This is a genomic window from Anaerocolumna chitinilytica (genome assembly GCF_014218355.1).
GTDB classification, from domain to species: domain Bacteria; phylum Bacillota; class Clostridia; order Lachnospirales; family Lachnospiraceae; genus Anaerocolumna; species Anaerocolumna chitinilytica.
In genome coordinates this window covers 3,614,262-3,671,932 of sequence record NZ_AP023368.1, presented here as the reverse complement: position 1 = coordinate 3,671,932, position 57,671 = coordinate 3,614,262, and the positions used below count along the sequence as shown (strand labels likewise).

Sequence of the window (57,671 nt, the reverse complement as noted above, 5' to 3'; positions counted from 1 at the left end):
AGTAATAATCCTGGATGCTGATTTCGGTCTTGCGAATGTCGAAGTCATGCTTGGTATCAGGCCCCAATATAATCTGGCAGATATTATATATGGTAATAAAAGTCTGCAGGAGATAATCACAAAAGGTCCTGAGAATTTGATGTTTATATCCGGGGGCTCCGGAATACAGGAGTTATCCAATATTACAAGAACTCAGATAGACTTTCTGAACCAAAAGCTCTATGAATTAGATGAATATGCTGATATAATTATTATTGATACAGGAGCAGGTGTAACAGATAGTGTATTAGAATTTGTTATGGCAAGTTCGGAAGTATTATTGGTAATAACGCCGGAACCCACATCAATAACAGACGCCTATGCACTATTAAAAATACTGAATAAGCGAGATGATTTTAGAGCTGATATGACATCAATCAAGATGATATCCAATAGAATCAACTCACAGGATGAGGGAATTAATTTATATAAAAAAATGAATCTTGTAGTTGAAAAATTCTTAACGATAAAGCTTGACTACCTGGGAGGAATACCACAGGATTCCAATGTTACACGAGCTGTAATGCAGCAAAAGCCATATTCTGTATTATATCCGAATTCTCCCTCCTCAAAAGCTGTGTATAACCTAGCTGCATCTTTGTGCAGTAATAATAATATGAGTGGATTAGAGCAAAGAGGGATTGCTCATTTTTTTTCAAGTCTTCTTCATCGTAAGACAAGTAAATAACGGAGGTGACTTTTATGTTACGGGATATGGTAGCTATTGGTGATAAAGTTGAACTTATACTAATGGACAGAAATGAAGATACAGAGAAAAAGACACTAAAAAGCAAAGTTCTTGACTTTCCTAATTATACATCAGTTATCATAGCGATGCCAATTATTAAAGGCAGAATCATACCACTATCAGTCGGTGATAAATATAGTCTGCGTTTTTTCTCACAAACCGGCTTATACGAATGTAAGGGCTTAATTACGGACAGGTCCAATGATGACAAGATATACATATTAACTGTTGAGATTACGTCAGCGCTGGAGAAATATCAGAGACGACAGTTTTTTAGATTATCCTGTGTACTGGATTTGGATTATTACATTGCTTCGGAAGCAGAACTGTCTCTTCGTTATAAACTGAAGCAAAATGCCTTTAAAACGCCAGAAGATAAGCAGGCATGTCTGGATGCTCTGGAGCAGTGCAATCGAGAATGGCTTATGGGAATCGTCGTGGATTTAAGCGGCGGAGGTATCAGACTGATGTCGGAAAGTGTTCATGAGATTGGCAATACCATTCAGATGCGCATTCAATTTACCAGTAAAGTAAACTTAAAGACAGATTATATATCAGGCGTGATTATATCAGCAGATAAAATGACAAATAGAAATGGATTTTATGAATACCGTGCTCAGTTTAAAGAAGTACTAAAAGAAGACAGAGAAGCAATCATCAAATATATATTTGAAGAAGAGATTAAGCAGCGTACGAAAGCAAAAAAATAAAAACACTACTTGCTGACCAAGAAAAATGTCCGATTTTAGAGCGATTATGCGGAAAAGAGGTAAATATGCAGAAAAAAGTTTTAATAGTTGATGACTCTGCACTCATGAGAAGGGTACTCTCTGATATAATTAATTCAGATCCTAGGTTTCAGGTTTCAAAAGTTGCTGTTAACGGACTTGAGGCATTTCTATTATTGACGCAGCAGAAAGAAACATATGATGCGATTATACTAGATATTAACATGCCTCAAATGAGCGGAATCGAGCTATTAGAACAACTGGAGCAAAAAAAGATTAAAGCCGCAATTATTATTGTCAGCACTGTGGCAAAAGAAGGTGCTAAGGAAACTATTAAAGCCCTGGAATTAGGCGCATTTGATTTTGTTACAAAGCCCGAGAGTTTTTTTGAGGTCAAAAGTGATAAGTTTAAAGATAAGATTATATCTTGTCTCGAGACTGCCACAAAGCTTTATAATCTAAATGAAAAAGAAATTCTTAAGGAAGTAGAGCCAAAGAAACCCGAAGGTATACAAAGACGAACTTTTCCAACTGATACGAATATTTTTTCACGCAGAGAGAGTACTGTAAGCAGCGGAAATAATGCAGCAGAGTTTGCTGCTGCAAAACAAGCAACTGCTGATAAACTGACATCAGCGAATGCAGCGAATAAAGTACCAACAGCAGAAAAACCAGCATCTGCAAGAACTACAATAGTTAACGGAAAGAAACTGGTAGCTATTGCTTGCTCAACCGGCGGCCCGAAAGCATTGCAGCAGGTAGTAACAAAGTTAAGTGCTTCGTTAGGATGCAGTGTATTAATTGTACAGCACATGCCGGAAGGGTTTACAGCTTCATTAGCCAATCGTCTGAATGAGATAAGTATGGTGAAGGTAAAGGAAGCGGAGCATTTGGAGACTTTAAAGGATGATACGGTTTATATTGCTAAGGGCGGATATCAGATGAGATTTGCTATTGCTGAACAAGGGAAGGCAGCACTGACAGTGACGCAAGAGCCCCCCAAAAATGGTTTAAAACCTTGTGCTGATTATATGTTTGAGTCTTTAGCAGAATCAGGTTTTTCAGAAATTATCTGCGTTGTATTAACGGGCATGGGCGGCGATGGAACCTATGGAATCAAGAAACTGAAAGAAAAAAAGAATATATATGTAATTGCACAGGATGAAGCAACCAGTACGGTTTACGGTATGCCTAAGGTCGTCAGGGATGCTGGTTTGGTGAATGAGGTTGTTCCATTAGAGCAGATAGCCAGTGCAATACAAAGAAGTCTGGGGGTACAATAAAATGGATGTTAGTCAATATCTGGAGATATTTATTGATGAGACAAAGGAACATTTACAGAGTCTAAATCAACAATTGCTGGTGTTAGAGACAGAACCTGAAAACAGTGAAACCATTAACGAAATATTCAGAGCAGCTCATTCCTTAAAAGGTATGGCTGGTACAATGGGCTTTAAGAGAATGCAAAGATTAACCCATGATATGGAAAATGTATTTTCTGAAATACGTAATGGTAAGATGGGTGTTACTGCTGAGTTAGTAGATGTTTTATTCAAAGGACTCGATGCACTGGAAGGGTACTTAAGTAACATTCAGGCCAGCGCTGACGAAGGAACGGAAGATTATGAGGATATCATAGAACAATTGAATGATATCTTAAATATTGGATTGGGAAAAGCAGTAAACAAGGAAACAAAAACAACAGCAACTACAGTGACGGCTGGAAATACAACAGCTGTAGAAACTGTGGCGGCAGCAGAGGTTACTGCAGGTGCCAATAAATACAAAGAGCTTCCCCTTGCGGATTACGAAAAGAATGCAATAATAAAAGCTTCAAAGATAGGTATCAACGCTTATGGTATTACTGTATATGTGCAGGAATATTGTATCTTAAAAGCAGCTAGAGCCTTCTTGGTATTTAAAGCATTAGAAGGAATGGGCGATGTAATAAAATCCAAACCGGAAGTACAGGATATTGAAGATGAGAAATTTGACTTGGATTTTAGCGTAGTATTACTTACCAAGGATGATTTGGAAAAAGTTAAAAAGACAATACTTAACGTATCGGAAATTAAGGATGTTTACATTGAGGCCATCAGTATAGGCGAAGATGATCTGACTGAGGTAAAAGAAGAAGCTGCAGCTCCTGCAGAAGAGGCTGGATTAAGGAATAACGTACAGAATAGAACGGCTGCACAAAATCCTGCGAAACAGCAGGCATCAAAACCGGTAGTTAACCGCTCTGTCCGTGTTGATATTGAAAAACTGGATGTATTGATGAATCTCGTTAGCGAGCTCATTATTGCTAAAAATGGTCTTGTGTCCATGAATACCAGTGAAAAAGGTGCAAAAACAGAATCCGGTTTTAATGAACAGATTGAATATCTTGAAAGGGTAACGACGAACCTTCATGAATCTGTAATGAAGGTAAGAATGGTTCCTATTGAAAGCGTCCTTAACCGTTTCCCTCGTATGATCAGGGATTTATCAAAATCCTTGAATAAAAAAATGGAACTTTATATGACCGGTGAAGAAACAGAACTAGACCGGACAGTAATTGATGAAATTGGTGACCCGCTGATGCATTTATTAAGAAATGCAGCTGACCACGGACTGGAAAGTAATGAGGAACGTGTAAGTAAGGGGAAACCAGAGGTAGGCTCTATATTCCTGGATGCATACCAGGATGGTAACAATGTAGTAATTGAAGTCAGAGATGACGGTGCTGGTATTAATGTGGAGAAAGTTAAGAAAAAGGCTGTTGAAAAAGGCACCATAACTTCTGAGCAGGCTGAAATTATGAGTGATAAAGAAATAATTGATTTATTGTTCAGACCAAGCTTTTCAACGGCAGAGGTTATCACAGATGTATCCGGCAGAGGTGTAGGACTTGATGTTGTTAAAACGAAGATTGAGGCTTTAGGCGGTGATATTGAAGCTAAAACAAAGCTTGGTTCCGGCAGCAATTTCATTATTCGTCTTCCTCTTACACTTGCAATCATACAGGCATTAATGGTAGAGCTTGGTTCAGAAAAATATGCGATACCACTTGGCAGTATACAGACCATCGAAGATGTTGCAGCATCGGATATTAAATATGTTCATTCCAAAGAAGTAATTAACTTAAGAGGAAATGTTATTCCCTTGCTTCGTTTAAATGATATTCTGGATGTTCCGGGAACGAAGACAGAACAGGAAAATCTCATAGTGGTTATTATATCAAAAGGAGACAGGCTGGCGGGATTAGTCGTGGATAATTTGATTGGACAACAGGAAATTGTAATCAAATCCATCGGTAAGTTTATAAATAATAACAAGATTATAGGTGGAGCCACAATACTTGGTGATGGTGAAGTTGCCCTTATTCTTGATGTTAATACACTGGTCTAGAAGCACAACTTTGTGCCTGCAGCCCAAAGGCTGCAGTCTGAAAGGGGCACCACATAAGGTCCGATTGAATTATTTAAAGCATAATTCACTATACTGGAAAGGGCAAGGTTATATATATGGAAAATGCAGTGAACGAAGGGAAGCAATACATAGTAGTTAAGATAGGTATTGAGCAGTATGGTATCGATATTAAATATATAGACAACATAGTTAGAATGCAGAATATTACAAGAGTGCCGAAGGCACAGCATTACTTTAAAGGAGTTATAAACTTAAGAGGTGAGATTATTCCGGTAATGAGTCTTCGGTTAAAATTTGGCCTGGAAGAAGATAAGATAACCGGCGCAACCAGAATCATTATTATTAAATTTGATTCTCAGTCTGCAGTGGGAATAATTGTAGATGAGGTAAAAGAAGTAGTAACCTTAGATGAAAGTATGATTGAAAAAGTTACTAATAGTGCCGTTGAGGATAAGAATGGATATCTGTCCGGTATTGGCAAACATAATGACAGTTTAGTATCTTTATTGAATATTAATGGGGTTATTATGGAAAAAGAAACAGTTTAAGGAGTATATCAGTGCCGAATATTAATTTAGATAATATGGACAATATGCAGTTTGATGTATTAAAAGAAATCGGAAATATAGGAGCAGGGAATGCAACGACTGCTTTATCTACGATGATTAATAGCAAAGTTGACATGAATGTTCCTAAAGTTGATTTACTTGAACTAAAAGAGCTGCCGGATATGCTTGGGGGAGCTGAAGAAATTGTCGTAGGTATATTAATAACTCTAGAAGGCGAAATAAACGGAATGATGATGTTTATGATGGATCAGATTTCAGCCTGCCGAATTGTTAATATCCTTATGGGAAAAAATTCTGTACTTGAAGAATTTACGGAAATGGAGTATTCAGCTCTAAGAGAAATCGGCAACATCATTGCAGGAGCATATCTTTCTTCCTTGTCAACGCTAACCGGTATTAAAATCAATGCAAGTATTCCTTATATGTCAATTGATATGGCAGGAGCAATCTTAAGCGTACCGGCTATTGAGTTTGGTAAGGTAGGCGATAAAGCTCTGATTATAGAAACCCAATTCACCAAAGACGACTCAGATGTAAATGGTTATTTTATTTTAATACCTACCTTGGAATCTTATGATGTTATCTTAAAGTCATTGGGATTATAGGTGGTGTTATGGGCATAATGGTTAAAGTAGGAATGGCAGACTTGAATGTATGCAGCTCACCGGATGCACTTACGACTTTGGGGCTTGGCTCTTGTGTTGGAATATCGTTGTATGATTCTGTCAGTAAAACAGCAGGCATGGTACATGTTATGTTACCGGATAGTACTAAGATAAAGAACAATGAAAATATCGCGAAGTTTGCAGATACAGGAATAGATGCACTTATTCAGAAGATGATTTATATTGGTGCTAATAAGAATCGTCTAGTTGCAAAAATTGCCGGAGGAGCCCAAATGTTTGCTTTCAGCTCGAACAACGATATGCTTCGTATCGGGGAGCGAAATGTAGAAGCTAGTAAAGCAAAATTGGCTTCTCTTGGTATAAAAATTCTGGCAGAGGACACAGGTTTGAATTATGGTAGAACCATTGAGTTCTATGCAGAAACCGGAGAACTCTATGTGAAATCAGTAGGTAAGCCATTAAAGATAATTTAAAGATGTTTTCTGATATAGAATTGTGTCAGCAGCTCAATGCGGCGGGTACTGAAAGGACATGGTTATTTATATGAATGAGAGATACATAGCACCGGCAGTAATGCTGATAGCAGGTGTGGTTATGAGTGTATTAAATATATTAAATCATGAAACACTATTAACAAGCCTTGAAAGACTTTTATTTGTGCTTATTGTCTTTTATATAATCGGTAAAATAGCCACAGCTATTATTAGAAAGTTTACCAAAACAGTGATATCAGATGAAATAATAGAAAATAATAAGTCCGAGGAAATGGATGAGATAAAGAAAGAAGCAAATTTTGAGGAAGAGTAAGGATATAATTAACTTTCTTTATCCAGTGAAGCAGCAGGCTTCTTAGTTTGCTGCAAACGCCGGGGAGGTTGAGATTTTCGACATTTGGGGGTATATTAATGAATGCAGATTATAAAACCAAACTTTGGGAGGATTACAGTAAACACAAATCTCCGGAAGGACGGGAAAAGCTGATAACAGAATATGCTGGATTGGTAAAAGTCGTTGCCGGCAGACTTAGTATGTATCTGGGCTATAATGTTGAATATGAAGATCTGGTAGGATACGGAGTCTTTGGATTAATTGATGCTGTTGAAAAGTTTGACTATACAAAAGGCGTTAAATTTGAAACCTATGCAAGCTTTCGAATAAGGGGTGCCATTCTTGATGAAATCCGAAAAATGGACTGGATACCCAGAACATTACGGCAAAAGCAGCGCAAGATGGATAATGCTTATCAAAAATTAGAAATCCAATTAGGTCGTGCAGCGACGGACGAAGAGATGGCCAAAGAACTGGAACTCTCTCAGAAGGATTATGAACTTTGGCAGAATCAAACAAATATTTCAAACTTATTCTCTCTTGATGAATATTTAGAGCAGGGCAGTGAAGGAAATGTAGAAGTAAATTTAAGTTCGCAGTATGAAACACCGGAGCAGATTACGGAAAGAAATGAATTAAAAACTATTTTGACTGAAACCTTGAATATCTTAACGGAAAAAGAGAAGAAAGTAATAGTACTATATTATTATGAGGAACTAACCTTAAAGGAAATCAGCAGTGTACTTGAGGTATCTGAATCAAGGATATCACAGCTTCATACAAAAGCATTACAAAAGATGAGGATTAAATTGGGAAGTAATTTGGAAGTATTGTTTACGATATAATAGATGAGTAGATCGGAGTCAATGCTTGTTAATGATTTCATGATATAATGAGGGAGAAGAGTATGGGTAATAGGAATGGTTATTTCCAACTTGATGTAAAAGCTGACGGAACTTATGTCAAATTAATACCTGGCAGAGCGGATGGTAAACCATTGGAATTTGATGATTTATCAAAATATCTTAGCAAGGTAAAGATTTATGATTATGACATGAATTCACTTGTACGTGCTTTGAATGCATCAAAAGAAAATGTAGTTGAATGCAAGTTGACGGTAGCACAATTACCAAAAATTGACGAATTAATGGAGGTTACATTTTCTCCGGATAAGATGTACGCTGAAGGTATTTTCTATCCAGCTTCCCAGAAGGGGAATAGGTTAAGTAAGGCAAATATTATAGAGGTATTAAAAAGTTCCGGTGTAAAATATGGTATTCTTGAAGATATCATTAATGATTATATTGCAAACCCAGTCTACAATGAAGCAATAACATTAGCCAGAGGATTAAAGCCTGTTGAAGGAAAAGATGCGGAAATCATCTATTTTTTTAATACGGATAAATCTTTAAAGCCAAAAGAAAAAGAGGATGGAACGGTAGATTTTCATCAGTTGGATATGATTAGCTCTATTAATAAAGGGGATCAGCTGGCTCAATTAATCCCTGAAGTTCTTGGTAAGCCGGGGATAGATGTTACAGGTGTTAGTATACAACCCAGAAAAGTAACGAGAAAGGTCTTAAAACATGGCAGAGATATTCATTTGTCAGAAGACGGGCTTATCATGTTCTCAGATGTCAGCGGACATGCTGATTTGATAAATGACAAAGTGTTTGTTTCCAATACCTATGAAGTTCTTGCTGATGTTGATTCCTCCACAGGAGATATCACCTACGAAGGAAATGTTACTGTTAAAGGTAATGTAACTGCCGGATACTCTGTACATGCCAAAGGAGATATTATCGTAGACGGTGTTGTAGAAGGAGCCACTCTTTATGCAGGCGGTCAGATCGTCTTAAAAAGAGGCATGCAGGGTATGAATAAAGGGATTATGGAGGCAGAAGGTAATATAATCAGCAAATTTATCGAAAATGCCGTTGTCAAGTCCGGAGGGTATATTACGACAGAAGCTATTCTGCACAGTAAGGTATCTGCTAAAGGAGATATCACAGTAGGCGGTAAAAAGGGATTTATAACCGGAGGTGAAATAATGTCCGGAACATCCATTACTGTTAAAACTGCAGGCTCCACTATGGGAACCTATACTATGCTGGAAGTTGGTATTGATCCCAGAAAAGTAGAAAATTACAGAGCATTACAAAAGAGAATAACTGCTATCGATGCAGATCTCGATAAGCTGCTGCCAATTATAGATACTTACAAACGAAAATTAAGTCAGGGAGAAGTGTTTTCACCTGAAAAATTAGAATATATCAGAATTGCTACAAATAATTGCATTTTACTTCGGAAAGAACTAAAAGAATGCCAGAGTCAATATGAGCAGTTGAGGGCTGAAATTGGTAATAGCGATGGAGGATGGATAAAAGTTGAAAACGTCGCTTATCCTGGGGTAAAAGTTATGATATCCAATGTAATCTATTACATAAAGACAGAAACCCATTATTCAAAATTTATAAGAGACAGGGCTGACATCAAAATAGTTGGTTTATAATTCAGTTAGTCGGCGACATGGTTGTTTCGAATGTTGAAAGAAATGAAGCATTTTCAGCTATATATTCAGGTATATTAATAGTAAGATTTGATATTCACAAAGGAGTAATGTGAAAATTAATACAATTCACATTTGATTTGAGGATGCGCAAAAGCGCATCACATGGAGGGTAATATGCCTATAACGCCTATTGAAATTGCATCGATGGCACCAAAGTCCCAGGAGGTTACAAGCTATAAGCATCAGGAAAGTCAGAAACCCATGAACGACCAGATTCTGATCCACGACAAGTTGAGCCATGAAGTAAAACATAACAGTCAGCAAACAGTCAAAATGACAAAGGGTGATAACAAGGAATATCGTTATGATGCAAAAGAAAAAGGGAATAACAGTTATTCCGGTTCAAATTCAAAGAAAAAGCAAAAAGAAGAGTCCAAGGATGAAAAAGGGACGATGAAGCCAGGTTCTATTGATATCAGGATATAATTCTATAAGAGAGAACTTAACTTAATCCGAAGGATTGTATAGGAACTCGGCATTAATTAATTGCCGATTTAAGAATATTGAATCAATAATTAATATTCAGGTATGATTAATATTCAGAAACGAGGTTATGTATGGAAGCGATAGCAATTATCCTTGTTATAGCAGGACTTGCAGCGATAATAATCAGTTGTTTTATGGTGGATAAAACCGATAAGAACAATGGATTTATTCCTTCAACTGTCCTGAATCAAACAGTGGGCGAAGTCAGTAATGAACTTCTTACGAAGGAGTTGAGACAGAAATTTGACGAGGCTTGTCAGGAGACTTCAGAGGGATATTTATTTAAACTGGAGAATCAATTAAGTCAGCTTTCCAATGAGAAAATCATAGCAGTTCATGACTTTTCAGAACAAATATTAGAGAAGATTAAGCACAATCATGAAGAAGTGATATTTCTTTATAATATGCTTGGTGAAAAGGAAGAAGAGCTCAAAACATTCCTAAAAAATGCAGACAGGCAGAAAAAAGTATTGGAAGAAAATATTCACCAGCCTGCCAGGACGGAAAAGAAGGAAGAGAAGACAGAGAAGACTGTTGGGGCAAGAGATTTACCGGCGAGGGAATTACAAGCCCCAGATAATCCTGAAGCAGGAAATAATTCCAATCAAAAAATATTGGAACTGTACTCCAATGGATTTTCTATTGTAGATATCTCACGAACTTTAGAAATCGGACAGGGTGAAGTAAAGCTTGTAGTCGACCTGTACAGACAAAAACAACAGTAAGAAATCCAATTAAAAGGTTTCGTTTTTTTAACAATATTTTTAAGGAATATCAAATAAGAATCTGATATTAGCGAAAGGATTATATGAACTTAAAATATTATATAAGAGGGATAGGTGTTGGAATACTTTTTACTGCTGTTGTTATGTCTGTTGCATTTCATATATTTCCAAATAAAAAACTAACCGATGCACAAATCAAAGAGCGGGCTACAGAACTCGGAATGGTAGAAAAGACAGCAGACGGGTCACTAAATGATTTACTTACGACTCCTACAGAGGCCCCTACAACTACCCCTGCACCAACAGATACTCCTGCACCAACGGACACCCCAACACCAACAGATACTCCTGCTTCTACAAAGACCCCGGCTTCTGAAGATACCTCAAAGGAAGGGAATTCCAAGGATACCAGTAATGCCTCAGGTGCCATCGAAATAAATATTACCCAAGGTATGACTTCAGAACAGGTATCAAAGCTTTTAAAGGAAAAAGGAATTATTGAAGACTCAGCTGCTTTCAGTCAATACTTGGTGATTAACAATTATACAAAAAGTATAAAAATAGGGAAGTTTCAGTTGAAGGCATTTACGACATACAAAGATATTGTGAATTTAATTATCGACAAATAAAATGTATATATCAGATGAAAGAAATTTGGATTTCATGAAATCAAAACAACAAAAAATGACTAAGAATGACAAATTATATAAATAATACTTGCTAAAAAGTGAAATATGTATATAATATAATATGTAATAGGTATTTATTACTATAGTACGGAAACAAAAAAATAATGCAAGATAAAGGCAAACCTGTCGAAAGGCAGGGACGCAAAGCCACGGGCCTAAAGCAGATGCAAAGGTAGCCGGGTTACCAGGTTTATTGACTAGCCATGGCTTTCTTGGCTAGCTTTTTCTTTTTATAGAAAAATTTGTAAATGATATAACGATAACAGTGCAATTGTAATTTTCACTATTGTTAGCAATATCTTGTAGACAATAAACAATCAACAGGCAGATTGCCATATGCATGGGAGATTATATGATACATATTAAGATCAGAGATATCGCAGTAAGTCAGGGATACTATATTTCCGACCATATCAAAAATAAAAAGATTATTTCTGAAAAGGCACAAGGAAATGTGGTGGTTGAAGAAATAGTGGATAAAAGTGAAAAATACAGCAGTATCAGGTATAATTGGCAGAATACAATTATGCTTTCTTTAGATGCAATACAGGAACTGTTCTTTAAAACCGATTTGTCCGGTGCTGACATGGATATGATTGTATTGTCCAGTCAATTGCCGGAATATGTGACACCTGCAACATCTGTGAAAATCCATAATGCTATCGGCGGTAAAAAAGAATGCATCTGTTACGATGTTAATTCCAATGGCTGTGGTATGACTCTTGCCTTTGATCAAATATCAAAATATATGTCGGTAAGCTCAAACATAAAGAGGGCACTCTTAATTGGATGTGATTATATAGATATGAATAAAAATAACTTAGGAGATGCAGCCTGTGCTGTAATCCTTGAAAGAACAGAAGATGAATGCGGAGTATATGATTCTTTGAGTCTTGTAAGAACAGAAGATAATGATGGATATCATTTCCCTTACGGCGGTTTTTCTAATCTGCTTATGATTAAAGAAGGAGCAGACTTCAAGTTCTCTTTTGTAGGAAAGAAAGCACATATCATGGATGTTGCAGAGGAATCAATTTATGAGATACTAAGTCGCAACAACCTTGGAATAAATGATATTAATATGTTCTGCTTTTCTCAGAATAACCGAGAGGGTCTTGAGCGTATTCGGGAGAGACTATATATAGATGCGGTGAATAGCCCATATATTGGAGATATATATGGTGATACAGGAACCAGCAGCCCCTTTATTGCTCTTTACGAGATGTGGGAGAACCAGCAGATCAAGCGTGGTGATTATTTTATCCTATGTGCATTCGGGAGCGGTACCCAGACCATAACATTACTTTGTAAATTTTAATTGAGAACCGGTTATAGAAGATTTGAATATTTCCTCTATAGCCGGTTCTTCTTCTTCTTATTATTATTATTATTATTTGTAAACTCTACTCCTGCTTGATTTGATAAGGTTTTTGTGATACCATAAGGTTCGCATGGAGATATATGAAAAGGCAGGAAAAATGTCTTTTCATGAAAATCACAAAGGAGATGGCAGTATGGGATTAAATGAAACACCCTCCTCTGACAGGGTGCATATTGGGTTTTTCGGTAAGAGGAATGCAGGCAAATCAAGCCTTGTAAATAAAATCACCGGGCAGGAACTATCAGTGGTGTCTGAATTCAAAGGTACTACTACAGATCCTGTATATAAAGCAATGGAGTTGCTACCAATGGGTCCTGTGATGATAATCGACACTCCAGGAATTGATGACGAAGGTTCCTTAGGAGAACTTAGAGTCAGAAAGACCAGGCAGGTATTAAATAAAACGGATGTTGCAATTCTTATAGTAGATGCAACTACCGGAATTAGCAATTCGGATGAAGAATTAATTACACTTTTCGGAGAAAAAAATATTCCATATCTTATTGTGTATAATAAAGTGGATTTATTAACAGAGGAAGCGTCTCCCGATAAGTCAAATGAAATTTATGTTAGCGCTATTACAGGAAAAAATATAGAAGCATTGAAAGAAAAAATTGCAATTTTAGCTCCCGTAGAAGATAATAAACTTCGAATTGTTGGAGATATTATACATCCTTCTGACTTCATAGTTTTGGTTGTACCTATTGATAAAGCAGCACCAAAAGGCAGATTGATTTTACCTCAACAGCAGACAATAAGAGATATTTTAGAGTCCGATGCCACCGCTATTGTGGTAAAGGAATATGAGTTGAAGGAAACCTTAGAGAATTTGGGAAAGAAGCCAAGTTTGGTTATAACAGACAGTCAGGTCTTCGCTAAAGTATCAGCAGACACACCAAGAGATATTCCCTTAACGTCCTTCTCCATCCTTTTTGCAAGGTATAAAGGGCTTCTTCAGGAAGCAGTAAAGGGAGTGGCAGCCCTGGAACAACTTACAGATGGTGACACCATATTAATATGTGAAGGCTGTACCCATCACAGACAATGTGATGATATCGGAACGGTAAAGCTGCCAAGATGGATTAAGAATTATACGGGCAAAGAATTTCAGTTCGCTTTTACTTCCGGAGGACAATTCCCGGAGGACTTAAGCCCATATAAACTTATCGTTCACTGCGGAGGCTGTATGATTACAGAACGAGAAGTAAAATACCGTCAAAAATGCAGTATAGATCAACAGGTTCCAATAACGAATTATGGTATTCTCATAGCTTATATGCAAGGAATATTAAAACGCAGTTTGGAAGTCTTCCCGGCTATACTAGAAGAACTAAATCAGGAATATTAATCCTTTACTAGAGGCACATTGGATAAGGTATGAGGGTTTGTAGGGAGGAGATACAGATGGAAGATTTATATAATACCCCCCAGCAGGAAATGTTTATTGGAGTAGAAAGTAAAAAAGCAGTCTCTAACTTTGCCTTGAACTACAAGAAAACAAATATTCGGCTTATATATGCTGTTGTAAATATTAAAAAGGCAGCAGCTAAGACTTATCTAAAGCTAAAGGTTGGAAATGATGGGGTATACGAAGCTGTCATAAAGGCTTGTGACAGTATTCTTGCCGGTAGATATCAGGAGCAGTTTGTAGTTGATGCACTTTCCGGAGGAGCAGGTACTTCAGTTAATATGAATGTCAATGAAGTGCTAGCACACCTGGCAGAAACCATATGGCAGGAAGAGAAGAACAAGAAAATAACTATTCATCCCTTGGATGATGTAAATAGAGGGCAGTCGACGAATGATGTTTATCCCACAGCTCTGCGTATTGCCTCCATTGAATTGCTTCGGGAATTAAGCCAGTCTTGTGCAAGGCTACAGCAGGCTCTTCAATTAAAGGAAAGAGAGTACGAAGGTATAAGGAAGCTTGGCAGGACAGAATTAATGGATGCAATTCCTATTACCTTGGGAGAAGAGTTCGGAGCCTATGCCCAGGCCATTGCAAGGGACCGCTGGAGGCTGTATAAGGTGGAAGAGAGACTGCGCCAGGTTAACCTGGGAGGAACTGCAGTGGGAAACTCCAGCAATGCAGAAAGAAAGTACCGCTTCATGGTCATAGAAGAACTCAGAGATATTACTGGGATGGGACTTGCGGCAGCTGAATATCCTATGGATATTACTCAAAATAATGATGTATTCGTAGAAGTGTCCGGATTGTTAAAAGCCTTGGCAGTAAATCTTATGAAGATATCCGGTGATTTAAGACTTATGAATTCCGGTCCCTTCGGAGGGATTGGAGAGATACGTTTAAAAGCACTTCAGGCAGGCAGTACTATCATGCCGGGGAAAGTAAATCCTGTTATTCCGGAAATGGTAACACAGGTTGCGATGAAAGTAATAGCAAATGATTCTGCCATTACGATGGCAGCTTCCAGAGGGGAATTTGAGTTGAATGCATTTCTACCCTTAATTGCGGATTGTTTGTTAGAAAGTCTGTCCTTACTTGAGAGGGCCGTCAGTCTCTTTCAGGAGAAATGTATAGAACTGCTGGAACCGGACAAAGACAGGTGCGAGGCACTGCTGGAAGGTTCCTATGCATTTGCTACTGCTTATACCAGAATCCTGGGATATGATAGGGTAAGTGAAATAATAGAGCAGTATAAAGGTGATCCCGCTGCCATTAAAAACATCTTAGAGGCGGAAGCAGGCAGTTAAATTGATTACGAAAGGAGAACAATATGAAGCTCTGTATTGGTGGCGCTCCATGCAAGGTCTGTTAGGACGATAATGCATGGAGGATAGATAATTCGTCCTTAGGACTTTGCACTTAATTTCTCATTATAAAAATTAAAGGAGCAAAGTCATGAAAGAAAACTTAAGAAGTATAATAAAGGAATTAAAGACATTTTTCATATTATGGATTACCCAGGCTTTATCAGGATTGGGCAGTTCGATGACAAGTTTTTCATTAGTTATATGGTCCTACCAACAGAAGGGGTCAGCACTATCTACTTCCTTACTTTCGGTGTGTTCCTATTTGCCCTATGTACTGTTTAGTATTTTTGCAGGTGCAATCAGTGATAAATGGGATAAAAAGAAGATATTAATACTTAGTGACAGCTTTGCTGCATTGAGTACGGTCATAGTGCTGATTTTATTAAAGACAGGACACCTTGAAATCTGGCACTTATATCTGCTGAATGCATTCAATGGTTTGATGAATACCGTTCAGCGGCCGGCAGCTGATGTAACCATGAGCCTTCTGATACCCAAAAAACATTATCAGAAGACCAGCGGTATGCGTTCTTTATCAAACTCGCTGGTTACTTTATTAGCCCCGGTATTGGCTACTGCCATACTGACCTTAAGCAGTATGGATGTTATTATCATTATTGATTTATTAACATTCATTATCGCTTTTATTTCCTTGCTTATGTTTGTTAAAATCCCAAAGCTTCCTTCCAGCCTTTCGGATACAGCGGAAAGCTTTGGCCGGGAGATAAAGTACGGATTAAGGTATTTGAAAGACAATCGTGGTATTTTTGATTTGATACTGTTTCTCGCAGTTATTAATTTTATTGCATCTATTTACAATGCGGCACTTCCGGCTATGCTGCTCTCACGAAAAGGGGGAGGAGAAAATGTCCTTGGATTTGTCAATACCTGTACAGGAATTGCTACTTTAGCGGGCAGTATACTGATGACATTTATGCCTGCACCAAAGAGCCGTGTAAAAATTATATATTATTCATTGCTTTTTTCGATGAGTACCGAAAACTTCATTTTAGCTTTTGGCAGGAATGGGATTGTCTGGTGTCTGGGAGCAATCGCCGGATGGATCTTTATTCCGGTAATGGGAGCTAATATGGATGTGATTATTAGAATGAAAATTCCGGTAGAAATTCAGGGAAGAGTATATGCAACCAGAAATACACTGCAGTTTTTTACGATTCCTATCGGCTATTTGTTTGGCGGATTATTAGTAGACCGTTTATTTGAACCATTTATGAAACTGCAGCCGGCTGACAGTCTTTGGATTAAGCTGTTCGGCAGTGGCAAGGGTTCAGGTGCGGCAGTATTATTTCTGATTATTGGAATAGCAGGAACAGTGGTGTGTCTGATTTTTCGAAAGAATAGACATATATGGCAGTTAGAAAAAGAAGATACAGAAGATAGCAGCAACTCTATTGCTGTATAACACAAAAAGACCGATTCATGAATGAATCGGTCTTATTAATAAGTGCCGGTGGTGGGACTCGAACCCACACGCCCTCGCGGACAACGGATTTTGAGTCCGTCTCGTCTGCCAATTCCAACACACCGGCTTATCTTAATATTACTGGTATAGTTGACTCAAATAGGTTTCCTTAACCAGCGAAATCCATTTTAACATAAAGTGAATCAGAAAGCAAGAAAAAAATGCATAAATTAAACTAATAACAGAAATTGAAAGTTTAGTTGAAACATTATCGAAAAAAGGGTAAAATAAATAATTAAACATATATAACACGTTCCCAATAGGTACGCTTTTTAGCAGGTAGCCTTCTTATTTTATAAGATCAGGTTCTGCAGGTGAAAGGTATGGAAGAATATGAACTGCATTGAAGTTCAAAGGCTTATGATGCCTTTTATAGACAACAAATTAAGCATAGAGCAGCTGGAAGAATTTATGGAACATATCAAGTCCTGTCCTGATTGTATGGAGGAGCTTGAAGTGCATTATATTCTGCTGACCGGTATGAGACGTTTGGATGCGGACAAGGAACTCTCAGATAACTTCCACGAGGATTTCGTTGAAATACTTCATGAGAATGAAGAAAAACTCATTCATAATAAGTTTTCTCATATCAGGAAGCGGATTATTTTAATACTTATCATATCGATAGCTGCAATCGCCTCCAGTTTTCATATAGGTGAATATGTGGTACAGGATGTGCTAAAGGAAGAACCCAAGAACAGTAATTATCTTGCACAAGATTTGTTTTTTGCGGACTTTTATGGTTACAGACAGCAAGATATAAGCAATATACCCGGAGGATTGTTTACCGGACAGATAATGTCTCAGTTAGATAGTATCTATGATTATCTTATTGTAAAAGATGAAGATGGGGCAAAAAGATTAAAAGAAAAATTTCCGGAGCATTTTGACAGCACCGGCCCCTATTTGAGATAATTACATGATAAAAACGAATAAATTATCTTATGTTGGAAATGGTATGCCTGATAATATGAAATAATAAATACTTATAAAAATAAAGTTTAGAAACGAGGTCCCATGAGTAAAAAGATTGTATTAATTGATGGACATAGTATATTAAACAGAGCATTTTATGCTCTCCCGGCACTGACGAATTCCGAAGGTTTATATACAAACGGGGTATTAGGATTTCTTAATATCTTATTTAAGATATTGGATGAAGAAAAGCCGGAGTACTTAACCATTGCCTTTGATGTACATCAGCCGACCTTTCGTCATGAGATGTTTGCAGAGTATAAAGGTACAAGAAAAGGTATGCCGGAAGAATTAAGAGGACAAGTTCCTTTATTGAAAGAAGTTCTAAAAGCAATGAAGATAACCATATTGGAAAAAGGCGGCTATGAGGCGGATGATATTCTCGGAACTCTTGCTGTAAAAGCAGAGAAAGAAGGTTATCAGGTATCATTGGTATCCGGAGACAGGGATTTGCTCCAATTGGCAACCGATAAGATTAAAATACGTATTCCCAAGACCAAAAAGGGAGGTACGGAAATTGAAAATTACAATACCCAAGATGTACTGGAAGCTTATGGCGTAACACCAAAGGAATTCATAGACCTGAAAGCCCTTATGGGGGACACCTCCGATAATATACCGGGAGTTCCTGGTATTGGAGAAAAAACAGCAGCCAAAATAATAATGGCTTTTGGCTCAATAGAGAATGCCTATGAGCATATAGATGAGGTGACTCCCAATAAAGCCAGAGAGTCCATGATAAACAACAAGGAGCAGGCATATCTAAGTAAGATTCTTGCTACCATAAAAACGGACTGTGAATTGGACTATAAGCTGGAAGATTGTACTTATCAGGATGTATTTAATGAGGATGCCTACAATTATTTTAAGAGACTAGAGCTTAAAAGCCTCTTAAATCGATTTTCACGTGCCAATGTATCTGTTACGAAGGAAAAGGAAAAAGAGGGAACAAAGTTCGAAGTAATAGAAGAAAAAGCAAAGGCACAGGATATCCTGGATGCGGCAATAAAAGCATCAAATGGCACCACAATAGGCTTTTATCTGGCGTGTGAGGAAGAGACTGCAGTATTGGCACTTTCTTTTGAGGAGAAAGCCTGGCTCATACTTGCACAGGAACAGGCGAGTGAGGAAAATTTGTCTCTGCAGGATATAAAAGCTGGCCTTGCCGCACTTATTTCCAATAAGAAATCCTTTGCTACCCTGCACTTAAAGGAACAGCTTCCCTTTTTGCCGGAAGGGTTAAGCGAAGGAATTGATGATATTGTTATTGGTGCTTATTTGTTAAATCCCTTGCAATCAACCTATGAATATGACGATATTGCCAGAGATTTTTTAAAGATTACACTGCCTTCACAGAATGAAATACTTGGGAAGGGGTCTCTGAAAGAATTCTTAAAGAACAAGAAAGAAGAAAGTGTTGCTTATTACTGTAATCATGCATTGATAGCAGGTAAAGCGATGCCGCTTATCAGAGAAGAACTAAAGCAAAAAGATATGGAAGAGCTTTATGATACCATAGAAATGCCTTTGGTTTACACGTTGTTCGATATGGAGCAAAGAGGAATAAGAGTTAATAAAGAGGGATTAAAAGAGTACGGAGACAAATTAACAGTTGGAATCGACCGCTTGGAAAAAGAGATCTATGAGAAAGCCGGAGAAGTATTTAATATCAACTCTCCGAAACAGTTAGGGGTCATCCTGTTTGAGAAGCTTCATTTACCGAATGGCAAGAAAACGAAGACTGGATACTCTACCTCTGCGGAAGTATTGGAGAAACTGCAGCATGATGCTCCTATCGTAGGAAAAATATTGGAATATCGGCAGCTGACTAAGCTAAAATCAACTTATGCAGATGGTTTAGCTGCCTATATCGGTGAAGATGGAAGGATACATGGAAAGTTCCATCAGACTATAGCTGCTACCGGACGTATCAGCAGTACAGAGCCGAATCTTCAGAATATCCCTATACGTATGGAGCTAGGCAGGGAAATCAGGAAGGTATTTATACCGGAAGAGGGTTATTTGTTCCTGGATGCGGATTATTCCCAAATTGAGCTGAGAGTCCTGGCTCACATGTCAGGAGATGAAAGACTGATAGAAGCCTATAAGCAGAATGAGGATATACATCGGATTACAGCTTCTCTGGTATTCCATACACCTTTTGAAGAAGTTACTTCCGAACAAAGGCGCAGTGCGAAGGCTGTTAATTTTGGGATAGTTTATGGAATCAGCTCTTTCGGGCTGGGACAAGACCTGAATATATCCAGAAAAGAAGCGGAAGATTATATTAACAGATATTTTGATACCTATCCCGGTGTAAAGACCTTCCTGGATGGCCTGGTAAGTGAAGGTAAAACCCAGGGGTATGTCACAACCTTATTCGGCAGAAAGAGACCGATACCAGAACTTGCCTCTTCGAATTTTATGACCCGCTCTTTTGGTGAGAGAGTGGCTATGAATTCACCGATTCAAGGAACGGCAGCAGATATTATTAAAATTGCAATGATACGAGTAAATGATAAGTTAAAGGCATTGAAGCTTCGTTCAAGGCTCATATTACAGATCCATGATGAACTTTTAATTGAAACTGCCACAGACGAAATAGAAACCGTAAGGAAACTATTGCAGGAGGAAATGCAGCATGCGGCTGAATTGCTCGTATCCTTAGAGGTGGACGTAAATGAAGGACCTAACTGGTATGAAGCAAAATAATGAGGTAATGGTAATCGGGTTAACCGGCGGCATCGGAAGCGGTAAATCAGAGGCCGCCAGAATACTGGTAGAGGATTATAATGCTCTTTTATTGAATACAGATCGTATTGCCCATGACTTTATGGAGATAGGCGGTATATCCTATAAATTGATTGTGGAATATTTTGGAGAGGGCATTTTGGATGAAGATAGAAAGATTGACAGGAGCAGGCTTGGAAGAGAAGTATATCAGAATTCGGAGAAGCTAAGAATTCTTAATTCCTTCACACATCCCTATGTTATGAAATATGTTCGGGACAGGATTGAAGAAACAAAAGCGAATGCCTCTCATTCTTTTGTCTGTGTGGAAACAGCTCTTCCAAAAGAAGCCGCCCTTCAGGAGTTTTGTGATGAGATCTGGTATGTCACTGCTGATAGGGAAGTAAGGGAAGAACGGCTTAAAAATTTCAGGAATTTTAACAAAGAAAAATTTGATCAGGTGTTATTGAATCAGCTTACAGAAGAAGAATATAGACAGTTGAGTACACATGTTTTACAAAACAATGATTCTCTGGAGAATTTAAAGGATCAGATAGAAGAATTAGTGCAGTTACTTTACGGAGGATACAAAGGATGATAAATAAAAAGTACCCGGAACATCTGGTTTTTGGCTTGGATATTGGTACCAGGAGCATAGTGGGCACAGTGGGTTATAAAGAAGGAAAACAGTTTATCGTGGTAGCCCAATGTGTGAGGGAACATGAAACCCGCGCTATGTTAGACGGACAGATTCATGATATATCCAAAGTATCCGAAACCATAGAAGATGTGAAGAAAGAACTGGAAGATCAGGTTGGCAGGCGTCTTACCGATGTCTGTATTGCTGCTGCGGGACGTGTTCTTAAGACAGTGACAGTTGAAGCAGAATATGAATTCTCAGGAGAAACGGTTGTAGGAGAAGAACATGTACATTCCCTGGATTTGATTGGTGTGGAGAAGGCTTATGATACTCTGCGCAAGGAGATGAAAGAAGAAAATATTCACTTTTATTGTGTCGGGTATTCGGTAATTCAGTACTATTTAAATGGCTACACGATTGGTAAATTGGATGGTCATAAAGCCAACCGTATCGGAACCAATCTCATAACAACTTTTCTTCCGGATGAGGTTATTGACAGTCTCTATGCAGCAGTTGAAAAGGCAGGTCTTTATGTTGCCAATCTGACCCTGGAACCAATCGCTGCCATCAACGTTGCCATACCGGAGAAGTTTCGTCTGTTAAATATTGCCATGATTGATGTAGGCGCAGGAACCTCCGATATTTCTATAACGAAGGATGGAAGCATCATAGCTTATGGTATGATACCTAGGGCCGGAGATGAGATAACAGAAGCTGTAGCAAGAAGATATCTGGTGGATTTTAAAACCGCTGAAAACATTAAGCAATCCTGCCTTAAGAAGAAAAAGGTTACATACAAGGATATTATGGGCATCAGTCAGAAAGTTACTACAGAAGAGGTAATTGAAGGATTAAAGCCAACCATAGAGAACATGACAAAATGTGTTGCGGATAAAATCATTGAATTAAACGGCGGGAAAGCTGTCAGTGCGGTATTTGTTGTAGGCGGCGGTGGTAAAATTCCCGGTTTTACAGAAGGACTGGCAAGATTCTTAGGTCTGGAGAAAGAAAGAGTAGCCTTAAGGGGAGAAGAAGTTCTGGGCGATGTTACCTTCCTTCAGGAAAATATCAAAAAAGACCCTCTTCTTGTTACTCCCATTGGTATCTGTCTGAATTTTTACGAACAGAAAAATAATTTTATCCTGGTCCAGGTTAACGGTGAAAGAGTAAAACTTTATGATAACAGTAAGCTTACCATTGCCGATGCTGCTATTCAGGTGGGGCTTCCCAATGAGTATCTTTTTCCTAAAAGGGGACAGGCCATCAATTATACGGTAAATGGTATAAAGCGCTTGGTAAGAGGTGAGCTTGGAGAAGCTGCCCTGGTAAAATTAAACGGTGAAATCGTTGGTATAACCCAGCGTATTGAACAGAATGATATCATTGAAATCAAAGAATCCAGTGTAGGTGCAGATGCTAAAATTACAATTGGGGAACTCTCTGAATATAAGAGCAATATTACTTTTATCTTTAATGATACCAGAATACTTTGCCCAAAATATGCAGAGGTGAATAAGAAGCTGGTAACTGAATATTACGAAATAAACAATGGTGATAATATTGAAATCTTAAATTACTATACATTAAAGCAGGTGCTGGAATTTATGGATATCGCCTATACCGGAACCATTTATGTAAACAATGTCCCTGCTTCAGAAGATGAAAAAATATATGAAAATTTCTCTATTAAATGCGAAATTTATGACTCCTTGGAAGCAATGCGGGCGGCACAAAGGCTGAGAGAAGATTATACCTTTGAAGCAGCGGAGGATGATTACAGTACTCTGGAAGGTGATGAGGGATTAACTTCAAAGGATGCCACAGAAACTCCGGAATCCTTAAAAACTATCTCTGTGAATAGTCAGGAAGATGAAAAAAGAGAAAATAACAATAAAGAAATCTTTATTATTGTAAATAAACAACCCGTAAAACTATCAGGTAAAAAAGACTATATATTTGTGGATGTTTTTGATTTCTATCCCTTTGACCTGACAAAGGTATTAGGCTCAGAGCTTGTTATAACGCTGAATGGAGAAAAGAGCGATTTTACAGCACCGCTTAAGGATAGTGATATTGTGGAACTTTACTGGGTGCAATAAACTTATTGACAAACAGGGAAGAATAAGGGATACTTTTCTTGAGTTATGTGAACTTAACAAACTTCGAAAGACTAGTAAGCTCGAGCAGGAATGGAGAGAATTATGAAGTTATGCAGTCTGGCAAGCGGCAGCAGCGGCAATTGTACTTTCGTCGGCAGCAGTCATGCCAATATACTCGTTGATGCAGGAATCAGCGGGAAAAAAATAGAATACGGATTAAGCTGTATAGATGTCAAACCGGCAGATTTAGAGGGGATATTAATAACCCACGAACACTCAGACCATATTCAGGGTATCGGAGTACTGGCAAGGCGTTATCACACCCCTATTTACGGCACAAAGGAGACTCTTTTGGCTATAAGCAGGATGAAAAATATGGGGGACATTCCGTCAGAACTCTTTCGTCCGGTATTACCGGATGAAGGTTTTTATATAAATGATATTTTAGTAGAACCTTTCAGTACCTCACACGATGCAGTCAATCCAGTGTGCTATACCTTTACTTCAGAAGGAAGAAAGATCGGCATGGCAACGGACCTTGGCGTCTATGACGATTATATCATATCAAAGCTGGCCGGTTCGGAAATCTTACTACTGGAAGCGAATCACGATGAGAATATGCTTCTTGCAGGTGCTTATCCCTATTATCTGAAACAAAGAATACTTGGGGCGAGAGGACATTTATCCAATGAGACTTCCGGAAAATTACTCGGAAGAATTCTTCATGAGAAGCTCCGCTATATTACCCTTGCTCACTTAAGCAAAGAAAATAATTTTGAAGATTTGGCATACGAGACTGTAAAGCTGGAATTGAATAAAGCGATTTCTGAGAACTCCTATGCCTTAAAAGCCGATTCTGTATTAAGTGTTGCCAAAAGAGATATTCCATCGGAAATGTTATGCACAATCTAATTCTGTGCCATTTGATATAAAGAAATACCCAATTCAACTACCTAATAAGAATATTCAATATTCGGGAAAATGGAGGAAATTATGAAAAAAACTATCATATCCGTTGTAGGGAAGGACCAGGTTGGAATTATTGCAAAGGTTTGCACCTATCTTGCCGGTAATAAAATTAATATTATGGATATTTCGCAGACAATTGTCCAAGGATATTTTAATATGATGATGATTGTGGATGCCAATGAAGCTACCAAAGGGTTTGATGTCATTGCTACGGAATTAGAAGAATTGGGAAAGGAAATCGGTGTTGTTATAAAAGCACAGCATGAAGATATCTTCAACATGATGCACAGACTCTAACAAACGGATAATCGGAGGTACCTATATGATTGACATGAATGAGGTTATAGAAACCAATAAGATGATTGAACAGGAAAACCTGGATGTCAGAACCATAACCCTTGGAATAAGCCTGTTAGATTGTGCTGATAATAACCTGGATGTATTAAATAAAAAGATATATGATAAAATAACAACAGTTGCAAAAGATCTGGTTGCTACCGGAGCTGCTATTGAGCGTGAATATGGCATACCTATAGTAAATAAGAGAATTTCTGTTACTCCAATTGCATTGGTAGGCAGCTGCGCCTGCAAATCTCCTGAGGATTATGTGACTATCGCAAAAACCCTGGATGCAGCGGCAAAGGTAGTAGGTGTGAATTTTATCGGAGGATACTCGGCCTTAGTTTCCAAAGGTATGACAACAGGCGACCGCTATTTGATTGAATCCATACCGGAAGCACTTTCTGTTACTGAGAGAGTTTGTTCTTCTGTTAATGTGGGTTCTACCAAGACAGGTATTGATATGGACGCTGTTAAGCTATTGGGTGAAATTATATTAAAGACAGCGGAAAATACCAAAGAAAGAGACTCTATCGGATGTGCTAAGCTGGTAGTATTCTGCAATGCTCCCGATGACAACCCCTTTATGGCAGGTGCTTTTCATGGTGTTACGGAAGGTGATGCCGTAATTAATGTTGGTGTCAGCGGTCCGGGAGTTGTAAAGAATGCACTAAAGCGTGTAAAAGGAGCGGATTTTGAGACTCTTTGCGAAACGGTTAAGACTACAGCCTTTAAGATCACAAGAGTCGGCCAGTTAGTAGCAAGGGAGGCTTCAAAGCGCTTGAATATTCCTTTTGGGATAATTGACCTTTCCCTGGCACCTACACCTGCGGTAGGAGACAGTATTGCAGAAATTTTTGAAGAAATGGGTCTTGAAAGGGCAGGAGCACCCGGAACAACGGCAGCTCTGGCACTTCTGAATGACAATGTAAAAAAAGGCGGTGTTATGGCTTCTTCCTATGTGGGAGGTTTAAGCGGTGCGTTTATTCCTGTCAGCGAGGACAGAGGTATGATTGAAGCTGTGCAGGTAGGTGCCCTTACCTTAGAGAAACTGGAAGCTATGACCTGTGTCTGCTCTGTGGGTCTTGATATGATAGCAATACCGGGAGATACAAAAGCAACCACAATCTCGGGGATTATAGCAGATGAGATGGCTATCGGTATGATTAATCAAAAAACGACAGCAGTCAGACTGATACCGGTAATCGGTAAATCTGTGGGAGAGATGGTAGAATTCGGCGGACTATTAGGATATGCACCGGTAATGCCGGTAAATCGTTTTGCTTGTGATGATTTTATTAACAGGGGAGGAAGAATTCCGGCTCCTATCCATAGTTTTAAAAATTAAAAATCAGCCCTGTATCAGCTGAATAAGGGCGATGTAATTCAGAAAGAAGGATGCAATATGAATCAGACATTAAAAGAACTTGATTATAAAAAAGTATTTTATTATTTTACTGAAATTTCAGCTGTTCCAAGAGGCTCCAAAAACAATAAAGCAATCAGTGATTATCTGGTGGAGTTTGCAAAAACAAAAGGGTTAGCCTATCGCCAGGATGAATATGAGAATGTAATTATGTTTAAGGGAGCTACACCCGGTTATGAAAATGCTCCCGCCCTAATCTTACAGGGACATATGGATATGGTGTGTGAGAAGACAAATGACTGTACCCATGATTTCTTAAAGGAAGGTATTGAGCTGTTTACAGAAGGTGATTTTATCCACGCAGACCGCACTACCTTAGGCGGTGATGATGGGATTGCTCTTGCCTATATTCTTGCTCTTTTTGATGATGACACCTTAGAACATCCCAGACTTGAAGCTGTTATGACAACGGATGAAGAGACTGGAATGGATGGAGCTATCGGCCTTGATGTATCAGATTTTAAGGGTAAGTTACTTCTAAATATTGATTCTGAGGAAGAAGGTATACTTCTAACTAGTTCCGCCGGTGGTTTAACAGCAACCTGTGAATTGCCTTTAAAACGTATCAAAGCAGAGGGCCTTAAGATAATTATTGCGATATCGGATTTACAGGGCGGACATTCAGGTGCCGAGATTCATAAAAATCATATCAATGCAACAAAATTAATGGCAAGGCTTTTATTTGAACTAAAAGGTGCTATGGATTTTCAACTGGTAGAGTTTAATGGCGGGCTAAAAGATAATGCTATACCTAGAGATTCTAAAGCAGAAATTGTAATAGATGCTGATGAATATGACCGCTTTGCCGATATTATAAGCGGCTTATCAAGGAAATACAAAAATGAATTTGTAACCAATGAACCTCATCTTAATATTGGAGTAATGCAGGGTGAAGAAGGCGAATATAAAATACTCCATCCTACTTCCTTTGAAAAACTGCTTTTTATTCTATTAAATACACCGAATGGTGTTCAGTGTATGAGTAATGATATTCCAGGATTGGTAGAAAGTTCCTTAAACCTCGGGATTTTTCACATGGAAGAAGAGAAGGCAATTATCTGCTTTTCAGTCAGAAGTTCTGTTAACAGCTATAAAGAATTCCTGGCAAAACAGCTTAATTATATCTGTGAATTCATGGGCGGAGAATTCGTAATAAGAGGACAGTACCCAGCTTGGGAGTATAAAAAAGAATCTCCCTTAAGGGAATATTTATCCAAAGTATATGAAGAGTTATATAAGAAGGCACCTAAACTCGAAGCGATTCATGCTGGACTTGAATGCAGCTTCTTTGCTGAAAAGATTCCTGGCATCGACATGGTATCCTTAGGACCTGATATGTGGGATATTCATACGCCGAAGGAAAGACTTAGCATATCTTCAACTATTAGAGTTTATCAATATATTGAAAAAGTGATTGAGGGAATGAAGAATTTATGAGTAAACGTAAGATGTATGGTCTCCTGACCTTTATTCTTTGTACTTTTGGCTTATTGGCACTGGTAATCTGTTATGAGACAAAAGGTTATCTATGGGGGAAAGAAGGAACAAACAATTCAATAGCAGGAGATCTTGCATCGGTGTCTGGCGGAGCAGATTCGGTAACGGCTGTGCCTGACAAAGTAACCCCGACAGCAGATGATAGTAAGAATAATGGGCAGAGCACTGATTCAGGAGAGAGCGTAACAGATACGGTAACACCTTCTGCTGCTGAAGAAGAAGGTGATATTAATCTGTTCTTTGCAGGAGATATTTATTTATCCGATGCAGTAGCAGCTGCTTACAAAAATAAGGGAATAGACGGTATAATAGATTCCAAGCTTTTAAAGGATATGAAAGATGCTGATATAACGATGGTGAACCAGGAATTTACTTTTAGTAAAGGCGGAAAGCGGGCTGAGAATAAACAGTTTACTTTCCGGGTAAATCCGGACTATGTCACTGCTTTTAAGGATATGGGTATAGATGTTGTAACTCTTGCCAATAATCATTCTATGGATTTTGGAACAGAAGCGCTAAAAGATTCCTTTGATACTTTGAATGGGGCAGGAATTGCCTATGTCGGTGCCGGGAATAATCTGAAAGAGGCAAGGAACATTCATTATGTTAAAGACAAAGGGAAGACATTGGCCTTTCTAGCTGCGTCCAGAGTAATACCCGAGTATAATTGGAATGCCACTGAGACAAAACCGGGTATGCTTACCACCTATGATCCGACCTTCTTACTGGAAGATATTAAGACTGCCAGGGAGAACAGTGACTATGTAATTGTATATCTTCATTGGGGAATTGAGAGGATGGATACTCCGAAAGATTATCAAAGAAACCTGGCAAAACAGTATATCGACGCCGGGGCTGATTTGGTGATCGGAAGCCACCCTCACGTCTTACAGGGGATGGAATATTATAAGGGCAAGCCTATTATATACAGTCTTGGTAATTATATGTTTTACAGCAATATTAAAAGTACCGCCGTCTTAAAAGTAACCTTAGATGAAGAGCTTAATTCAAAAATTCAACTGCTTCCTGCTTATGCGGCGAATGGGAAGACACAGCTTATATCGGATACAAACAAAGTTCGGGAATTCTATCAATATATGAAGAGTATCTCTTTTGATGTGAATTTTGGTGAAAGTGGTTATGCTTCCCTGAACAAATAACTGGTTACATATTACCTGTGAATCCTCTGTACAGACGGAATTCCTGTGGGGGAAAGCACGGTGTTATATATAAATGGGAAATGATGTAAAATGATTTTACAACAGCCGGACATCATGCTATAATAATACCTACCATAATATGGTAATTTGTGCTTAGGAGCCGCATATGCAAAAACCAGAGACAGGAACAAATGAAAATATCATTACAGAAGAGCTACATAAGACACTGGAAGAAGATCCACTTGGAATGCAGATACTAATCAGGGGACAGGAAGATGAATTGTTAAATGATATTACAGAAAGTCTGAAAGAACAAGTAGCTGCTGAAATTGCTCCCAAGGGGAAATTAAAACAAAATTCCCGTAAGAAGCATAGAGGGTTAAAGGCTGTTCTTGTGTCAGTTGTCCTGGCTATTGTAGTTATACTTGTAATAATTATTACTCCCTTTGGGCGTGGAATACTTTTTGATGCTGTTTCCAGTTATGCTTATGGAAAGATGGTCCATGATGAAAACAGTACCATTCATCAGGAAACATCGGGTCCGACTCTGACACCTACGGATGTACCGACTGCAACACCTACGGCTGCAGGTATAACCGAGCAGGAGGATAAGACCGTTAATATTCTTCTCTTAGGGGAAGAGGCCATTAATTCAGGAATTGCAAATGGCAGAACAGATATTATGATGATTGCAACCTTGGACAAGAAGGGAAAATGTATCAAACTTACTTCTCTTATGAGAGATATGCTGGTACAAATACCCGGATTTCGGGATAATAAATTGAATGCCGCTTATGAGTACGGCGGAGTACCTTTGCTTTATGAGACCTTAAGTACCAATTTTGGTATTCATCTGGATGGTTATATGCTGGTTGGGTTCGATACCTTTGAGGATATTATAGACAAGCTTGGTGGTGTTACCATAACATTGACCAGGAATGAAGCAGATTATTTAAACAGCACCAATTATATATCCAAAGAAGAATACCGACACGTTACAACTGGTACCCAGGTACTAAACGGCAATCAGGCATTGGGTTATTGCAGAATTCGTTATGTAGCCACAGGTGATCATGAACTGAATGATTTTGGCAGAACCTCAAGACAACGGATCGTGTTAAATGCTATTTATGAAAAATATAAAACCAAGAGTCTGCCGGAACTCGCCCTCCTTGCGAATAGCATCCTCCCTGATATTACAACAGATCTTTCAAAAGAACAGTTTACAACCTATCTAAAAGAGCTGACAGAAATCCAGGGAAATGATTTAATGACCTTACGAATACCTGCGGATAACATGTATGATGTGGGAACCGTCAGAGGGATGTCGGTCTTAATTCCTGATATGAAAGAAAATACAACTCTTTTACAGAACTTTATCAATGAAGGAACTGGAGATAAGAAGTAAGCAATAAGAAATCATTAACTATAATAAAAAAGATAAAGGAACAATAAGGTATCACTTAACGCAGACGAATACGGGTGTGTGAAGGATTCCATACTGTTTCTTTCTTTTTTATTTTCAGCTTTTATTAATCTGAATAAGATAAAACCATTAAAATTACAAAATAGTACATGAGAGATTATGCTATAATAAAATTGTTTAAATGCGTGGAGTGAAAATAATATAGATTAAACTGTAGGGAGAGAATATTGCATGAATAAACCAACACAAAACACAATGAAGCTCTGGTATAACAAACCGGCAGAGAACTGGGAGGAAGCATTACCATTAGGAAATGGCAGACTTGGTGGTATGGTTTTTGGAAATGTTTATAGTGAAAGAATTCAATTAAATGAGGATAGTGTCTGGTATGGAGGACCGATGGACCGTAATAATCCGGATGCTGCTTCAAACCTTCAGCGTATTCGCAGCCTGATATCCGAAGGAAGAATGAAAGAAGCAGAAGAACTCTCTGTTATGGCATTATCGGGAACGCCGGAAGGGCAGCGGCATTATGAACCCTTGGGTGATTTATATCTTTTCTTTCGCAATGAAAAAGGCTCTGTAATGGATTATTATCGTGAATTGGACCTTGAAACGGGTACTGTAAGAGTGGAATATTGCCTGGAAGGAGTTCATTATAAAAGAGAGATATTCACCAGTTATCCCCATGGAGCCATGGTAATAAGGTTAACAGCAGACAAAAGTGGTGCAATCTCTCTACATACACAGCTTTCAAGAGGCACTGCCCCCTGGAATTATGAACCCTTTAACACTCATAAATTCCGGTATAACGGAGGGTTTAATGCTTATGTAGACAAATCCTATGCCATTTCCCCGGATAGTTCTGTGATGGCGGGGCAATGCGGGGGTAATGAAGCAATAAGTTTTGCAAGTATGTTGAAGATTCAGACAGAAGGGGGCTGCGTTTCAACACTTGGCAATTCTGTTATTGTTGAGCGTGCAGATGCTGTTACCTTGCTGCTTACTGCAAACACAACTTATAGGGAAGCGGACCCTGTAAAAGCGTGTATGGGGCAGACAGAAAGCTTAGCAGCACTTTCCTACCAGGAGCTCTACCAGGCCCATAGCAAGGACTATGGAATATTATTCTCACGGGTACAATTGCATATCAATGATAATATTACAGGGATAGAAGATTCGGACAAGAGTTGTCTGCCTACCGATGTCAGGCTGGAACGGATGAAAAAAGGAGAAGAGGATATCGGGCTGATAAACCTGTTCTTTCAGTACGGCAGATATTTACTGATAGCTAGCAGCAGACCAGGAGCTTTGCCTGCCAATCTGCAGGGAATCTGGAACAAGGATATGCTTCCTGCCTGGGATAGCAAATACACCATAAATATTAATACTCAAATGAATTACTGGCCGGCAGAGACCTGTAATCTATCGGAATGTCATCTCCCCTTATTTGACCATCTGGAAAGGATGAGAGTTAACGGAAGAAAAACAGCCAGTATCATGTATGGCTGCAGAGGATTTATGGCGCATCATAATACAGATATCTGGGCAGATACAGCACCTCAGGATGTTTGCCTTAGCTCCACCTATTGGGTTATGGGAGCGGCTTGGTTATGCCTCCATTTATGGGAGCACTACGAGTTTACGAAAGACTTGGATTTTTTAAAGGAATCCTATAATACGATGAAAGAAGCGGTGGAGTTCATCATTGACTTTTTGATAGAAGATGGTAATGGCAATCTGGTTACTAGCCCGACTCTTTCTCCTGAAAATGAGTACCGTCTTCCAAATGGTGAAACGGCTGTAATCTGCATGGGAGCATCTATGGATAATCAGATAATACATGCTCTTTTCAATGCATGTATGAAAGCCTCCGTAATCTTAGAGACAGACAAAGAATTCCGTGAGGAGATGATAAGAATATCAGCCAAGGTACCGGAGATGAAAATCGGGAAATACGGTCAAATAATGGAATGGACACAAGATTATGAGGAGATCGACCCGGGACATCGTCATATATCTCATCTATTTGCTTTGCATCCGGGAAATCAGATTTCCGTAGAGAAAACCCCTGACTTAGCAGAAGCGGCAAAGAAGACACTGAATAGAAGGCTGGCAAACGGAGGCGGACATACAGGCTGGAGCAGAGCATGGATTATTAATATGTGGGCTCGCTTGGAAGAAGGAGAGAAGGCATATCAAAATATTTTAGAATTGCTTCGTAATTCAACCTTGCCAAATTTATTTGACAATCATCCGCCCTTTCAAATTGACGGTAATTTCGGATGCTCTGCAGGTATAGCAGAAATGCTGCTTCAAAGCCATCAGGAGGAGATTCATATTCTTCCTGCACTGCCTAGTGCCTGGAAAGAAGGCTATGTAAAAGGGTTAAAGGCAAGAGGAGGATATGAGATAGATATCAGCTGGAAAGAAGGAAATGCAAATGAGATTACAATTAGGGCTGCTTATGATGGAAAAATACGATTAAGAGTTAAAGATAAGACAGAGGATTTTAATGCTTTGGCAGGGATGACTTATATACTTGATAATAAATTGCAATGTATAAGTACTTATAAGAGATAAACTAACCCTGTCAGGTGGTATAGTTTTAAAAGACAGGCATATAATGTTAGGGACATTTCGTAAAACTGGTATGTGTAGAAAAATATACATACTGGGGAAAGCCTGGCGGTTATAGATAATAATCAGATAAAGAAAAAACTTCAAAGGATAAGTGCAGACAATCAAAAAAGAGCAAAAAAAGGGAGCCGATTAGGCAAACAGCAAAAAATTGCAACCGTTCCGGAAAATCCAATTAAGCTAAGCGCCGCAGAGATTACAAAGAAAATCAAGAAGCAAAGCAGCGTAAGGAATCAGATTAGAATTACCGAATATGAAGGGACATCCGTACGAAGATTACCCCTTTCTGAAAGAAAGATGAACAGGGTAATAAACAGTAATAAAATTCTGATTGGTGCTGTTTTAATACTTACCATACTTATATTGATAAGAACATTGTCCTGGCTGGATTCTTACAGCGTAAACAAGGCCTATAAGACCATAATAAGAGAAGGTATTAATTATGATTATTTTCGGAATATGCTGTTGCCTCAGGATTTATTGAGGGATATTAATGTATGTTATCAAAAGGGACAGGAAGAGGAAAGTGAATGTAAGGCAGAGTATGCTGCCATATATACCATGTTAAAGCAGAGTAATCTGATAAAGGGTGATAATATATCCGAAAAGAAACTTTATTATTTGCAGGATAAATTAAAGGATAATAAGTCTTTTCAGGAATTAACAGGGTACTATCAGACTTTACTATCAGATGTTAAGCTTTTTCCGGTAAAAGCAGAAAGCAAAGATGATATCGTATCCTTTGGAGATTCCTGGAATGAACTTAGAAATTACGGCGGTAACAGAAGACATGAAGGAACAGATATTATGCCAAAGGAGAATATAAGAGGAAAGTATGAGGTTATAAGTGCATCAGATGGCATAGTTGAAAGGCTTGGCTGGTTGGAGAAGGGAGGCTACAGAGTTGGTATTAGAGCTCCCCACGGAGCCTATTTTTATTATGCCCATCTGGACTCCTATGCTAAAGGCCTAAAAACCGGAGATATCATAAAAGCCGGAGAGTTTTTAGGTTATATGGGAGATAGCGGATATGGAAAGGAAGGCACAAAAGGTATGTTTCCGGTACATCTGCATTTTGGAATTTATCTGGACACGGCACTTGGTGAGACCAGTGTAAATCCCTATCAATGCTTACTTTATCTGGAGAAAAAGCGATAAAATAGGCCTTTTAATTTATTTCCACTATGCGGCAATTTGTGTTATAATAAGACTGGATTTATTTGATTTGTGATAAAAGCAGAAACAATTATGCAATCAATGTAAGTTGAATTCATTTATTTCATCAACTTATCCGACATCATAAATTAATATGTAAGAACAGGAGGGATACGACAGGGAACTTCGTATCCGGAAAGAGGTTTTAATGGAAATACAATTATGGAGAGAAATTCTGGACCCTTATGCCTTAGCAGTTGATGAACTGGTAGTAAAATTCAACCACATAATTGAAGAGTATAAGAAGAAAGGGGAATACTCGCCAATAGAACAGGTTAACGGAAGAGTTAAAACCATTTCAAGTATTCTGGGAAAGGCCCAGAAGAAGAACATCCCCTTGCAGGATATTGAAGATAAGATGGAGGATATTGCCGGTATTCGTATTATCTGCCAGTTCGTAGAAGATATAGAGAAAGTAGTAGAAATTATAAAGATGCGTACCGACATGCAGGTAAAGAGTGAGAAAGATTATATAACCAACATGAAGGCCAGCGGCTATAGAAGCTACCATATGATTATTTATTATAAGGTGGAGACCTTAAACGGTACAAAGCAGGTACAGGCCGAGATACAGATTCGTACCCTGGCCATGAATTTTTGGGCTACCATAGAACACTCTCTTCAGTATAAATATAAGGAAAATATGCCGGAACAGATTAGAACAAGACTTAGTAAAGCAGCGGATGCGATAATATCCTTAGACCAGGAGATGTCTTCTGTCAGAGATGAGATCATGGATGCTCAGAATTCTTTTAAAGTAAAAGCGAATATGGTAGCAGATATACTGACCAATATTCAGAATTTATATATGGTAGCGAATAAAAGAGAAGTTGTAAAAATACAGGACGAATTCTTTAAAATATATGAAACCGGTGACTTAGAACAGTTAGAGCGTTTTAATAGAGAATTGGACAAAATCTCCGAAGGATACCGGGCTCAGAGCCTCGGTTAAGTAAACTCGGAATACCAAATTACTGTCAGACCAAAAGGGATGGCAATAATTTTAATATGGAAGTATTAAATAGAAAGAGGAAAGAATGAAATTACCACAGACCTTTGAAACACGCATGAAAGAAATGCTTGGAGAAGAATATAAAGATTATGAGAAAACCCTGGAGGAGAAGCATTACAGCGGCATAAGGGTAAATACATTAAAGATATCGCCGGAAGAATTTGAAAAAATAGCTCCATTTTCAATTACAAGAATTCCTTGGATTAAAAACGGTTATTATTACAATCAAAATGAACAGCCTGCAAGACATCCGTATTATTTCGCCGGGCTTTATTATATACAGGAACCAAGCGCAATGACTCCCGCCAGCTTACTTCCGGTTACACCGGGGGATAAAGTGCTGGATATTTGTGCTGCTCCGGGAGGAAAGAGTACGGAACTTGGAGCGAAGCTTTGCGGCAAGGGAGTTTTGGTATCCAATGATATCTCCAATTCCAGGGCGAAGGCGCTTCTTAAGAACATAGAGCTGTTTGGTATTCGCAATCCGGTTATAGCCAGTGAAGCACCGGGAAAGTTAGTGGACTATTTTACGGAATATTTTGACAAGATTCTTGTAGATGCTCCCTGTTCCGGTGAAGGGATGTTTCGTAAAAGCCCTGCAATCATGAAAAATTGGGAACAATATGGTGTGGAGTATTATAATAAACTGCAAAAGGAAATCATTCTTCAAGCAGCGAGAATGCTGAAACCCGGAGGATATCTTCTCTATTCTACCTGTACCTTTTCAAAGGAAGAGAACGAAGGGACTATATCCTATTTATTGGAGCAATACCCCGAATTTCAGGTAGTGGATCCTCTTACTGACAACAGCGTGTCCTATGAAGGCTTCTCTCATGGAAGACCGGAATGGGGAAATGGAAGAGAAGAACTTAAGAACTGTATTCGTTTGTGGCCCCATAAGATAAAGGGAGAAGGACATTTTATCGCACTGTTAAGAAAAGGTGAACCCAAGGGAGATAGCCTGATTGCTGTATCCGGAAACCTTGGTAAATTAAAGATAACAAAAGAAGCAGAGGATTTTCTTTCAGAAATTCCCCTGCCCATAAACGAAGAAAATCTCTTGGTAAAAGAGGACAGGCTCTATCTTCTGCCAAGTGAACTCCCTGAGTTAAAAGGACTTCGTCTGCTCCGTCAGGGGCTTTTACTGGGAGAAATGAAAAAGGGACGTTTTGAGCCCAGTCAAGCGCTGGCAAGTGCTTTGTATAAAGGGGATTACCATAAGGTTATTGATCTGCCGGGGAACAGTGCAGAAGTAATCAAATATCTAAAATGCGAAACCATTGAAGCAAACAGTACAAAGGGTGACGGTTATCATTTGGTTACAGCCGATTCTTACTCTCTGGGCTGGGGAAAGCTAGCCAAGGGTTCTTTGAAAAATAAATATCTTCCCGGTTGGAGATGGATGTAATATCTTCATAAATACATGGAAGTTAGTAAGATAGACGGCAATACAACAGATGGGAAGTAACAGAGTATAGGCAGTTAAGGAAAACAACGCGGGCTTAGAAAGGAAATTACCGGAATATGGGTGAATATCTTCGTTTGGATAAATATCTTGCAGATATGGGAATTGGTACCCGTAGTGAGGTAAAAGGTTATATCAGAAAAGGTCGTGTGAAAATAAACGGGCAGGTGGCAAAGCAGCCTGAAAGTAAAATCACTTCAGAAGATAAGATTACCTTTGATGAAAGAGTCATTTCTTATATAGTGACAGAGTACTTTATGTTAAATAAACCGGCAGGAGTAGTCTCTGCCAGTAGAGATAAATTTGCTTCCACTGTGGTGGATTTGATTGAAGAAGGAAAGAGAAAGGATCTTTTTCCTGTGGGAAGACTGGATAAAGACACGGAAGGGCTTTTAATTATTACAAACGACGGAGATCTTGCACATAGATTACTCTCACCTAAGAAACATGTAAAAAAGTTATATTTTGCCAGAGTACAGGGACGAGTAGCAGAGGCAGATATTAATAGATTTCAGGAAGGCATAAATCTGGAAGAGGACTTTACGACTCTCCCGGCTGAATTGGAGATTATAAGTTCTGGGGAAGAGTCAGAGGTCCTTGTTACCATCAGCGAAGGCAAATTTCACCAGATAAAGCGAATGTTTGAAGCGGTGGGAAAGGAAGTCCTTTATTTAAAACGATTACAGATGGGAACACTTGCTCTGGATGAAAGCTTAAACCCGGGAGAATATAGAAAGCTTACCGATGAAGAAATACAGCTATTGCAAAATCAGCATTGAAGCTCAACATAGATGTTTATTTAAATAATAACACATTTTACTTTGCTGATTTGCTGATGGAAAATATCCAGTGTATTGAAGTATGGAGGACTAGTTAGATGACATTAAAAAAGGAGATATTTCAAGGGATAGAAGCGGTTCTGTTTGATTTGGACGGAACCTTAATAGACTCCATGTGGATATGGGAGGATATAGACAGAGAATATCTTGGGAAGTTTGGGATAGATTTACCTGATGACCTGGAGGAAATGGTTCAGGGAATGAGCTTTTCAGAAACAGCGGAGTATTTTAAGAAACGCTTTCATATTCCTCAGCCCATAGAGGAAATCAAGGCGGAATGGAATAGGATGGCATGGGATAAGTACTCCAATGAAGTGCCTTTAAAAGAAGGAGTGCTGGCTTTTTTAGAAGAATTGCAGCAACAGGGAATTCGCATGGGCATAGCCACCAGCAATTCAAAAGAATTGGTGGAGCTCGTTATCTCAAAGTTGGGGGTAAAGGAGTATTTTCATTCCATCAGAACTTCTTGTGAGGTGGCAAAAGGAAAACCCTCCCCGGATATCTACGAACTGGTTGCAAGGGATTTAGGTGCAGCAGCAGAAAACTGCCTGGTATTTGAGGATATTATTCAAGGGATACAAGCCGGAAAAAACGCAGGGATGCGAGTATGCGGTGTTTATGATAAAAATTCGGAGAGAGATGCTGTAAGGAAAAGAGAAGAAGCAGATTATTATATCAATTCTTATCTGGAGTTAGCATGACCCCCATGGAGGATTATTAGTAAAATGAAGACTATTATAGCAGGTAAGAATGAAGCTGGGCAGCGTTTGGACAAATTACTGTTTAAAGTATTAAAAAAAGCTCCTAAAAGCTTTGTTTATAAAATGCTTCGTAAAAAGAACATAACCTTAAATGGAAAAAAGGCAGAAGGCTCTGAGATGGTTAATACAGAAGATGAAATAAAACTGTTCTTATCCGAGGAGACCCTTGAGAAGTTTTCTGATAATTATAGTAATCCCCTGCCGCAGATATCCTCTGAGGATGGGGTTCCTGAAAACCTCAAGGAAAATTTTCAGGTGGTCTATGAAGATGCCAATGTGCTAATCGTAAATAAGCCTGCAGGAATGCTCTCCCAAAAGGCGAAAGAATCAGATATTTCTCTGGTGGAACATGTAATTTCTTATCTGCTGAATACAGGATGTATTACACCAAAGGAGCTGGAGACCTTTAAACCCGGTATCTGTAACCGTCTTGACCGGAATACCAGCGGGTTGGTAGCGGCAGGAAAGACCTTAGCGGGATTAAAGACACTATCAGAACTTTTTAGGGAGAGAACCCTCTCAAAGTATTACCTCTGTCTTGTAAAAGGGGTGGTAAAAGAAGATAAAAAGATAACCGGTTTTCTTATAAAAGATGAGAAGACTAATCAGGTCAAAGTTCTTGCGAAAGCAGCAGATAATGCGGATTATATTGAGACGGAATATACCCCTCTCCAAGGCAATAAGGATTATACTCTGTTAAAGGTGAAATTAATCACCGGAAAGACCCATCAGATCAGAGCACATTTAAGCAGTATCGGCTGTCCCATTATAGGGGATGGCAAATACGGAGATAAGAACATAAATGATAAGTTTAGGCAGAAATTCAGACTAACCCACCAATTGCTCCATTCCTATGAGATGATATTTCCAAAGAATATACAGGGAGAACTTAGCAATCTTTCCGGTCTGCAGCTGACGGCTGAGCTTCCTGATTATTTTATCAGGATTATAATAGCATGTATAAATAAAGATTGAACTTTCGACTTACTCTTTACCAGAAGAGATACCTATAGCACAAAACCTTTATGGGCTGGTTAAGAGTAAGCTTCGAAAGTTCAACTTATATTGAGAAAAAGGAGGAAAAATAATGCCTTCATGGAATTCCAGAGGTCTTAGAGGCTCCGCACTGGAGGAACTGATAAACCTTACTAATACGAAATACAGGGAGAAAAATCTTGCTCTCATTCAGAAAATTCCTACACCTATAACACCCATTACGATAGACAAGGAAAACCGTCATATAACGCTGGCTTATTTTGAAGAGAAAAGTACGGTGGATTATATCGGTACAGCACAGGGAATCCCGGTATGTTTTGATGCCAAGGAATGTGCCAGTGATACCTTTGCCCTTCAGAATGTCCATGAACATCAGGTGGAATTTATGAAGGATTTTGAGAAACAAGGAGGGATTGCTTTTCTCTTAATCTATTATTCTAAAAGAAATTATTATTACTACTTACCCTTGAAGGATTTACTGGTATTCTGGAACCGGGCGAAAGAGGGAGGAAGAAAGAGCTTCCGTTTCGAAGAGCTTGATGCTGATAACACGATATCCTGCATGAACAGTATATACATACATTATCTGGTCAATATTGCGAAGGATGCACAAAACAGAGAAAAGCAGCAGTCTTGTTAAGCCTAAAAGAAAAGGTTGACACAAAGTATGCATTGTATTATAATTGTTTCACATCTTTCTGCTAATGAATTATCACGTTACCACAATGAAGCGAATGTGCTAGATTGTAATTTCATAGAGTATTTTGCAGGATCTTACATAAACTATTTGAATTAAGAATCGGGAATCTCATATTTAATATTGATTTCGATTTTATCATGGATACAGAAAGAGATGGGTTGAAAGAAAATTTTAGAGGAAAGAGTATGCCGCAGATTCCTTCTTTCAATCATAAGCGGCGGGGAACCAAAGCTGTCAAAGTGATGCTTTTGATTCCGACAGGTATGGATATGAACGATAAACTGTTGCATACACCGGAAGGTGTCAGAGATATTTACAACCATGAATGTGAGAGGAAGCTTCATATACAGAGGAAGCTCCATCATGTGATGGAACTTCACGGTTTTCGGGATATACAGACGCCAACCTTTGAATTCTTTGAAATTTTCAGCCAGGAGAGAGGTACTGTTCCTCAAAAGGATATGTACAAGTTCGTTGACAGAGACGGAAACACCCTGGTGCTAAGACCGGATATAACACCGTCTATTGCACGGTGTGCCGCTAAATATTACAAAGAAGAAAAGCTTCCCATTCGTCTGTGCTACATGGGAAGTATTTTTATAAATAACACCAGTTATCAGGGAAAGTTAAAGGAAGCTACCCAGCTTGGAGCGGAGCTTATCAATGATCCTACCGTTAATGCAGATGCGGAAATGATTGCATTAACCATTGAATGTCTGTTAGAAACCGGGCTAACAGAATTTCAAGTTGAAATCGGAGAAGCAGGTTTTTTCTATGGATTGACGGAGGAAGCCGGTTTTACAGAAGAGGAAGAAGCTCAGCTTCGAAATCTGATTGAAGAAAAGAATATGTTCGGAGTGGAAGAACTCCTGTCAGAAAAAGAAATCAGTGAGGAGTTAAAGAGTGCCTTTCTGACCCTTACTGAACTGTTTGGTTCCACAGAGCGGCTCTTGGAAGCAAAAAAAATCACAAAAAATGCAAAAGCATTAAAAGCTATCGAACGGTTAGAAGAAGTATATGAGATACTTACTCTATATGGACTAGAAAAATATATTACCTTTGACCTTGGAATGCTCAGCCAATACAATTACTATACCGGAATTATTTTTAGGGCTTATACCTATGGCACCGGAGATATCATTGCCAGCGGAGGAAGATATGATAATCTGGTTGGACAATTTGGTAAGGAAGCTCCGGCTATCGGAATCGCTATTTTGGCTGACCAGCTTATGTCAGCCCTTACAAGACAGAAAATTACAATAGAAACCAACGACAATAACACCTTAATACTGTACCGCAAAGCTTTTCAAAAAACAGCTATTTCCCTGGCGAACCGTTTTCGCAGTCAAAATATGAATATAGAACTTATCACTTTTGAAGAAGGGGACTCCCTTACAGAGTATAAGGAATATTGCAAAAGAAACAGTATAGGCGGTATCCTGTTCTTTGAAAAAGAAGATTTTGTAGAAGTAATTAATTCTCAAACCGGGGAGATTAACACAGCAAAGCTCTCGGAATTTTTAGCCTGATAAATAGTATATAAAGTATGGGAGAACATGCGGATGAGATATCTGACATTTGCACTGGCCAAAGGAAGGCTGGCAAAAAAGACAATGGGAATACTGGAGCAGGTAGGTTATACCTGTGAAGAAATGAATGATCCGGATTCCAGGAAATTGATATTTGTAAATGAAGAACAGAAAATTAAAATATTTTTAGCAAAAGCAAATGACGTCCCAACCTATGTGGAATACGGGGCAGCTGACATCGGGGTGGTCGGAAAGGACACCATCCTGGAAGAGGGGCGAAAGCTCTATGAGGTCATTGATTTAGGCTTTGGCAAGTGCCGCATGTGTGTGGCAGGACCTGCTTCAGCCAGAGAATTGCTGCAGCATGGTGAATTAATTCGTGTGGCAACCAAGTATCCCAACATTGCGAAGGATTATTTCTATAATAAAAAGCATCAGACCGTGGAAATCATCAAACTAAACGGCTCCATAGAACTTGCCCCTATTGTCGGATTATCAGAGGTTATTGTGGATATTGTTGAAACCGGTTCTACTCTAAGAGAAAACGGACTGGAAGTCCTGGAGGAGATATGTCCTCTCTCAGCCAGAATGGTGGTAAATCAGGTAAGTATGAAGATGGAACAGGAACGAATCAATAAGCTCATAGCGGATTTACGAGAAGTTCTTGCCAGAACAAAATAAAGCATGCCTGTAGCTCAAAGCTTGCAGACTTAGAGAAGGGATGGTTATTATTATGAGGATAGCAAAGCTAGAAAAAGAGATAAAAGAAGATATTCTGAAGAATCTTTTAAAAAGAAGTCCCAACCAGTATGAGACCTATGAAAAGGCAGTAATGGAAATCATAGAGGAAGTAAAAATCAATAGAGATGCTGCCCTTTTTGAATATACCAAGCGTTTTGATAAGGCTGATATCAACGAAACGACTATCCGTGTAACCTCGGAAGAAATAGAAGAAGCCTATCGTCTGATTGACCCAAAGGTTGTTGAGGTTATTCGAAAATCTGCCGAGAATATCAGGGCTTATCATATAAAGCAAAAACAATACAGCTGGTTTGACAGTGAACCAAACGGTATTATTCTGGGACAAAAGGTTACTCCGTTAGCAGCAGTCGGGGTTTATGTACCTGGTGGTAAGGCAGCGTATCCCTCCTCTGTATTAATGAATGTAATCCCTGCTAAAGTAGCAGGTGTTAAGAGAATTGCCATGACCACCCCGCCGGACAGCGAAGGAAAGATTTATGCCGGAACCCTTGTTGCCGCAAAAGAAGCTGGTGTTACGGAAATCTATAAGGCAGGCGGTGCCCAGGCTATAGCAGCCCTTGCCCATGGCACTGAGTCTATACAAAAGGTTGATAAGATTGTAGGACCCGGTAATATCTATGTTGCATTGGCAAAAAAAGCAGTCTATGGGCATGTAAGTATTGATTCTATTGCAGGCCCCAGTGAGATTCTGGTTCTTGCCGATGAGAGCGCTAATCCAAGATATGTAGCCGCGGACCTTTTGTCCCAGGCAGAGCATGATGAGTTAGCAAGTGCAATTCTAATCACGACCAGTGAAGCTTTAGCTTATCAGGTATCCGATGAAATCAAGAGATTTACTGCAGTGTTATCCAGAAAAGAAATTATCGAAAAGTCACTTGAGAATTACGGTTACATCCTAATAGCTTCTGACATGGAAGAGGCGGTGGTGACTGCCAATGAGATAGCTTCCGAACACCTGGAGATACTTACGAAGGACCCTTTTTCCATTATGACAAAGATACAGAATGCGGGAGCAATCTTTCTTGGAGAGTATAGCAGTGAACCTCTAGGCGACTACTATGCGGGTCCCAATCACGTTCTTCCTACCAATGGAACAGCAAAGTTTTTTTCACCATTGAGTGTGGATGATTATATTAAGAAATCCAGTATCATTTCTTATTCCAAAGAGGCTCTGGAACCGGTATATCAGGATATTATCCGCTTCGCCAAGGCGGAGGGACTTACTGCCCATGCCAATTCCATCGCAGTGCGTTTTGAAGAGGAGGAATAGGGATGGAAAGAATAAGCAGGATAAACAGGAAAACAAAAGAAACAGATATAACCCTTACAATTAATCTGGATGGAACCGGAGAAGGAAAGATAAATACCGGAATCGGCTTCTTTGATCATATGCTGGAGGGATTTGCAAAGCACGGTTTCTTTGACTTGGAAGTAACTGCAATTGGGGATCTGTATGTGGATGGACACCATACCGTAGAAGATACCGGTATTGTATTAGGTCAGGCAATCCGACAGGCTTTGGGTGAGAAGAAAGGGATTAAAAGGTTTGGGAACTTTATGCTTCCCATGGATGAATCTCTCGTTGTATGTGCTATAGATTTATCCGGCAGGCCTTATCTGGTCTGTGAGCTTGGAGAGCTTGCACCTATGGTGGGAGAACTTGATACGCAATTGATTCAGGAGTTCTTCTATGCCTTATCCTATAGTGCCGGTATGAATCTTCATATTAAGAAGATTCACGGCAGCAATACACATCACATTATTGAAGCAGCTTTTAAAGCTTTTGCCAAGGCACTGGATGAAGCAGCTTCTTCTGACAGCAGGATAAAGGATGTGCTTTCTACGAAAGGAATGATAGAAAAGTAAGGATGGAGACAGTTATGGAGAAGAAAATAATACCATGGATTGTTTATGATAGAGATAATGCAGAGGAATTTCTAAAGCAGGGAGCAGAGTTTGAAGCCTACGGTGCAGATGAACTCTATATTAAATGCGACTCTAAAGATTATACTGAGAAGGAGGAATTCTTAAAGGCTTCTGGGGAGCTGGCGAAACAGGTAGATATCCCGATTATAATAAATTATAAACTGGAACGTTTTGAAGACGTAAAAAAGGCTCTTTATACGGGAGCAAAAGCCATGGCAGTGAATGCATGGGACTTCATGGAGGATAGTTTGTCAGTCGGAGCTGGAGAGATAGAGGAGCTTACGACTGTAAAAGCGTTAAAGGAAGCTTCAGCACGCTTCGGAAAAGATAGAATTTATCTTGTTATTAACGAAAAAACTGAAAACAGCCTGATAGAGTCAGTAAAAGAGTTTGTATCAGCTATTATAGTAGATAATAATTGGAAGGACTTCGTTCCTAAGTCAGAGCTTCCGGTATATATACAAATAACTGAACCGATACAGCAGGAGAATGAAGCCAAAGACAGAAGTCAGGAACTCTTTAAGCTCACAAAGCAGGCTCTTTTGGAGGAGAATACCCTGGGTATTCTTACAGACTTCTCTCAGAGGGAGGAGTTAAATGCTTTTAAGAGAAACTTAAAGGCAGAGGGTATCCTGGTTAACACCTATGAAAGCAGTATACCCTTTTCGGAAATGAAGAAGAACAATGACGGGCTTTTGCCGGTAGTAGTCCAGGATTATAAAACGAAGGAAGTCCTGATGGTGGCCTATATGAATGAGGAAGCCTATAATATGACGGTAGAAACGGGAAAAATGACGTATTATAGCAGAAGCCGCAGCAAACTATGGATAAAAGGTGAGACTTCCGGTCATTTCCAGTATGTTAAATCCCTGACAGTGGATTGCGATAAAGATACACTTCTTGCGAAAGTACGTCAAATTGGGCCTGCCTGCCATACCGGAAGTCCTACCTGCTTTTTTGAAGAAACTTATAAGAAACCTTACGATGATATTAATCCGCTTACCGTATTAGATGAGGTCTTTCAAGTCATTATAGACCGTAAAGAGCATCCCAAAGAAGGTTCCTATACCAATTATCTTTTTGATAAGGGCATTGATAAGATACTAAAGAAGTGCGGGGAAGAGGCAGCGGAAATCATAATCGCCGCCAAGAATCCGGATTCCTCAGAGCTTAAATACGAAATATCCGACTTTTTGTACCACATGATGGTGCTCATGGCAGAATGCGGACTGGACTGGAAAGATATAATAAAGGAATTGGCTCATAGGCGGTAAGCTCATATGAAGAAAGCTCATAGGAAGAAAGCATTAGAATTCAAGGATTTTGCTTAAAAGTTCAGTAACGAGTTTTAGAGTTAGATTCATCAATCATTGAAAAATCAAAAATATGGGAAATAATACTTGATTTCCCTAGATAGTAATGATATAATACTTAATTGAGAGTGTAAAAAGATTTGGAAGGAGTGGACGAAAGTCCACTCTTTGTATTTATAGAAAGGTATGGTGAAGATGGCAAAGAAAGAAGAATATGAACAGAAAACAGAGCGGTTGTTAGAGCCTATCATGTCCGAACATCATTTTGAAGTAGTGGATGTGGAATATGTAAAGGAAGGAAGCAACTGGTATCTAAGGGCTTACATCGATAAACCCGGAGGAATCACCGTAGATGACTGCGAATTAGTCAGTAGGGCATTAAGTGATTTATTGGATAAGCATGATTTTATACCGGATGCCTATATTTTAGAAGTCAGCTCACCAGGCCTTGGAAGACAGCTTAAGAAGGAAAAAGATTTTAAGAGAAGCCTTGGCGAAGAAGTGGATGTAAAGCTTTATAAGGCAATTGAAAAACAGAAGCAATTCACAGGTATTTTAAAGGCTTATGACGAAGAGAAGATTACACTGGAATTTGAAGAGGGTGAGACATTAGAAATCCCAAGGCAAAATATTTCCTTAATACGCCTTGCATTCGATTTTTAACATTGTTTTATAAGACCCGCATTAAAGGATAGTGAAAATAAACCCCGTTATGCAGGAGAAAAGAGGAGGATTCGCAGAAAATGAACGGTAACAAAGAGTTAATTGACGCATTAAACCAGATTGAAAGAGAAAAAGATATCAGTAAGGATATTCTGTTAGAAGCCATGGAGAACTCGCTGGTGGCTGCCTGTAAGAATCACTTTGGCAAGGCAGACAACATCAAAGTTAACATAAATAGAGAATCAGGTGCTGTAAATGTCTATGCTGAAAGAGAGATTGTAGAGACAGTAACAGATCCGGTTACTCAGATAAGTGTTGTGGAAGCCAGATTGAAATTCCCCAGAAATGATATCGGTGACATCGTTAGTGTGGAAGTAACTCCTAAGAATTTTGGACGTATTGCTGCCCAGAAAGCAAAACAGGTAGTGGTACAAAAGATCAGGGAAGAAGAAAGAAAGGTACTATACAACCAATATTACAGTAAAGAAAAAGATGTGGTGACCGGTATTGTACAGCGTTATGTAGGAAATAATGTAAGTATTAATCTGGGAAAGGTAGATGCTGTGCTTGCTGAAAATGAGCAGGTAAAGGGAGAGCATTTCAGACCCACCGACCGAATAAAATTATATGTTCTGGAAGTAAAGGATACTACGAAAGGCCCTAAAATCACCGTATCCAGAACCCATCCGGAATTGGTGAAGAGATTATTTGAATCAGAAGTAGCAGAAGTTAAGGACGGAACCGTAGAAATCAAGAGTATTTCCAGAGAATCCGGCTCCAGAACAAAGATAGCGGTTTATTCCAATAATCCGGATGTAGATCCTGTCGGTGCCTGTGTTGGTATCAACGGAGCCAGAGTAAATGCGATTGTAAATGAGCTCAGGGGAGAAAAGATTGATATTATCAATTGGAGTGAAGATCCGGCAATCCTCATAGAGAATGCTTTAAGCCCTGCAAAAGTTGTTGCGGTTTCTGTAGATGTAGCGGAAAAGAGCGCCCGTGTTATCGTACCGGATTATCAGCTCTCTTTAGCTATCGGTAAGGAAGGACAGAATGCACGTCTGGCAGCAAGATTAACAGGATTTAAGATTGACATCAAGAGCGAGACCCAGGCTGACGAAATTGGATGGTAAGAGTATGGCAGCAGTTAAGAAAATTCCTCAGAGACAGTGTATCGGCTGTGGGGAAATGAAGAATAAAAAAGAAATGATCCGTGTGATCAAAACACCGGAGGATATTATATTGCTTGATACTACAGGTAAAAAGAACGGCAGAGGCGCATATCTGTGCAAATCGGAAGAGTGTTTTTTGAAAGCAGTTAAGAGCAAAGGCCTGGAAAGGTCCTTGAAAGTAAATATTCCTGCTGAGGTGTATGAGGAATTGAAGAAGGAGCTGAATGGACTTGGCATATGAAAACAATAGCGCAAAGACAGAACAGGGCATTGCAGGTAACACAAATAATACCGGAAATGCAAGCAGTGCAAGTATTGAAAAAAAAGTATTTTCTTATATTGGCTTAGCAGCTAAGGCGGGAAAACTGGTAAGCGGTGAATTCATGACGGAAAAGGCCGTAAAAGAAGGGAAAGCGAAGCTGGTTGTAGTTTCCGAGGAAGCATCGGATAATACGAAAAAGATGTTTACCAATATGTGTACTTACTATAAAGTGCCGATTTACTTTTTTGGCGATAAGACAAAACTCGGTCATGCTATTGGAAAAGAATTCAGGGCTTCCCTGGTTCTCTTAGACAAAGGTCTGGCTGATGAGGTAGAAAAGCAACTGAACATGTTAATGATTGACGCGGGCGATGAAAGCATCCAGTCATGATAAGTGGAGGTAGTAAGTATGGCAAAAATAAAAGTATACGAGTTAGCAAAAGAAATTAATATACACAGCAAAGATATTGTGGGCTTTTTAAATGGAAAAGGCGTGGATATAAAGAGCCACATGAGCAGTATCGACGATAAGGAGATTAACATGGTAAAAGGGCATTTTGCTCCGCAGTCAGGTCAGACTGAAAATAAACCCTCTGTAGCAGCTACAGGATTGACAACAGAAATCAAAGAGAAGAAGACGGAGACTGCACCTGTAAATCAGTTTAACAGACCTCAGACAACTTCATTTGGAGGACAGAGTACACAAAGAACTGGTTCCTCTGAACATAACAGTAATACACAGGGATCCCATAATTCCTACCAGAGACAGGACGGCGGCCAAAGGAACTACGGCGATAACGCAGATAGAAACGCACATTCTCAGGGTGAAAGAACAGAGCAGAGTCAAAGACCGGATAGGGAAGGCTTTACCCGCGCACAAGGTAGTCAAGGCTCTCATACCCAAGGGCAAGGCGCTAACAGATCCTCTTATCAGGGTCAAAGACAGGACTATGGCCAAAGACCGGATAGAGAAGGCTTTACCCGCGCACAAGGTGCTCATGCACAAGGAGCCCAGGGTTCCCAGGGACAAAATTCTTACCGTCAGGGACAAAATAATCAAAACCGCCCTTACAATAATAACCGCCCTCAGGGACAATATGGCACTCAGGGACAGGGAGGCAGCACAAGACCCCAGGGTGACAGAAATGGTCAAGGCTACCAGGGTAATTCACCAAGACCTCAAGGCGAGAGAACCGGTCAGGGTTATCAGGGTAATTCACCAAGACCTCAAGGTGAGAGAACCGGTCAGGGTTACCAGGGTAATTCACCAAGACCTCAGGGTGAGAGAACCGGTCAAGGTTATCAGGGTAATTCACCAAGACCTCAAGGTGAGAGAACTGGTTATCAAGGAGGCGGTAACCGTCCTTATGGGAACAATAGCCAGGGACAGTATAACAGAAGTTATAATGGCAATAATCAGGGACAGTATAACAGAAATGATGGCACTGGAAGCCAGGGACAGTATAATAGAAACAGTGACGGAACAGGAAGCCAGGGACAGTATAATAGAAGTTATAACGGTAACAATCAAGGACAATATAACAGAAATAATGATTCCCAGAACAGACCGGCAGGAAATGGTCAGGGAAGACCTTATGCAGGAGGCACAAGACCGGCAGGAGGCGGAGGTTTCCGTCAGGGACAGTATGGCGGCAATTCTGCTAACCGTAACGGTGGTCAAGGATTTGACCGATTTGGTGGCATGAATAAGGATAAGGATGAGCCGAATGATACAAGGAGAAGAAGCAGTTCTAATACCAGAACAGACTCCGCTAAGAAATTCGATGCACCGATTGGAATGTCAAGAAGTGATTCTGCCAGTGTAAGAAACAGCAGGGCTAATAAAAATCCGAAAAATGCAAAGAATAGTTATGAAAGACACATTGATAATGAAAACAACGATGAGATTAAACTGCCTAAAAAAGGCCAGTTTATTAAACCCAAGGCCATATTGCAGGAGAACAAGGAAGATGAAATCAAGACAATTATCCTTCCTGACATACTGACAATTAAAGAATTGGCAGATAAGATGAAGATGCCTGCTGCAACCCTTGTGAAAAAACTGTTCCTTTCCGGCAAAATGGTATCAATCAATCAGGAGATCACATTTGAAGAAGCTGAAAGCATTGCTATAGAGTATGAGATAATAGCAGAGCATGAGGTGAAGGTTGACGTTATCGAGGAACTTTTAAAAGAGGAAGAAGAGAATACAGATACTCTTGAAAAAAGACCTCCTGTTGTCTGCGTAATGGGTCATGTTGACCATGGTAAGACTTCTCTTTTGGATGCTATCAGAGAGACCAATGTTACATCTCATGAAGCAGGTGGTATTACACAGCATATTGGTGCTTATGTAGTTGAGGTAAATGGAGAGAAGATTACTTTTCTTGATACACCCGGACATGAAGCCTTTACCTCTATGAGAATGCGCGGCGCTCAGTCAACTGATATTGCTATTCTGGTAGTTGCTGCAGATGATGGTGTAATGCCTCAGACAATAGAAGCTATCAGTCATGCAAAAGCAGCCGGTATTCAGATTATTGTTGCTATCAACAAGATTGATAAACCTAGCGCAAATATTGAAAGAGTGAAACAGGAATTAACAGAATATGAGTTGGTTGCAGAAGATTGGGGCGGTGATACCGTATTTGTTCCCGTATCCGCTCATACAAAAGAAGGCATTGAGCAGCTTTTGGAAATGATTATTCTTACAGCCGACTTAGTAGAATTAAAGGCTAATCCTAATAGAAATGCCAGAGGTATTGTTATTGAGGCAGAGCTTGATAAGGGAAGAGGTCCTGTTGCTACTGTTCTTGTTCAAAAAGGAACCTTACATGTGGGTGATTCCATTGCCATCGGTTCTGCTTATGGTAAAGTTAGAGCTATGATGGATGATAAGGGAAGAAGAGTAAAAGATGCAACTCCTTCCACACCTGTTGAGATTCTGGGTCTTAACGAAGTACCCGATGCAGGTGAGATCTTTATTGCTACTACAACTGAAAAAGAAGCCAGAGCAATATCAGAAACTTATATTTCTCAGGGCAGAGAGAAGCTGCTAGCTGATACAAAAGCAAAACTATCTCTTGATGGATTATTCTCTCAGATTAAAGCAGGTAATATCAAAGAGCTTAACATTATTATCAAGGCTGATGTTCAGGGTTCTGTGGAAGCAATGAAACAAAGTTTATTAAAACTTTCCAACGATGAAGTTGCAGTTAGAGTAATACATGGTGGTGTAGGTGCAATCAATGAGTCCGATGTTAACCTTGCCAGTGCTTCTAATGCCATTATCATAGGCTTTAATGTAAGACCTGATAATGTGGCAAAGGAAAAGGCTGAGAGTGAAAAGGTTGATTTAAGACTGTATCGTGTCATTTACAATGCCATTGAAGATGTTGAAGCAGCTATGAAGGGCATGTTAGAGCCTATCTTTGAAGAGAAAGTTATCGGTCATGCAGAAGTAAGGCAGGTATTTAAGGCTTCTGGTCTTGGATTAATTGCAGGTTCTTATGTTTTAGACGGTAAGATTCAAAGAGGCAGTTTAGCAAGAATCAGAAGAGAAGGAACGTTGATCTATGAAGGCAGCTTAGCTTCCTTAAAGCGTTTCAAGGATGATGTAAAAGAAGTTGCTACAGGATATGAGTGTGGTCTGGTATTTGAAAAATTCAGTGATATCAAAGAATTTGACCAGGTAGAACTCTATATAATGGAAGAAGTTCCTAGAAAATAAGAGATATACAATGCGCCATGGGGAAATGGAAATTAGTTCCTTATGGCGCAAACCTTAACAAAGATAACAGTTAGGAGTCTATATGAGAAAGAATAGTATTAAGAACACAAGAATTAACGGAGAAGTTCAAAGAGAATTAAGCATGTTAATCAGCCGGGAGATTAAAGACCCCAGAATTCATCCAATGACTTCCGTGGTAGCTGTGGACGTGGCTCCAGATTTAAAATCTGCAAAGGTATATATCAGCGTACTTGGTGATGAGCAAGCTCAGAAAAGTACTTTGGTTGGATTACGCAGTGCAGCTCCCTATATGAGAGGACAACTTGCAAAAACCATTAATTTAAGAAACACCCCTGAATTAATTTTTGTAATAGACCAATCCATCGAATATGGTGTTAACATGTCACATTTGATTCATGAAGTAACAAAAGATTTACCAAATGATGAAGAAGAGACAGAAGAAGCAGAGGATGAAGAGTTAGAGGAAGAAGAGGCCGAGGAAGAGACCAGTGAAGATTCCAGGCTGGAATAGTTGGTGTATAAGTATTATCCTACACAAGAACTTGAAGTGATTAGAAAGGGGTAGGTGATTCGTATGGATTTGTTAAAAGAAGTGGGGAACGCTAAATTGATAGGAATAGCCGGGCATATGAGGCCGGATGGGGACTGTGCCGGTTCCTGTCTGGCCCTATACCGTTATTTGAGTCAAGCAAAAAAAGATGCGCAGATAGATTTTTATCTGGAAGAAATACCGGAGAAACTGCGTATTACAAAAGATGCTGCAAAAGTAAAGCAGAGTTACAAAGAAGGCAGAGTGTATGATATCTTCATTTCTCTTGACAGCGGAAGCCTTGATCGGTTGGGGTTTGCAGAAGAATATTTTAAGAATGCAAGAAAAACAATTAACATTGATCATCATATCAGTAATACCAACTTTGCTCAGATAAATCATGTTGTGGCAGATGCCAGTTCAACCTGTGAGGTACTGTATGAACTAATGGACAAAGCTTATCTCAATATCGCTATTGCAAAAGCACTTTATATGGGAATTATTCATGACACAGGTGTTTTTAAGCATAGTAATACTACAAAAAGGACGATGGAGATAGCAGGAAGTCTTATAGAAATGGGAGTGCCTTTCTCTGAAATGATAGATGAAACTTTTTACCGGAAGGATTATCATCAGAACCAGATTCTTGGAAGATGCCTTTTAGAAAGCATTTTATTATTAGACGGAAAATGTATAGTATCTACTCTTAGCCGGAAAATGATGGAGTTCTATGAGGTAGAGTCTGCTGACCTTGATGGAATCATTGATCAGCTCCGTATTACAAAGGGTGTTGAAGTAGCTATCTTGATCTATGAAGTAGATTTTCATGTGTATAAAGTAAGTATGCGATCCAATGGAGCTGTTGATGTCAGAAAGATAGCGGTATACTTTGGCGGTGGTGGTCATATTATGGCTGCAGGCTGTACCATGCATGGAACTCTTCACGATGTAACTAATAATCTTACACCGCATATTGAATTCCAGCTAAAGAACTGATTAGGATTGGAGTACTACCTTGATAAACGGAATAATAAATGTATATAAAGAAAAAGGTTATACCTCGCATGATGTAGTAGCTAAACTGCGTGGTATCTTAAAGCAGAAAAAAATAGGACATACAGGTACCCTGGACCCTGATGCAGAAGGAGTGTTGCCGGTCTGCCTTGGTAACGCTACTAAGCTATGTGATATCCTAACGGATAAAAGTAAAGCCTATCGTGCAGTGCTGCTTTTAGGAATAACCACTGATACCCAGGATATAACTGGTAAGGTAATGGAAGAAAGAGCTGTTACTGCCGGTAAAGAAGAGATATTAGAAGCAATTCTTTCCTTTAGAGGTAGCTACGATCAGATTCCACCCATGTACTCAGCCTTGAAAGTTGGTGGAAAACGCCTTTACGAACTGGCCAGAGAGGGTAAAGAGATACCAAGAGAGTCCAGAAAGGTTGAACTACATAGTATTACCGTTGAGAGTCTTGATATGAACACAAAGGAAGCTGTAATTGTTGTAGAGTGCTCAAAAGGAACCTATATCAGAACCCTTTGTCATGATATCGGTGAGAAGCTTTTATGCGGCGGCTGCATGAAAGCGCTAACCAGAATACGTTCAGGTGAATTTGATATTACGGAGAGTCTGAAACTTGGAGAGATTGAGACAGAGTACAAAAATGGAACATTGGATGAACACGTTAAAAGTGTACCCGCTATGTTCCCTGAGTATGAGTGCGTTACCGTAAAGAAGGAGTTTGATAAGCAGCTTTACAATGGAAATTTCTTAGTTCTGAATCAGTTGGAACAAGAGAAGATTAATGTATCCAATAACAAAGTACTTGTTTATGACGGAGAAAATAACTTTGTGGGTATCTATGAATACTGCCCGGAGCAAGAGATAATTAAACCCTATAAAATGTTTTTATAAAAGACATTATACACACTCAATTGAAGCAGTTTAGCAAGTAAGATTGCGAAATGCATGGAGATTAGGTTGAAAACAAAACAGTTTTTTCAACTGCAGATTCAGGAATATTCAAACATGGATTGGATATTCACGAAAGAGGTTAATATGGAATATATAGCTGGAACAGCAGATTTTCATTTGGAAAAAAGTGCAGTTACTCTTGGGAAGTTTGACGGACTGCATCTGGGCCATCAGCTTTTACTGAATAAGATTACAGAGCAGAAAAAAAAGGGATTAAAGGCAGTTGTGTTTACCTTTTTCTATCATCCTGTTAATCTGCTTTCAGATAGAGAAATGGAATTAATCTATACGGAAGAGGAAAAACAGCATATCTTAAGAGAATATGGTTTGGATGTCATGATTTCCTTTCCTTTTACCGAAGAGACCAGATCCATGGAACCCGAGAAGTTCATTGAAGATATTCTTATCCATAAAATGGATGCTAAATATATTGTTGTAGGTTCTGATTTTTGTTTTGGCAGAAACAGAAGAGGAAATACTAAGATGCTTCAGGAATATGCTGATATTTATGGTTATGAGCTTGAAATTATCGAAAAGAAAACCATTGAAAGTGAAGAGATCAGCAGTTCTTGTATCAGAGAGCAAATTAGTAAAGGGAATATGGAAAAAGTTACGAAGCTTCTTGGAAGATCATTTTCCGTTATGGGAGAAGTTCTTCATGGCAGGAAAATCGGCAGAACCATTGGTTTTCCAACTACAAATTTGATACCGGAGAAGCAAAAGCTGCTGCCCCCCGATGGTGTATACATCTCTATTACCACCATTGACGGAGTGGAATATCCCGGAATCACAAACGTAGGTCATAATCCTACAGTAGGAGTTACACCAGAGAAACGAGTGGAAACCTATCTCTTTGACTATGACAATGATTTGTATGGAAAGTATATACAGGTGTCATTTCTGGAGAGAATGAGGGGAGAAGAAGTATTTGGGTCTCTGGAGGAACTGAAAGCTCAGATGGATAAGGACCTTATGTATGGCAGAGAATACTTTAAAATCTAGAGAAAGCAGAAAACTGAAACTATAATAATCTAAAGCACCAGTGCTGTGAGTAAACAGCACTGGTGCTTTTTCTTTGCAGGAATATTGTTTTACATGTCTATTTAATCAGAGTGAAAATCTCAAATTTTCTTTTTCCTATTACCTGATGTTCTAATCTTTTTATACCGGTTTGTGAGAGCTTTTGACCCTTATCCATGGAGACAGCTATGATTGTATTATTAGAAGCAAAATTTCTTAAGCTATTAATTAATTTATCCAGGCAATCGTCATTACCATGCCATTCCACTAAATGCCCGTAAGGTATATCTGTAATTATGATATCGGGAGAGAATATCTGAGGAGTCAGATTTAATGCATCAGCCTGAAAAATCTTTATAGATATGTCTTTCTTTAAGAAGAGGCCTAATCGATCTGCACTTATTTGGGCATCCATATGGGAGCTTTTCGAGTATTTAAGATACAATTCCTGAAGCTCATGCTTTCGTCGTGCTAATCCTTCCTTTGTTAATAGGGATAGGTTCTTCTCGGCTGTCGTAAGCATATTTTCATCGATATCACTGCCAACGATAGAAGAGATAGACCGTTGATTTAAAAATCCAAGAACAGTTAAGGAATATCCTCCGCCGCAACAGCAATCATATAAGCATAAATCTTCTTTCTTTTCAGAATAAGAGAGACATCTGCCATATAGCTCATTGATTAGACGTACTGGATAATTAGGGACGTTTTTCGCATTGTAGAATACACGTCCACTTGCAAAATCCTCATAATTTTGGTTAACTGCATATTTATAGTTCATTCTTCATTCCTTTAATCAGCTTCCTTCTTATGAAGGCGTTTTCAATATTTCAATTTAAGTGATACTTGATAGTATCATACAAACTGGTGATACCTGCAGTGATTTCATTTTCCGAAAGATTCGCATAACCTAGAAGAATTCCTGGATAACTGCTCTTGTTCGGGGTAATGTAATGTCTGTTTAATCCATAGAGTTTAATACTGTTATCCCCCGCCAGGGCTAGTAACTCAGATTCTGAGAGGGAAGTCTTAAAGTAAACTACCAGGTGAAGACCTGCATTCTCACCTTCAATGATAATCTTATCCTGAAAGATTTTAAGAGTCTGAAGCAGCAAATCATGCTTATTCTTGTACAGAGTACGAATCTTATTAAGATGCCGTTCGAAATAGCCATCGCTCAGAAAATGGGTTATAATATACTGATCTACTCTTGAAACGGTGGAAGAAAACATACCAAGATATTTTTTGTACAATAATAATAACTCTTCGGGCAAGACCATATATCCTACACGTATGGCTGGTGCAATGGCTCTTGAAAAAGTACCAAGGTATATTACTTTTTCAAAGGAGTCCATGCTCTTTAGGGCAGGAATCGGCTTTCCTTTATAACGAAACTCACTGTCATGATCGTCTTCAATGATATAGCGTTCTTTTTTTAAGGCTGCCCAGGCCAGCAGTTCCTGTCTTCTCTTTACAGGCATTACGATTCCTAAAGGATACTGGTGAGAGGGAGTTACATAAACAACATCTGCATCTGTACTAAAGAGGTTGTCCACGCAGATACCATTCTGGTCCAGTTCAATGGGAATTACATCATACTGCATTCCAATGAAAATTTCATATGCCCTCTTATAGGTGGGATTTTCCATGGCAATTACATTTTCCGTTTGACGGGTGTCTGATAGGGAGGTGCCTGAGGAATCCGAGAGAGAGTCAAGCTTTTTACGGTTGAATAGTCTTGATAAAAGCAGCAGTAAGTAATCTGTTCCTGCTCCTACAATAATTTGATCTGCGGAACATATAACACCTCTTGAACTGTAAAGGTATACAGCGATAGCATTACGCAGAGATTCGTCTCCTCTGCTGTCGCCTAATAGAAACAACTCATTGTTGTATTCGCTCATACAATCCTTTGAGAGCTTTCGCCAGGTATTATAGGGGAAACTGTTAATATCAATTGCAAAAGGCGAGAAGTCAAACTGACAGGATTGTTTTATCTGCTTTTTTACTTCTTTTTTTATGACAGGCAGGGTTGGTATGGAAGTGAGTGCGGAAACCGCAGCGACGTAAAAGCCACTCTTTGGAACCGATTCAATATAACCTTCCGATACCAGCTGAGAATAGGCCATATCCACGGTGTTCCGGCTGATAGTAAGGTGTGCGGCAAGACTTCGTGCGGAAGGCAGTTTAGAACCCTTACTTAGCCTGTCATCCTTGATTTCATTCTTAATATAGGAATATATCTGTTCATACATTGGAACAGCAGATTCCGTATCTATTGGCACAGAGAGCATGAGAAGCCTCCTAATTTGAGAAAATATTATACAGCATCAAGTTTATCACCATCTATATGAAAGATACCAATTTCCTTATAGTGATTAATTTTATAGTTGACGGTATCCAGGCTCTTTTCCAGTTCATTCATCTGCTGTAAGATATGCTGTTTATGCAGTAACAGCATGTCCTTACGAATCTCTGCAGTTTCCTCGCCTTTTAGACATAGGTTCATGAATTCCTTGATATTCTCAATAGACATTCCGGAATTCTTCAGGCAGCAGATTAACCCAAGCCAGGCTATATCATTATCAGAAAATTTGCGGATTCCGGACGGGGTGCGCTTTACCAAAGGAAGCAGTCCTTCCTTATCATAATAACGCAGGGTATATATAGACAGACCTGTTCTCTCAGAAACTTCTTTAATAGTATACATGAGAATTCCTCCAGTTATCAGATTGTGTAAAGGTCCATATTAGGGCTGATAACACAATAGTTTTCTTAAACCATAACATACTAACTCCCTAGTGTCAATCAGTCCGT

Annotated in this window: 52 protein-coding genes, 1 tRNA gene and 1 riboswitch (1 of these 54 only partly in view); of the genes, 49 read left to right on the top strand and 4 right to left on the bottom strand. The window is 39.1% G+C overall.

The window, feature by feature from the left end; translation table 11 throughout:
• The 17 genes from bsdcttw_RS16035 to bsdcttw_RS15955 all read left to right on the top strand — a co-directional run.
• Positions 1–727 carry the 3' portion of a MinD/ParA family protein gene (locus bsdcttw_RS16035; protein WP_185255849.1) on the top strand. The gene continues 155 nt to the left of window position 1, outside the view, so only the last 727 of its 882 coding nucleotides appear in the window; the start codon falls outside the window, past its left edge; its stop codon occupies positions 725–727.
• 14 nt (positions 728–741) lie between these two features.
• Complete coding sequence (locus bsdcttw_RS16030; protein ID WP_185255848.1) at positions 742–1,497, top strand: flagellar brake protein; 756 nt, start codon at positions 742–744, stop codon at positions 1,495–1,497.
• Between the two features lie 65 nt (positions 1,498–1,562).
• Positions 1,563–2,798 (top strand): chemotaxis-specific protein-glutamate methyltransferase CheB, encoded by a 1,236-nt coding sequence (gene cheB, locus bsdcttw_RS16025; protein ID WP_185255847.1) that lies wholly within the window; start codon positions 1,563–1,565, stop codon positions 2,796–2,798.
• 1 nt (position 2,799) lies between these two features.
• Positions 2,800–4,905 carry a chemotaxis protein CheA gene (locus tag bsdcttw_RS16020; RefSeq protein WP_185255846.1) on the top strand — a complete coding sequence of 702 codons (2,106 nt, stop codon included), beginning with the start codon at positions 2,800–2,802 and terminating at the stop codon, positions 4,903–4,905.
• A 116-nt stretch (positions 4,906–5,021) separates the two neighbouring features.
• Positions 5,022–5,474 carry a chemotaxis protein CheW gene (locus bsdcttw_RS16015; RefSeq protein WP_185255845.1) on the top strand — a complete coding sequence of 151 codons (453 nt, stop codon included), beginning with the start codon at positions 5,022–5,024 and terminating at the stop codon, positions 5,472–5,474.
• A gap of 11 nt (positions 5,475–5,485) precedes the next feature.
• The gene (locus tag bsdcttw_RS16010) at positions 5,486–6,100 is read left to right on the top strand and encodes a chemotaxis protein CheC (RefSeq protein ID WP_225903681.1); all 615 of its coding nucleotides are present in this window, start codon (positions 5,486–5,488) and stop codon (positions 6,098–6,100) included.
• Between the two features lie 8 nt (positions 6,101–6,108).
• A complete protein-coding gene (locus tag bsdcttw_RS16005; RefSeq protein ID WP_185255844.1) occupies positions 6,109–6,594 on the top strand; it encodes a chemotaxis protein CheD in 486 nt (161 codons plus the stop codon).
• A gap of 70 nt (positions 6,595–6,664) precedes the next feature.
• Positions 6,665–6,928: a hypothetical protein gene (locus bsdcttw_RS16000; RefSeq protein ID WP_185255843.1), complete on the top strand. Its 264-nt coding sequence runs from the start codon at positions 6,665–6,667 to the stop codon at positions 6,926–6,928.
• A 98-nt stretch (positions 6,929–7,026) separates the two neighbouring features.
• Positions 7,027–7,794, top strand: a complete 768-nt coding sequence (locus bsdcttw_RS15995) for a FliA/WhiG family RNA polymerase sigma factor (RefSeq protein ID WP_185255842.1) — start codon at positions 7,027–7,029, stop codon at positions 7,792–7,794.
• 62 nt (positions 7,795–7,856) lie between these two features.
• Complete coding sequence (locus bsdcttw_RS15990) at positions 7,857–9,461, top strand: DUF342 domain-containing protein (RefSeq protein WP_185255841.1); 1,605 nt, start codon at positions 7,857–7,859, stop codon at positions 9,459–9,461.
• Between the two features lie 174 nt (positions 9,462–9,635).
• On the top strand, positions 9,636–9,947 hold the full coding sequence (locus bsdcttw_RS15985; RefSeq protein ID WP_185255840.1) for a hypothetical protein: 312 nt from the start codon (positions 9,636–9,638) through the stop codon (positions 9,945–9,947).
• A gap of 131 nt (positions 9,948–10,078) precedes the next feature.
• The gene (locus bsdcttw_RS15980; protein WP_185255839.1) at positions 10,079–10,732 is read left to right on the top strand and encodes a DUF6115 domain-containing protein; all 654 of its coding nucleotides are present in this window, start codon (positions 10,079–10,081) and stop codon (positions 10,730–10,732) included.
• An 83-nt stretch (positions 10,733–10,815) separates the two neighbouring features.
• Positions 10,816–11,361 (top strand): endolytic transglycosylase MltG, encoded by a 546-nt coding sequence (locus bsdcttw_RS15975; RefSeq protein WP_185255838.1) that lies wholly within the window; start codon positions 10,816–10,818, stop codon positions 11,359–11,361.
• Positions 11,362–11,527: 166 nt separating this feature from the next.
• A riboswitch (cyclic di-GMP riboswitch) is annotated at positions 11,528–11,610 on the top strand.
• 163 nt (positions 11,611–11,773) lie between these two features.
• Positions 11,774–12,739: a 3-oxoacyl-[acyl-carrier-protein] synthase III C-terminal domain-containing protein gene (locus tag bsdcttw_RS15970; RefSeq protein ID WP_185255837.1), complete on the top strand. Its 966-nt coding sequence runs from the start codon at positions 11,774–11,776 to the stop codon at positions 12,737–12,739.
• A 196-nt stretch (positions 12,740–12,935) separates the two neighbouring features.
• Entirely contained in the window at positions 12,936–14,150 is a 1,215-nt protein-coding gene (hydF, locus tag bsdcttw_RS15965; protein ID WP_185259840.1) for a [FeFe] hydrogenase H-cluster maturation GTPase HydF, read from the top strand.
• Positions 14,151–14,206: 56 nt separating this feature from the next.
• The gene (locus bsdcttw_RS15960; RefSeq protein WP_225903680.1) at positions 14,207–15,517 is read left to right on the top strand and encodes an aspartate ammonia-lyase; all 1,311 of its coding nucleotides are present in this window, start codon (positions 14,207–14,209) and stop codon (positions 15,515–15,517) included.
• 148 nt (positions 15,518–15,665) lie between these two features.
• The gene (locus bsdcttw_RS15955) at positions 15,666–17,000 is read left to right on the top strand and encodes an MFS transporter (RefSeq protein ID WP_185255835.1); all 1,335 of its coding nucleotides are present in this window, start codon (positions 15,666–15,668) and stop codon (positions 16,998–17,000) included.
• A 43-nt stretch (positions 17,001–17,043) separates the two neighbouring features.
• Here the strand turns inward: bsdcttw_RS15955 and bsdcttw_RS15950 are convergent.
• Positions 17,044–17,127 (bottom strand) — tRNA-Leu (locus tag bsdcttw_RS15950).
• Between the two features lie 266 nt (positions 17,128–17,393).
• On the opposite strand from bsdcttw_RS15950, the gene bsdcttw_RS15945 reads away from it, so the two are divergent.
• The 32 genes from bsdcttw_RS15945 (at position 17,394) to bsdcttw_RS15790 (ending at position 54,836) form a co-directional block, all read left to right on the top strand.
• Positions 17,394–17,975, top strand: a complete 582-nt coding sequence (locus bsdcttw_RS15945; RefSeq protein WP_185255834.1) for an anti-sigma factor family protein — start codon at positions 17,394–17,396, stop codon at positions 17,973–17,975.
• 102 nt (positions 17,976–18,077) lie between these two features.
• Positions 18,078–20,747: a DNA polymerase I gene (gene polA / locus bsdcttw_RS15940; RefSeq protein WP_185255833.1), complete on the top strand. Its 2,670-nt coding sequence runs from the start codon at positions 18,078–18,080 to the stop codon at positions 20,745–20,747.
• Positions 20,716–21,363, top strand: coding sequence for a dephospho-CoA kinase (coaE, locus tag bsdcttw_RS15935; RefSeq protein WP_185255832.1), 648 nt, complete (start codon positions 20,716–20,718; stop codon positions 21,361–21,363). Before polA ends, coaE begins: the two co-directional genes overlap by 32 nt.
• Positions 21,360–23,504 (top strand): cell division FtsA domain-containing protein, encoded by a 2,145-nt coding sequence (locus tag bsdcttw_RS15930; protein ID WP_185255831.1) that lies wholly within the window; start codon positions 21,360–21,362, stop codon positions 23,502–23,504. The genes coaE and bsdcttw_RS15930 overlap by 4 nt, the downstream gene beginning before the upstream one ends.
• A 102-nt stretch (positions 23,505–23,606) precedes the next feature.
• Positions 23,607–24,416 (top strand): MBL fold metallo-hydrolase, encoded by an 810-nt coding sequence (locus bsdcttw_RS15925; RefSeq protein ID WP_185255830.1) that lies wholly within the window; start codon positions 23,607–23,609, stop codon positions 24,414–24,416.
• Positions 24,417–24,497: 81 nt separating this feature from the next.
• Positions 24,498–24,770 (top strand): ACT domain-containing protein, encoded by a 273-nt coding sequence (locus bsdcttw_RS15920; protein ID WP_185255829.1) that lies wholly within the window; start codon positions 24,498–24,500, stop codon positions 24,768–24,770.
• A 25-nt stretch (positions 24,771–24,795) separates the two neighbouring features.
• A complete protein-coding gene (locus tag bsdcttw_RS15915) occupies positions 24,796–26,160 on the top strand; it encodes a PFL family protein (protein WP_185255828.1) in 1,365 nt (454 codons plus the stop codon).
• Between the two features lie 57 nt (positions 26,161–26,217).
• Positions 26,218–27,675, top strand: a complete 1,458-nt coding sequence (locus bsdcttw_RS15910; protein ID WP_185255827.1) for an aminoacyl-histidine dipeptidase — start codon at positions 26,218–26,220, stop codon at positions 27,673–27,675.
• Positions 27,672–28,895 carry a CapA family protein gene (locus bsdcttw_RS15905; protein WP_185255826.1) on the top strand — a complete coding sequence of 408 codons (1,224 nt, stop codon included), beginning with the start codon at positions 27,672–27,674 and terminating at the stop codon, positions 28,893–28,895. Before bsdcttw_RS15910 ends, bsdcttw_RS15905 begins: the two co-directional genes overlap by 4 nt.
• A gap of 166 nt (positions 28,896–29,061) precedes the next feature.
• The gene (locus tag bsdcttw_RS15900; RefSeq protein ID WP_185255825.1) at positions 29,062–30,303 is read left to right on the top strand and encodes an LCP family protein; all 1,242 of its coding nucleotides are present in this window, start codon (positions 29,062–29,064) and stop codon (positions 30,301–30,303) included.
• Between the two features lie 249 nt (positions 30,304–30,552).
• Positions 30,553–32,904: a glycosyl hydrolase family 95 catalytic domain-containing protein gene (locus tag bsdcttw_RS15895; RefSeq protein WP_185255824.1), complete on the top strand. Its 2,352-nt coding sequence runs from the start codon at positions 30,553–30,555 to the stop codon at positions 32,902–32,904.
• 354 nt (positions 32,905–33,258) lie between these two features.
• Positions 33,259–34,119 (top strand): M23 family metallopeptidase, encoded by an 861-nt coding sequence (locus bsdcttw_RS15890; protein ID WP_225903679.1) that lies wholly within the window; start codon positions 33,259–33,261, stop codon positions 34,117–34,119.
• A gap of 205 nt (positions 34,120–34,324) precedes the next feature.
• Entirely contained in the window at positions 34,325–35,128 is an 804-nt protein-coding gene (locus tag bsdcttw_RS15885) for a GTP pyrophosphokinase (RefSeq protein ID WP_185255823.1), read from the top strand.
• A gap of 85 nt (positions 35,129–35,213) precedes the next feature.
• Positions 35,214–36,596, top strand: a complete 1,383-nt coding sequence (locus bsdcttw_RS15880) for an RsmB/NOP family class I SAM-dependent RNA methyltransferase (protein ID WP_185255822.1) — start codon at positions 35,214–35,216, stop codon at positions 36,594–36,596.
• A 116-nt stretch (positions 36,597–36,712) separates the two neighbouring features.
• Positions 36,713–37,432, top strand: coding sequence for a pseudouridine synthase (locus bsdcttw_RS15875; protein ID WP_185255821.1), 720 nt, complete (start codon positions 36,713–36,715; stop codon positions 37,430–37,432).
• Positions 37,433–37,530: 98 nt separating this feature from the next.
• A complete protein-coding gene (locus tag bsdcttw_RS15870) occupies positions 37,531–38,193 on the top strand; it encodes an HAD family hydrolase (RefSeq protein ID WP_330602219.1) in 663 nt (220 codons plus the stop codon).
• A gap of 24 nt (positions 38,194–38,217) precedes the next feature.
• Positions 38,218–39,228, top strand: coding sequence for an RluA family pseudouridine synthase (locus bsdcttw_RS15865; protein ID WP_185255820.1), 1,011 nt, complete (start codon positions 38,218–38,220; stop codon positions 39,226–39,228).
• Between the two features lie 112 nt (positions 39,229–39,340).
• Entirely contained in the window at positions 39,341–39,889 is a 549-nt protein-coding gene (locus bsdcttw_RS15860) for a Holliday junction resolvase RecU (RefSeq protein WP_185255819.1), read from the top strand.
• A 218-nt stretch (positions 39,890–40,107) separates the two neighbouring features.
• On the top strand, positions 40,108–41,478 hold the full coding sequence (gene hisZ, locus bsdcttw_RS15855) for an ATP phosphoribosyltransferase regulatory subunit (RefSeq protein WP_330602218.1): 1,371 nt from the start codon (positions 40,108–40,110) through the stop codon (positions 41,476–41,478).
• 33 nt (positions 41,479–41,511) lie between these two features.
• Positions 41,512–42,159, top strand: coding sequence for an ATP phosphoribosyltransferase (hisG, locus tag bsdcttw_RS15850; protein WP_185255818.1), 648 nt, complete (start codon positions 41,512–41,514; stop codon positions 42,157–42,159).
• Positions 42,160–42,211: 52 nt separating this feature from the next.
• Positions 42,212–43,510, top strand: a complete 1,299-nt coding sequence (hisD, locus tag bsdcttw_RS15845; protein ID WP_185255817.1) for a histidinol dehydrogenase — start codon at positions 42,212–42,214, stop codon at positions 43,508–43,510.
• A gap of 2 nt (positions 43,511–43,512) precedes the next feature.
• A complete protein-coding gene (hisB, locus tag bsdcttw_RS15840; protein ID WP_185255816.1) occupies positions 43,513–44,106 on the top strand; it encodes an imidazoleglycerol-phosphate dehydratase HisB in 594 nt (197 codons plus the stop codon).
• A 14-nt stretch (positions 44,107–44,120) separates the two neighbouring features.
• The gene (gene hisIE / locus bsdcttw_RS15835) at positions 44,121–45,440 is read left to right on the top strand and encodes a bifunctional phosphoribosyl-AMP cyclohydrolase/phosphoribosyl-ATP diphosphatase HisIE (RefSeq protein ID WP_185255815.1); all 1,320 of its coding nucleotides are present in this window, start codon (positions 44,121–44,123) and stop codon (positions 45,438–45,440) included.
• Positions 45,441–45,674: 234 nt separating this feature from the next.
• A complete protein-coding gene (gene rimP, locus bsdcttw_RS15830) occupies positions 45,675–46,142 on the top strand; it encodes a ribosome maturation factor RimP (protein ID WP_185255814.1) in 468 nt (155 codons plus the stop codon).
• An 80-nt stretch (positions 46,143–46,222) separates the two neighbouring features.
• Entirely contained in the window at positions 46,223–47,275 is a 1,053-nt protein-coding gene (nusA, locus tag bsdcttw_RS15825; RefSeq protein ID WP_185255813.1) for a transcription termination factor NusA, read from the top strand.
• 4 nt (positions 47,276–47,279) lie between these two features.
• The gene (gene rnpM, locus bsdcttw_RS15820; RefSeq protein ID WP_185255812.1) at positions 47,280–47,555 is read left to right on the top strand and encodes an RNase P modulator RnpM; all 276 of its coding nucleotides are present in this window, start codon (positions 47,280–47,282) and stop codon (positions 47,553–47,555) included.
• Positions 47,556–47,628: 73 nt separating this feature from the next.
• A complete protein-coding gene (locus bsdcttw_RS15815) occupies positions 47,629–47,967 on the top strand; it encodes a L7Ae/L30e/S12e/Gadd45 family ribosomal protein (RefSeq protein ID WP_225903873.1) in 339 nt (112 codons plus the stop codon).
• A gap of 18 nt (positions 47,968–47,985) precedes the next feature.
• Positions 47,986–51,306 (top strand): translation initiation factor IF-2, encoded by a 3,321-nt coding sequence (infB, locus tag bsdcttw_RS15810; RefSeq protein ID WP_185255810.1) that lies wholly within the window; start codon positions 47,986–47,988, stop codon positions 51,304–51,306.
• Between the two features lie 82 nt (positions 51,307–51,388).
• A complete protein-coding gene (gene rbfA / locus bsdcttw_RS15805) occupies positions 51,389–51,838 on the top strand; it encodes a 30S ribosome-binding factor RbfA (protein WP_185255809.1) in 450 nt (149 codons plus the stop codon).
• 63 nt (positions 51,839–51,901) lie between these two features.
• Complete coding sequence (locus tag bsdcttw_RS15800) at positions 51,902–52,852, top strand: DHH family phosphoesterase (protein ID WP_185255808.1); 951 nt, start codon at positions 51,902–51,904, stop codon at positions 52,850–52,852.
• 19 nt (positions 52,853–52,871) lie between these two features.
• Positions 52,872–53,774, top strand: coding sequence for a tRNA pseudouridine(55) synthase TruB (gene truB / locus bsdcttw_RS15795; protein WP_185255807.1), 903 nt, complete (start codon positions 52,872–52,874; stop codon positions 53,772–53,774).
• 144 nt (positions 53,775–53,918) lie between these two features.
• Positions 53,919–54,836 carry a bifunctional riboflavin kinase/FAD synthetase gene (locus tag bsdcttw_RS15790; RefSeq protein ID WP_207726420.1) on the top strand — a complete coding sequence of 306 codons (918 nt, stop codon included), beginning with the start codon at positions 53,919–53,921 and terminating at the stop codon, positions 54,834–54,836.
• A 97-nt stretch (positions 54,837–54,933) separates the two neighbouring features.
• Here bsdcttw_RS15790 and bsdcttw_RS15785 read toward each other — a convergent pair whose 3' ends face one another.
• Genes bsdcttw_RS15785 through bsdcttw_RS15775 form a run of 3 tightly spaced genes read right to left on the bottom strand, consistent with a single transcriptional unit; the run spans position 54,934 to position 57,564 of the window.
• On the bottom strand, positions 54,934–55,635 hold the full coding sequence (locus bsdcttw_RS15785) for a hypothetical protein (RefSeq protein WP_185255805.1): 702 nt from the start codon (positions 55,633–55,635) through the stop codon (positions 54,934–54,936).
• A 49-nt stretch (positions 55,636–55,684) separates the two neighbouring features.
• On the bottom strand, positions 55,685–57,148 hold the full coding sequence (gene pdxR, locus bsdcttw_RS15780) for a MocR-like pyridoxine biosynthesis transcription factor PdxR (RefSeq protein WP_185255804.1): 1,464 nt from the start codon (positions 57,146–57,148) through the stop codon (positions 55,685–55,687).
• 26 nt (positions 57,149–57,174) lie between these two features.
• Entirely contained in the window at positions 57,175–57,564 is a 390-nt protein-coding gene (locus tag bsdcttw_RS15775; RefSeq protein ID WP_185255803.1) for a MerR family transcriptional regulator, read from the bottom strand.
• Positions 57,565–57,671 lie beyond the last annotated feature (107 nt).

Coding starts and splice junctions, on each gene's coding strand:
- infB (WP_185255810.1), top strand. CDS start 47,986: ATGGCAAAAATAAAAGTATACGAGTTAGCAAAAGAAATTAATATACAC.
- bsdcttw_RS15865 (WP_185255820.1), top strand. CDS start 38,218: ATGAAGACTATTATAGCAGGTAAGAATGAAGCTGGGCAGCGTTTGGAC.
- bsdcttw_RS15925 (WP_185255830.1), top strand. CDS start 23,607: ATGAAGTTATGCAGTCTGGCAAGCGGCAGCAGCGGCAATTGTACTTTC.
- bsdcttw_RS16000 (WP_185255843.1), top strand. CDS start 6,665: ATGAATGAGAGATACATAGCACCGGCAGTAATGCTGATAGCAGGTGTG.
- bsdcttw_RS16020 (WP_185255846.1), top strand. CDS start 2,800: ATGGATGTTAGTCAATATCTGGAGATATTTATTGATGAGACAAAGGAA.
- rbfA (WP_185255809.1), top strand. CDS start 51,389: ATGAGAAAGAATAGTATTAAGAACACAAGAATTAACGGAGAAGTTCAA.
- bsdcttw_RS16015 (WP_185255845.1), top strand. CDS start 5,022: ATGGAAAATGCAGTGAACGAAGGGAAGCAATACATAGTAGTTAAGATA.
- bsdcttw_RS15880 (WP_185255822.1), top strand. CDS start 35,214: ATGAAATTACCACAGACCTTTGAAACACGCATGAAAGAAATGCTTGGA.
- hisIE (WP_185255815.1), top strand. CDS start 44,121: ATGGAGAAGAAAATAATACCATGGATTGTTTATGATAGAGATAATGCA.
- bsdcttw_RS15890 (WP_225903679.1), top strand. CDS start 33,259: ATGAACAGGGTAATAAACAGTAATAAAATTCTGATTGGTGCTGTTTTA.
- bsdcttw_RS15930 (WP_185255831.1), top strand. CDS start 21,360: ATGATAAATAAAAAGTACCCGGAACATCTGGTTTTTGGCTTGGATATT.
- bsdcttw_RS15800 (WP_185255808.1), top strand. CDS start 51,902: ATGGATTTGTTAAAAGAAGTGGGGAACGCTAAATTGATAGGAATAGCC.
- bsdcttw_RS15985 (WP_185255840.1), top strand. CDS start 9,636: ATGCCTATAACGCCTATTGAAATTGCATCGATGGCACCAAAGTCCCAG.
- bsdcttw_RS15860 (WP_185255819.1), top strand. CDS start 39,341: ATGCCTTCATGGAATTCCAGAGGTCTTAGAGGCTCCGCACTGGAGGAA.
- hisB (WP_185255816.1), top strand. CDS start 43,513: ATGGAAAGAATAAGCAGGATAAACAGGAAAACAAAAGAAACAGATATA.
- hisD (WP_185255817.1), top strand. CDS start 42,212: ATGAGGATAGCAAAGCTAGAAAAAGAGATAAAAGAAGATATTCTGAAG.
- bsdcttw_RS15900 (WP_185255825.1), top strand. CDS start 29,062: ATGCAAAAACCAGAGACAGGAACAAATGAAAATATCATTACAGAAGAG.
- bsdcttw_RS15910 (WP_185255827.1), top strand. CDS start 26,218: ATGAATCAGACATTAAAAGAACTTGATTATAAAAAAGTATTTTATTAT.
- bsdcttw_RS15975 (WP_185255838.1), top strand. CDS start 10,816: ATGAACTTAAAATATTATATAAGAGGGATAGGTGTTGGAATACTTTTT.
- bsdcttw_RS15875 (WP_185255821.1), top strand. CDS start 36,713: ATGGGTGAATATCTTCGTTTGGATAAATATCTTGCAGATATGGGAATT.
- bsdcttw_RS15920 (WP_185255829.1), top strand. CDS start 24,498: ATGAAAAAAACTATCATATCCGTTGTAGGGAAGGACCAGGTTGGAATT.
- bsdcttw_RS15960 (WP_225903680.1), top strand. CDS start 14,207: ATGGAAGATTTATATAATACCCCCCAGCAGGAAATGTTTATTGGAGTA.
- coaE (WP_185255832.1), top strand. CDS start 20,716: ATGAAGGACCTAACTGGTATGAAGCAAAATAATGAGGTAATGGTAATC.
- rnpM (WP_185255812.1), top strand. CDS start 47,280: ATGGCAGCAGTTAAGAAAATTCCTCAGAGACAGTGTATCGGCTGTGGG.
- pdxR (WP_185255804.1), bottom strand. CDS start 57,148: ATGCTCTCTGTGCCAATAGATACGGAATCTGCTGTTCCAATGTATGAA.
- bsdcttw_RS15870 (WP_330602219.1), top strand. CDS start 37,531: ATGACATTAAAAAAGGAGATATTTCAAGGGATAGAAGCGGTTCTGTTT.
- bsdcttw_RS15955 (WP_185255835.1), top strand. CDS start 15,666: ATGAAAGAAAACTTAAGAAGTATAATAAAGGAATTAAAGACATTTTTC.
- bsdcttw_RS15990 (WP_185255841.1), top strand. CDS start 7,857: ATGGGTAATAGGAATGGTTATTTCCAACTTGATGTAAAAGCTGACGGA.
- bsdcttw_RS16030 (WP_185255848.1), top strand. CDS start 742: ATGTTACGGGATATGGTAGCTATTGGTGATAAAGTTGAACTTATACTA.
- bsdcttw_RS15790 (WP_207726420.1), top strand. CDS start 53,919: ATGGAATATATAGCTGGAACAGCAGATTTTCATTTGGAAAAAAGTGCA.
- cheB (WP_185255847.1), top strand. CDS start 1,563: ATGCAGAAAAAAGTTTTAATAGTTGATGACTCTGCACTCATGAGAAGG.
- bsdcttw_RS15970 (WP_185255837.1), top strand. CDS start 11,774: ATGATACATATTAAGATCAGAGATATCGCAGTAAGTCAGGGATACTAT.
- bsdcttw_RS15785 (WP_185255805.1), bottom strand. CDS start 55,635: ATGAACTATAAATATGCAGTTAACCAAAATTATGAGGATTTTGCAAGT.
- bsdcttw_RS15895 (WP_185255824.1), top strand. CDS start 30,553: ATGAATAAACCAACACAAAACACAATGAAGCTCTGGTATAACAAACCG.
- bsdcttw_RS15885 (WP_185255823.1), top strand. CDS start 34,325: ATGGAAATACAATTATGGAGAGAAATTCTGGACCCTTATGCCTTAGCA.
- bsdcttw_RS15905 (WP_185255826.1), top strand. CDS start 27,672: ATGAGTAAACGTAAGATGTATGGTCTCCTGACCTTTATTCTTTGTACT.
- rimP (WP_185255814.1), top strand. CDS start 45,675: ATGGCAAAGAAAGAAGAATATGAACAGAAAACAGAGCGGTTGTTAGAG.
- bsdcttw_RS15945 (WP_185255834.1), top strand. CDS start 17,394: ATGAACTGCATTGAAGTTCAAAGGCTTATGATGCCTTTTATAGACAAC.
- hisG (WP_185255818.1), top strand. CDS start 41,512: ATGAGATATCTGACATTTGCACTGGCCAAAGGAAGGCTGGCAAAAAAG.
- nusA (WP_185255813.1), top strand. CDS start 46,223: ATGAACGGTAACAAAGAGTTAATTGACGCATTAAACCAGATTGAAAGA.
- bsdcttw_RS15775 (WP_185255803.1), bottom strand. CDS start 57,564: ATGTATACTATTAAAGAAGTTTCTGAGAGAACAGGTCTGTCTATATAT.
- bsdcttw_RS15995 (WP_185255842.1), top strand. CDS start 7,027: ATGAATGCAGATTATAAAACCAAACTTTGGGAGGATTACAGTAAACAC.
- bsdcttw_RS16005 (WP_185255844.1), top strand. CDS start 6,109: ATGGGCATAATGGTTAAAGTAGGAATGGCAGACTTGAATGTATGCAGC.
- polA (WP_185255833.1), top strand. CDS start 18,078: ATGAGTAAAAAGATTGTATTAATTGATGGACATAGTATATTAAACAGA.
- hydF (WP_185259840.1), top strand. CDS start 12,936: ATGGGATTAAATGAAACACCCTCCTCTGACAGGGTGCATATTGGGTTT.
- bsdcttw_RS15915 (WP_185255828.1), top strand. CDS start 24,796: ATGATTGACATGAATGAGGTTATAGAAACCAATAAGATGATTGAACAG.
- bsdcttw_RS15980 (WP_185255839.1), top strand. CDS start 10,079: ATGGAAGCGATAGCAATTATCCTTGTTATAGCAGGACTTGCAGCGATA.